47 protein-coding genes (1 of these 47 running past the window's edge) are annotated in these 57,671 nt (G+C 39.1%); 3 read left to right on the forward strand and 44 right to left on the reverse strand.

Annotated features, from left to right (window positions below; genetic code table 11):
- Positions 1-198: 198 nt before the first annotated feature.
- The 4 genes from guaA to ACERJO_RS12215 all read right to left on the reverse strand — a co-directional run bounded on the left by guaA (position 199) and on the right by ACERJO_RS12215 (position 6,184).
- A complete protein-coding gene (guaA, locus tag ACERJO_RS12200) occupies positions 199-1,740 on the reverse strand; it encodes a glutamine-hydrolyzing GMP synthase (RefSeq protein ID WP_373647654.1) in 1,542 nt (513 codons plus the stop codon).
- Between the two features lie 146 nt (positions 1,741-1,886).
- Positions 1,887-4,070, reverse strand: coding sequence for a transglutaminase TgpA family protein (locus ACERJO_RS12205; protein WP_373647656.1), 2,184 nt, complete (start codon positions 4,068-4,070; stop codon positions 1,887-1,889).
- Between the two features lie 16 nt (positions 4,071-4,086).
- Positions 4,087-5,226 (reverse strand): DUF58 domain-containing protein, encoded by a 1,140-nt coding sequence (locus ACERJO_RS12210; protein WP_373647657.1) that lies wholly within the window; start codon positions 5,224-5,226, stop codon positions 4,087-4,089.
- Between the two features lies 1 nt (position 5,227).
- Positions 5,228-6,184 (reverse strand): AAA family ATPase, encoded by a 957-nt coding sequence (locus ACERJO_RS12215; RefSeq protein ID WP_247107135.1) that lies wholly within the window; start codon positions 6,182-6,184, stop codon positions 5,228-5,230.
- 230 nt (positions 6,185-6,414) lie between these two features.
- Between ACERJO_RS12215 and ACERJO_RS12220 the strand changes: the two genes are divergently transcribed.
- Entirely contained in the window at positions 6,415-7,593 is a 1,179-nt protein-coding gene (locus ACERJO_RS12220; protein WP_373647658.1) for a DHH family phosphoesterase, read from the forward strand.
- A 52-nt stretch (positions 7,594-7,645) separates the two neighbouring features.
- On the opposite strand, the gene ACERJO_RS12225 is transcribed toward ACERJO_RS12220, so the two are convergent.
- Genes ACERJO_RS12225 through ACERJO_RS12235 form a run of 3 tightly spaced genes read right to left on the reverse strand, consistent with a single transcriptional unit; the run spans position 7,646 to position 10,898 of the window.
- Positions 7,646-8,479, reverse strand: coding sequence for a 1,4-dihydroxy-6-naphtoate synthase (locus ACERJO_RS12225; protein ID WP_247107133.1), 834 nt, complete (start codon positions 8,477-8,479; stop codon positions 7,646-7,648).
- Position 8,480: 1 nt separating this feature from the next.
- Positions 8,481-9,128, reverse strand: coding sequence for a futalosine hydrolase (locus tag ACERJO_RS12230; protein WP_373647660.1), 648 nt, complete (start codon positions 9,126-9,128; stop codon positions 8,481-8,483).
- Positions 9,129-9,170: 42 nt separating this feature from the next.
- Positions 9,171-10,898 carry an ABC transporter ATP-binding protein gene (locus ACERJO_RS12235; protein WP_247107131.1) on the reverse strand — a complete coding sequence of 576 codons (1,728 nt, stop codon included), beginning with the start codon at positions 10,896-10,898 and terminating at the stop codon, positions 9,171-9,173.
- Positions 10,899-11,129: 231 nt separating this feature from the next.
- On the opposite strand from ACERJO_RS12235, the gene ACERJO_RS12240 reads away from it, so the two are divergent.
- Positions 11,130-11,306: a hypothetical protein gene (locus tag ACERJO_RS12240; RefSeq protein ID WP_156315003.1), complete on the forward strand. Its 177-nt coding sequence runs from the start codon at positions 11,130-11,132 to the stop codon at positions 11,304-11,306.
- Positions 11,307-11,567: 261 nt separating this feature from the next.
- Here ACERJO_RS12240 and ACERJO_RS12245 read toward each other — a convergent pair whose 3' ends face one another.
- From ACERJO_RS12245 to ACERJO_RS12315, 15 genes are all read right to left on the reverse strand, one after another.
- The gene (locus ACERJO_RS12245; protein WP_247107130.1) at positions 11,568-12,080 is read right to left on the reverse strand and encodes a MogA/MoaB family molybdenum cofactor biosynthesis protein; all 513 of its coding nucleotides are present in this window, start codon (positions 12,078-12,080) and stop codon (positions 11,568-11,570) included.
- 32 nt (positions 12,081-12,112) lie between these two features.
- Positions 12,113-12,373, reverse strand: a complete 261-nt coding sequence (locus tag ACERJO_RS12250; protein WP_247107129.1) for a metal-sensitive transcriptional regulator — start codon at positions 12,371-12,373, stop codon at positions 12,113-12,115.
- 135 nt (positions 12,374-12,508) lie between these two features.
- Positions 12,509-12,709, reverse strand: a complete 201-nt coding sequence (locus tag ACERJO_RS12255) for a hypothetical protein (protein WP_247107128.1) — start codon at positions 12,707-12,709, stop codon at positions 12,509-12,511.
- 19 nt (positions 12,710-12,728) lie between these two features.
- A complete protein-coding gene (locus ACERJO_RS12260; protein WP_373647662.1) occupies positions 12,729-14,150 on the reverse strand; it encodes a lanthionine synthetase LanC family protein in 1,422 nt (473 codons plus the stop codon).
- Positions 14,151-14,358: 208 nt separating this feature from the next.
- Positions 14,359-14,628 carry a hypothetical protein gene (locus ACERJO_RS12265; protein ID WP_247107126.1) on the reverse strand — a complete coding sequence of 90 codons (270 nt, stop codon included), beginning with the start codon at positions 14,626-14,628 and terminating at the stop codon, positions 14,359-14,361.
- A gap of 124 nt (positions 14,629-14,752) precedes the next feature.
- Positions 14,753-15,496, reverse strand: a complete 744-nt coding sequence (locus ACERJO_RS12270; protein ID WP_247107125.1) for a response regulator transcription factor — start codon at positions 15,494-15,496, stop codon at positions 14,753-14,755.
- Between the two features lie 192 nt (positions 15,497-15,688).
- Positions 15,689-17,389 carry a methyl-accepting chemotaxis protein gene (locus ACERJO_RS12275; protein WP_373647663.1) on the reverse strand — a complete coding sequence of 567 codons (1,701 nt, stop codon included), beginning with the start codon at positions 17,387-17,389 and terminating at the stop codon, positions 15,689-15,691.
- 302 nt (positions 17,390-17,691) lie between these two features.
- A complete protein-coding gene (locus ACERJO_RS12280) occupies positions 17,692-18,975 on the reverse strand; it encodes a Gfo/Idh/MocA family oxidoreductase (protein WP_373647664.1) in 1,284 nt (427 codons plus the stop codon).
- 85 nt (positions 18,976-19,060) lie between these two features.
- Entirely contained in the window at positions 19,061-20,587 is a 1,527-nt protein-coding gene (locus ACERJO_RS12285; RefSeq protein ID WP_373647665.1) for a tagaturonate reductase, read from the reverse strand.
- A gap of 18 nt (positions 20,588-20,605) precedes the next feature.
- A complete protein-coding gene (locus ACERJO_RS12290; RefSeq protein ID WP_247107122.1) occupies positions 20,606-22,105 on the reverse strand; it encodes a UxaA family hydrolase in 1,500 nt (499 codons plus the stop codon).
- 21 nt (positions 22,106-22,126) lie between these two features.
- On the reverse strand, positions 22,127-23,539 hold the full coding sequence (gene uxaC / locus ACERJO_RS12295; RefSeq protein WP_247107121.1) for a glucuronate isomerase: 1,413 nt from the start codon (positions 23,537-23,539) through the stop codon (positions 22,127-22,129).
- Positions 23,540-23,840: 301 nt separating this feature from the next.
- Positions 23,841-24,266 (reverse strand): protein-tyrosine phosphatase family protein, encoded by a 426-nt coding sequence (locus ACERJO_RS12300; RefSeq protein ID WP_373647666.1) that lies wholly within the window; start codon positions 24,264-24,266, stop codon positions 23,841-23,843.
- 18 nt (positions 24,267-24,284) lie between these two features.
- Positions 24,285-26,081 (reverse strand): arsenical pump-driving ATPase, encoded by a 1,797-nt coding sequence (arsA, locus tag ACERJO_RS12305; RefSeq protein ID WP_373647667.1) that lies wholly within the window; start codon positions 26,079-26,081, stop codon positions 24,285-24,287.
- A 20-nt stretch (positions 26,082-26,101) separates the two neighbouring features.
- Positions 26,102-26,464, reverse strand: coding sequence for an arsenite efflux transporter metallochaperone ArsD (gene arsD / locus ACERJO_RS12310; RefSeq protein WP_373647668.1), 363 nt, complete (start codon positions 26,462-26,464; stop codon positions 26,102-26,104).
- A 137-nt stretch (positions 26,465-26,601) separates the two neighbouring features.
- Entirely contained in the window at positions 26,602-28,233 is a 1,632-nt protein-coding gene (locus ACERJO_RS12315) for a Na/Pi cotransporter family protein (RefSeq protein WP_373647669.1), read from the reverse strand.
- 378 nt (positions 28,234-28,611) lie between these two features.
- On the opposite strand from ACERJO_RS12315, the gene ACERJO_RS12320 reads away from it, so the two are divergent.
- Positions 28,612-30,612, forward strand: a complete 2,001-nt coding sequence (locus tag ACERJO_RS12320) for a methyl-accepting chemotaxis protein (RefSeq protein ID WP_373647670.1) — start codon at positions 28,612-28,614, stop codon at positions 30,610-30,612.
- 85 nt (positions 30,613-30,697) lie between these two features.
- On the opposite strand, the gene ACERJO_RS12325 is transcribed toward ACERJO_RS12320, so the two are convergent.
- From ACERJO_RS12325 to ACERJO_RS12430, 22 genes are all read right to left on the reverse strand, one after another.
- Positions 30,698-31,363, reverse strand: coding sequence for a hypothetical protein (locus ACERJO_RS12325; protein ID WP_373647671.1), 666 nt, complete (start codon positions 31,361-31,363; stop codon positions 30,698-30,700).
- Between the two features lie 23 nt (positions 31,364-31,386).
- The gene (locus ACERJO_RS12330; protein ID WP_235715737.1) at positions 31,387-31,830 is read right to left on the reverse strand and encodes a DUF5085 family protein; all 444 of its coding nucleotides are present in this window, start codon (positions 31,828-31,830) and stop codon (positions 31,387-31,389) included.
- Between the two features lie 2 nt (positions 31,831-31,832).
- Entirely contained in the window at positions 31,833-32,285 is a 453-nt protein-coding gene (locus ACERJO_RS12335; RefSeq protein ID WP_373647672.1) for a hypothetical protein, read from the reverse strand.
- A 20-nt stretch (positions 32,286-32,305) separates the two neighbouring features.
- The gene (locus ACERJO_RS12340) at positions 32,306-32,749 is read right to left on the reverse strand and encodes a hypothetical protein (RefSeq protein ID WP_373647673.1); all 444 of its coding nucleotides are present in this window, start codon (positions 32,747-32,749) and stop codon (positions 32,306-32,308) included.
- A gap of 354 nt (positions 32,750-33,103) precedes the next feature.
- Positions 33,104-34,561, reverse strand: a complete 1,458-nt coding sequence (locus ACERJO_RS12345; protein WP_373647674.1) for a T7SS effector LXG polymorphic toxin — start codon at positions 34,559-34,561, stop codon at positions 33,104-33,106.
- A 17-nt stretch (positions 34,562-34,578) separates the two neighbouring features.
- Positions 34,579-34,887, reverse strand: a complete 309-nt coding sequence (locus ACERJO_RS12350; protein ID WP_247107108.1) for a TIGR04197 family type VII secretion effector — start codon at positions 34,885-34,887, stop codon at positions 34,579-34,581.
- A gap of 5 nt (positions 34,888-34,892) precedes the next feature.
- Complete coding sequence (locus ACERJO_RS12355) at positions 34,893-35,318, reverse strand: YwqH-like family protein (RefSeq protein WP_373647675.1); 426 nt, start codon at positions 35,316-35,318, stop codon at positions 34,893-34,895.
- A gap of 15 nt (positions 35,319-35,333) precedes the next feature.
- Positions 35,334-39,791, reverse strand: a complete 4,458-nt coding sequence (gene essC, locus ACERJO_RS12360) for a type VII secretion protein EssC (RefSeq protein ID WP_373647676.1) — start codon at positions 39,789-39,791, stop codon at positions 35,334-35,336.
- 37 nt (positions 39,792-39,828) lie between these two features.
- Positions 39,829-41,103, reverse strand: coding sequence for a type VII secretion protein EssB (gene essB, locus ACERJO_RS12365; RefSeq protein ID WP_373647677.1), 1,275 nt, complete (start codon positions 41,101-41,103; stop codon positions 39,829-39,831).
- A gap of 43 nt (positions 41,104-41,146) precedes the next feature.
- Positions 41,147-41,398: an EsaB/YukD family protein gene (locus ACERJO_RS12370; RefSeq protein ID WP_247107104.1), complete on the reverse strand. Its 252-nt coding sequence runs from the start codon at positions 41,396-41,398 to the stop codon at positions 41,147-41,149.
- A gap of 11 nt (positions 41,399-41,409) precedes the next feature.
- Positions 41,410-41,910, reverse strand: coding sequence for a type VII secretion protein EssA (essA, locus tag ACERJO_RS12375; RefSeq protein WP_247107103.1), 501 nt, complete (start codon positions 41,908-41,910; stop codon positions 41,410-41,412).
- Complete coding sequence (esaA, locus tag ACERJO_RS12380) at positions 41,885-45,313, reverse strand: type VII secretion protein EsaA (RefSeq protein WP_373647678.1); 3,429 nt, start codon at positions 45,311-45,313, stop codon at positions 41,885-41,887. Before esaA ends, essA begins: the two co-directional genes overlap by 26 nt.
- Positions 45,314-45,557: 244 nt before the next feature.
- A complete protein-coding gene (locus ACERJO_RS12385; RefSeq protein WP_247107101.1) occupies positions 45,558-45,854 on the reverse strand; it encodes a WXG100 family type VII secretion target in 297 nt (98 codons plus the stop codon).
- A 949-nt stretch (positions 45,855-46,803) separates the two neighbouring features.
- A complete protein-coding gene (locus tag ACERJO_RS12390) occupies positions 46,804-47,562 on the reverse strand; it encodes a sterol desaturase family protein (protein WP_373647680.1) in 759 nt (252 codons plus the stop codon).
- Positions 47,563-47,820: 258 nt separating this feature from the next.
- Positions 47,821-48,723, reverse strand: coding sequence for a sulfurtransferase (locus ACERJO_RS12395; RefSeq protein WP_373647682.1), 903 nt, complete (start codon positions 48,721-48,723; stop codon positions 47,821-47,823).
- Positions 48,724-48,827: 104 nt separating this feature from the next.
- Positions 48,828-48,971: a lmo0937 family membrane protein gene (locus ACERJO_RS12400; protein ID WP_247107098.1), complete on the reverse strand. Its 144-nt coding sequence runs from the start codon at positions 48,969-48,971 to the stop codon at positions 48,828-48,830.
- A gap of 594 nt (positions 48,972-49,565) precedes the next feature.
- A complete protein-coding gene (locus ACERJO_RS12405; RefSeq protein WP_247107097.1) occupies positions 49,566-49,745 on the reverse strand; it encodes a hypothetical protein in 180 nt (59 codons plus the stop codon).
- A 116-nt stretch (positions 49,746-49,861) separates the two neighbouring features.
- Complete coding sequence (locus tag ACERJO_RS12410) at positions 49,862-51,265, reverse strand: sodium/glutamate symporter (RefSeq protein WP_373647683.1); 1,404 nt, start codon at positions 51,263-51,265, stop codon at positions 49,862-49,864.
- A gap of 823 nt (positions 51,266-52,088) precedes the next feature.
- Positions 52,089-53,237 carry an FAD-dependent monooxygenase gene (locus tag ACERJO_RS12415; RefSeq protein ID WP_373647685.1) on the reverse strand — a complete coding sequence of 383 codons (1,149 nt, stop codon included), beginning with the start codon at positions 53,235-53,237 and terminating at the stop codon, positions 52,089-52,091.
- Between the two features lie 32 nt (positions 53,238-53,269).
- Positions 53,270-53,686: a DUF3995 domain-containing protein gene (locus tag ACERJO_RS12420; protein WP_373647686.1), complete on the reverse strand. Its 417-nt coding sequence runs from the start codon at positions 53,684-53,686 to the stop codon at positions 53,270-53,272.
- A 33-nt stretch (positions 53,687-53,719) separates the two neighbouring features.
- The gene (locus ACERJO_RS12425) at positions 53,720-54,298 is read right to left on the reverse strand and encodes a TetR/AcrR family transcriptional regulator (protein ID WP_373647687.1); all 579 of its coding nucleotides are present in this window, start codon (positions 54,296-54,298) and stop codon (positions 53,720-53,722) included.
- A 534-nt stretch (positions 54,299-54,832) separates the two neighbouring features.
- A protein-coding gene (locus tag ACERJO_RS12430) for a glycosyl hydrolase 115 family protein (protein WP_373647688.1) crosses the window boundary here: on the reverse strand, positions 54,833-57,671 show its 3' portion. 830 nt of this gene lie beyond the right edge of the window; 2,839 of the gene's 3,669 nt are visible here — the last part of the coding sequence; its start codon lies off the right edge, out of view; its stop codon occupies positions 54,833-54,835.

A 57,671-nucleotide genomic window follows, 5' to 3' on the forward strand; every position in this document is an offset into this window, starting at 1 on the left:
GCCTTGCAATGAGTGGGGTTCTCATAGCAAGGCGCGCAACGAGCGGAGCCATTACTCTTCCTTGAGTTACTAGAAAGGACTTTTTCAGTGACCTCGATATGAGTGGGTTTCTCATAGCAAGGCGCGCAACGATTTTGAATTATTAGAAAGGACTTTCTCAGTGCTCTCGTGTTACCAAAGCTTTTAGGGCATCTATTATTACTCCCACTCAATCGTCGCAGGAGGCTTAGACGTAATATCATACACCACTCGATTCACATGCTTCACTTCATTAACAATTCGTGTTGAAATGATTTCAAGTACATCCCACGGAATACGAGCCCAATCCGAAGTCATGCCATCTATTGATGTGACGGCACGGATGCCAACAGTATAGTCGTACGTTCTCGCATCTCCCATGACACCGACACTTCTCATGTTCGGGAGGGCGGTAAAATATTGCCAAATTTCACGATCAAGCCCAGCCTTTTTAATTTCTTCACGTAAAATCGCATCAGATTCACGAACGATTTCTAATTTATCCTCTGTTATTTCGCCTAAGACACGAATTCCTAGCCCTGGACCAGGGAATGGCTGTCGCCAAACAATTTCATCCGGAATGCCTAGCTCAGACCCAAGCTTACGTACTTCATCTTTAAATAACGTATTGAGTGGCTCAATTAATGTAAACTTCATATCTTCCGGTAAACCACCTACGTTATGATGAGACTTAATCGTCTGTGCAGTATCTGTTCCACTTTCAATAATATCTGTGTACAGAGTTCCTTGTGCAAGAAAATCCATATCTGTTAATTGGCTCGTTTCCTCTTCAAACACATAAATAAATTCATTTCCAATGATTTTACGCTTTTCCTCAGGATCAGACACGCCATTTAAACGCCCTAGAAAACGGTCTTTAGCATCAATTTTGATGACATTCATATTAAAGCCTTCACGGAACGTTTCCATGACACTTTCCGCTTCCCCTTTTCGAAGCAAGCCGTGATCGATAAACATACACGTGAGCTGATCACCAATCGCTTTATGTATTAGCACAGCAACAACAGATGAGTCTACTCCACCACTTAATGCGCAAAGGACTTGTTTATCTCCAACAATTTCACGGATTTTTTCGATTTCGACTTCAATGAAATTCTCCATTGACCACTCGCCCGTACAGCCACATACTTCATAAGCGAAATTCTTCAGCATGTCATCACCAAACTCCGAATGACGTACTTCCGGATGGAACTGAACACCATAGAATTTTTGATCTTCATTACTCATCGCTGCCACCGGACATGATGGATTAGAGGCATCAACAACAAAGCCTGGAGGTGGTGCCAAAATAAGATCACCATGACTCATCCACGTAGTTTGTTCAATCGGTAATCCTTTAAACAAAGCAGATTGATTTTGAACATGAATCGCCGCTTTTCCATACTCTCGGTGGTCTGCTGCATCTACTTTTCCACCAAAATGCTGTGTCATTAATTGCATACCATAACAAATACCTAATATCGGAATTCCTAAATCAAATATCGCCGGGTCACAATGAGGAGCCCCTTGGGCGTATGCACTATTAGGTCCCCCTGAGAAAATAATTCCCTTTGGATTTAATTTCTTGATTTCTTCTGCCGTCATTTTATTCGATTTCAACTCACTGTACACACCTAAATCACGAATTCGACGTGTAATGAGTTGATTGTATTGGCCACCAAAATCCAACACGACGATCATTTCTTGATTCAATTCACTCATCCTTACCCACCCTTTTTCTGAAGCTATTAACATGCTCCGTAAACTTATTTATGCCTTGTACACTTAAACAACCTTTCTTAACAGTTAAAGAAGGTCTCTTTTCAACGTTAAACACTGATTCATTTTATCAACCTACTATATCTTGGTCAAGAATTCATTTTTTTCACAAAAGCTAACCAACGTGCTTTTTGCTCAAGCCAACTCGAATGCTCTGACTTTTCACTATAGAGAATACGCTCATATTCCTCTGTCATAGCTTCCATTTCATCGGTTACAAATTGATCGTCCATTCTTCGTGCATAGGCTCTTATCGTTTCACCAGATTGTCGATGATATCCATTATACCGTAGTAACCATAGAAGATGCTCGTAAGCCGGAACAAACGCTTCCTTTTTTGTCGCTTTCTCATACCTTTTAAGAAGAATATAGAAAACCACACTCTTCCTCTTCATAACCATAACAATGACCGCTAAAAGCAGGAGTCCAACAAGAATCCACGGACCCCCTGGAATCGTCCAATTCCGTGACGTTGCTCCGAGGTCTTGTGTTTGTTCTTCTTCCTCTTCTATTTCTGGCTCCTCTTCCTGTTCCTCTTCCTCAAGCTCTTCCTCTTCACTTGTCACATCTAGCGGATCCTCTCCGTTCGTTTCGCTCTCCTCTTCATCAACTTCAAGAAAGTCATACATGTTAGCAAAGCCTTGTGTCGGTTCAAACGGGACCCAACCAACCTCAGGAAAATACACTTCGACCCAGGAATGCGCATTAGAGTTTGTCACCTCATAGACCGAGCGATCTTGACTTAGTTGCTCGACCTCCGTCCCCTGTGTAAACCCCTTCACCCAACGTGCAGGAATATCAAGCGTACGAAGCATCACGACCATTGAAGTAGAGAAATTATCACAATAGCCTCTTCTCGTTTCAAACAAAAACTGATCAACGTAGTCCTGACCACTACTAGGAATGGGAACATCCTCTGTTTCATAAACAAAATCGGATAAACGAAAATACGCTTCAATCGCCTTTGCTTGATCATAACGATTGTCTTCATCTACAGCAATTTCCTCAGCTAATTCACGTACACGATCAGGTAAAGTATCAGGCAGCTGCGTATAATAATCCACAATATCATTTGGATCTTCTTCATTTGTTGCCTGCAGTACGTCCACATGGAAGCTTGGATACACATAATCATATCGATAGCGGGTCAAAGCAATAGCTTCTTCTTCTCTAAATGTATTCGCACGTTCAGAATATTGATCAACAACAACATCAATGGTGTCATGACTTGTCAATTCAACGAAATCACCAGGGTAAAAGATATGATCAAAACGTGACTCTTCGCCTTCAAATGCAATTTCTGTACTTAATTGCTCAACTGAAATAGCTCCTTCTCTCTCTGTGCGATAAAGCGGGTTTTTCATTCGTTCGGGGGTTGTCGTTTCCCAGCCTCTCCCCGTATAAAGATCCTTTGTTTCACCACGCCAGTAATGCTCCTCAGTTACAGCCGCATAGAATACGATCGTATGATCATCAACGAACCCCCCACCTAGCTGTTCATCAAAATCACCATAGCCAATCCGCTGAACAGGATCATTTCCTGACTCTAACCCTACTGCTGCTCGGACATACGGAACCGGATCAGCCCATTGAGGCTCAGGCTTAGGGAAAAGAAACCCAAATACCCCTCCTAACACAAGAATCGTAATCAGCACCCCACTTAGCCTAACAGGTAGCATAGTAGAAGCTGCATGTAATCGTTCTTGTTCAATGAATCGATACATCGTCACAAGCCCTAGTAAAAGAAAACCAATAAAAAACGTACGAACAATAGAAAAGGTCGCATCATACGCCGTAAATGTATCGATAATCGCTACATAAATGACAGTGAAAATAAGGAAAAAAAGCATTCGCCGTGCGTAAACAATCCAATAAAATAATAAATAGCTCATAATCGCTAGCAAGACAAAGAAAAGCAAACTACGAAATAAATCCGTTAACGCATGCCAGCTACCGCCTAACATATAGCTAATATTCAAGGCTACATCTTCAAGAATAGCACCTACCCATTCAAACGAAAAAAATTGACCTTGAAAGAACACTAAAAATAACCCATAAAAGACGACCGCAACTTTCATTAAAGCCGATAACCCAACAGGTAATTGTAAAAACGTAATAAAGAAAAACACAGCTGTACACAACACAAAAATATGAATATAACCTGTATCAGCTACATACGGAAGTGGCAAAAGCCATTCCATTAATAATAAAAAACTTAATCCGTAAAGAAGAAAGTCTCTGCTTAAATCAAGTTTTTTTCTATTTGAGCGCATAAACTCTCTCCCCCTGTTAGCTAATTTCAACCACTTTTACACCTATAGACTCTAATTCACTTACGACTCTCGGATCTGTTCCTTTAAGTGCTACAGTACATATCGTCATCGTTACTCGTTGAGCTTGGAGTGTTCTACATGCCGCTAGCAAAGCTTGATCAAGCACTGCACAAACATAGTAAATATGCGTCCCACTCCATTTCCGATATACTCCGTCAATGGCTTCAATAGGTTGGCGATTTGGCTCAACATAAGCAAGCGCTTGTAACGCAGGGATCATTGATTGATGAACCGTTATCGACTCCCATCTATCCTTCCGAATATAAAAGCGAGCATACGACTGTCTTCTCATAAGCGTCGCTAATAGAGAAGTCGCTAACTCAATCGATTGTTCAAACATGGGCTGATTTGACTTCTTCGAAAAGGAATCATAGACGAGTAAAGCACCTTCACCTTGAAACGATTCAAATTCTTTGGACATGAGGTCAGAGGAACGTGCTGTTTGCTTCCAATTAATACTGGCTAACCGATCCCCCGGAACATACTGCCTCACACCAGCAAGAGAACGATCTTCTTGAAGAGATGTACGATTACGTTGACCCTCTCTCTCTCTCTGCTGAGCAACCGGAGGTAAGCTGCGTAAATAATGAAAGGATGGATATACAAGAATCTCTGTTTCGTCACCTTGTAATGTTCGTTCTACTTCTAACAACCCGAACAAATCTCCAAACTTACACTTCACCTCTCCAAAACGGTACACACCACGCTTCAAGTTGCTAATCGTATACGTAAAGGACAATGTTCTTTGAAACGAAAAGAAAAACAAAGCTCCAGGTGTATCCTCTTGCTGTAATCTTCCTGGTAGTTCATCAAAGATCCTGACGAAGAAAAAGGGCTGGAATGGGTATTTTTCAACTTTGACAGTCACATCAACAGTCCCCCCCACCTCCACTGCTTCTTCAGAGATGATTCGTCGTATTTGCTTCACTTTAAAAGGAAAAAGAGTGACGACCATCATTAAAACAATAATGGTTATAACACTATAGAATAAATACCAACTTACAAAGCCACCTTGAAACATCGCATATGCAAATAATGCACCAATGATGATAACAAGAAAAACATACTTAAATGCCACTTTCATCCAACGTGTCATTTTATTGTGAAACCTTTCGTTTTATCACCGGAACAGGCACTTGATCAAGCACTTGGCGAATGACTTGCCTCTCTTGTCTGTTTGTCATTTTACTTTCATCCGTTAAAATTAACCTGTGAGCTAAAACAAATGGAGCTAAGTGCTGAATATCATCTGGAATAACAAATTCACGACCTTCAATAAAGGCAAATGCTTGAGCGGCCTTCATAAGTGCAATCGTCCCACGAGGACTCACTCCGAGTTCAACGAGTCGATTTTTCCTCGTTGCTTGAACAAGTTCGACAATATATCCCTTCACATCATCACTAACAAACACATTGTATACTTCCTGTTGAATAGATAATACTTCTTGCGTTGTCATAACCGATTGCAATTGCTCAAGAGGATGCTCATATTGGACTCTAGTCAGAACCTCAAATTCCTCTAATTCATCAGGATAACCTAGCTTCAATTTCAATAAAAAGCGATCCAGCTGTGCTTCTGGCAAAGGAAACGTTCCAGCATACTCAACAGGATTTTGAGTAGCCATAACAAAAAAAGGCTTGTCCAATTTAATTGTTTCCCCGTCAACTGTTACACTACTTTCTTCAAGTGACTCTAGCAAAGCTGCTTGAGTCTTTGGTGATGTACGATTTATTTCATCCGCCAGCACGATATGAGACATAACTGGGCCTCGGCGGAATTCAAATTGCTGTGTTTGTTGATTGTAAATTGAAACTCCAGTTACATCAGATGGTAAGAGATCCGGAGTAAACTGTATTCGTTTAAAGTCAGCACCTAAAGATTTCGCAATCGCTTTGACCATCATCGTTTTCCCTACCCCCGGCACATCTTCAAGCAGGACGTGCCCACCGGCAAACATGGCAACTAAGCTAAGTTTAATTTCATCTCTTTTTCCAACAACGACACGCTCAATATTTTCAATTACTTCATTAATTCGTTTTGTTGTTGTTTCCATTTACTTCCTCCATTCTACTTCAACCAGTCTATTTCCATCATACCATTTTATCAACTGCTATAACGTTACATTTGCTTTACCATTTTTGTGGCGAGAAATCCACACACCACAAGACGCGTAGCAAATGGAGTTATTGCTATACTTTTTATGCTTTTTGAACAAGATCTTTTAAATAATACCTTTATATTTATACCATTTGCTTCATACTAGACATAAGGAGGAATAAAACCATGCACTATTTATATTCGCATAATGACCTTGATGGTGTTAGCTGTGGGATATTAGCCCGACTGGCCTTTGGCTCAAACGTAGAAATTCAATATGTATCCATCCAGCGATTGGATCAAAAAATTGAACAACACCTTGAAACAGCAAAAACGGCTGATTCATTATGGATTACTGATTTATCTATAAACAGCGATAACGAACAACGAATCCATACATTTATAAAAGCAGGCGGAAGTGTCCAACTGATTGACCATCATAAAACAGCCTTACACCTAAACGATCATTCGTGGGCGCACATTGAGATAGCTCACGAAGAAAGCAAGCTTGCATCTGCCACATCCTTACTTTACGATTTCTTAATCAAATCGGATTACTTACAGCGTTCTCAAGCTCTGGATGAATTTGTCGAACTAGTACGTCAATGGGATACTTGGGAATGGGATCGCAACGAAAATTTCCGTTCAAAACGGTTAAATGATTTATTTTTTTTACTGTCTATCGATGATTTTGAAGACAGGATGGTACAACGACTACCTACGTCTAACAACTTTAAATTTGATGATTTTGAAGATAAAATTCTCGATATCGAAGAGGATAAGATCACTCGCTATATTAAGCGCAAACGCCGTGAGTTAGTACAAGTGATGCTTGAAGAGAAATGTGTCGGAATCGTCCACGCAGAAGCATATCATTCGGAGCTAGGAAATAAGCTAGGGAAGGAGTCCCCACACCTTGATTACATTGCTATCTTAAATGTCGGACAACGTAAAATGAGTTTTCGCACGATCCACGACCACATAGACGTATCAATGGTAGCTGAACAATACGAGGGGGGCGGTCATGCAAAAGCAGCGGGTGCAGCGTTAAATGACTCTGCTTTCGAGTTCTTTGTCAAAGGGGCATTTCCACTAAAACCTCTACACGTTGATCCTATTCATAATAAACATAATGTAAAAGAATCAGAAAATGGGACACTTTATCGTTCAGAGGACGGCGCTCTCTATTACCTTTACCCTTATCACGAGAATTGGATGTTAGAGCATAACCATGCACCTTACAAAACCTTTGAAACTTTTTTAGAAGGCGAGTCCTACATAAAACGCCGTTATCAAGCTTGGCTCGTACAGGATGAATCCTATATTACCTTTCTAGCGCAAACCGCATTACGTTCAAGACGATAAATGAAAAGAGGGTGTCAAAAGGTCTGTTTGCCCTTTTGGTACCCTCTTTCTTTCATGTCTTAAGTAAAGATAAATCAAATTCAGGTACTAGCTGCTCCTGCATTGCTCTTCCTAATAGCTCTACAACCGCATCGTAGCCAGACTCTCCTAAATCAAGTGTATAATCGTTCACATACAATTGGATATGGGCCTCAGTCACAGCCTCTGACATTTCCTGAGCATGAGTAGCAACATACTCTGCTGATTGGTTAGGGTGTTTAAAAGCTTCTTGAACGGAGGCTCTAATCCAATTCGTTATCTCCTCTTTATCGAGCGATCGTTTAGCAATAATAGCTCCTAATGGAATTGGATGTCCTGTATCCTTCTCCCACCAGTCACCAAGGTCGACTAGCATATGCAAATCGTAGTTTTGATATGTGAATCTTGCTTCATGAATGACTAACCCTGCATCAACCTTACCGTCACGAACAGCTGGCATAATCTCGTGGAAAGGCATGACGACTACTTGTCCGATTCCCCCATGAACTTGCTGAGCAGCAAATAAGCGGAACAGCAAATACGCCGTTGACCGTTCACTCGGAACCGCTACTGTTGCTCCTTGTAATTGCTTAGGGTTTGTGGAAGGCTTGGCCGTTAATAACAACGGTCCACATCCTCTTCCCAACGCGCCACCGCAAGGAAGTAGAGCATAATCCTCAAGAACCCACGGTAAGGCCGCATAGGAAATTTTCATCACTTCTGGACCTGTTCTCTCTGCAGCCCAAAAATTCGTTTTGTCTATATCAGCATACGTCACATCAAGCTTCGGAGCACCTGCAACTAACCCATGTACCCAAGCATGAAAGACAAATGTATCATTCGGACAAGGGGAAAATGCAATGTTCATGTTATAATACCTCCGTTATATATTGAGATGTCTCCTTTAATGCTTGCAATGCATCGGCAATTCGCCATGCATCGCGATCCCGTGGACCGATCACATTGGAAATAGCTCTGACTTCCATGAACGGTATCCCTACTTTACTCGCAGCTAAACCAACGCCAAACCCTTCCATCGCTTCAGCGGCCGCTTTAGGATATTGTTCCTTTAACTCAATCGTTCGCTTTGCCGTTCCTGTTACCGTCGATAATGTTAATATTTCGCCAACTTGCATGCTTATATTTGAATCGCTCCCAAAAAGAGTTAATTCATCAACATACGTTTCGTCTGGTACTAATGTTGATTGACCAAAACCTAATGCTTCTACCTTTTGGAAGCCTTCATCCGTTTGCACTCCTAAGTCTGCAAGAATTTGTCTCGAAGCAATGACAATAGACCCGACCGGAGTTCTTTCTTCAAAGCCACCGGCAATTCCCATATTCAGCACATATTGATAGGAACCTCTTGCCAGTTCTAATGCAGTTGCAACCGCTGCTTCAACTGGGCCAACTCCTGCCAGCTTCACATGAAATCGCCTATTTCTTCCTAAGCCTGCTTCAATTGCCTGTTTCTCTGCTTCTACTGATGTCATAATGAGTACGTTGCTTTCGCTCATCTTCTTAACTCCTTTAATCAACCACGAATTAATAGAATGAAGCTATACTTGAACATGCTCTTGTCCAAATTGCGCTTCATATAACCGACTATAGCTCCCACCTTGTTGTAATAGCTCCTCATGGCTTCCTTGTTCTACTATACCATCCTGAGTGACAACAGCAATGCGATTCGCATTTTTTATCGTTGCTAATCGATGGGCAATCACTAATGTCGTCCTCCCTACAGATAATCGTGTTAATGCCTTTTGGATTGCAATTTCCGTTTCCGTATCAAGGGCAGATGTCGCTTCATCTAAAATTAAAATAGGTGGGTTCTTTAAGAACATGCGAGCAATCGAAAGTCGTTGCTTCTGACCACCGGAAAGCTTCACTCCTCTTTCCCCAATGACTGTATCTAAGCCATCAGGCTGAGCGTCGATAAATGATTCTAGCTGAGCTTGTCTGGCCGCTTCCATGATTTCTTCTTCTGTTGCATCCAGTTTGCCGTACATAATATTTTCCCGAATGGTCCCAGAAAATAAGAACACATCCTGTTGCACAATACCAATTTGACTTCGTAATGAATCAAGCTTCATTTCACGAATAGGAACGTTATCGATCGTGATTTCTCCATCCACCACTTCATAAAACCTTGGAAGTAAGCTACACAACGTCGTTTTCCCAGCGCCAGAAGGCCCAACAAAAGCGACGGTTTCTCCTTTTTTTATCGATAAATCAATATTAGCTAATACGGGTGTTAACCCTTCATAGCCAAACGTCACATTGTTGAATGAAATATCTCCTTGTAACGTCACGTCCTTGGCATTTGGTGCATCTTCAATGTCAGGCTCCGTATCCAAAATTTCTGTATATCGTTTAAACCCAGCAATGCCTTTAGGATAGCTCTCAATGACCGCATTAATTTTCTGAATCGGGCCTAATAAAATGTTGGCTAACAATATAAAAGCGACAAATTCCCCATTCGTTAACTCCCCACTAATGACAAAGAACGAACCAAATAATAACGTAAATAGTGTAATAATACGCATAAACATATAATTTGCGGTTACATTTTGCGCCATAATCTTATAAGATTGAAGCTTCGTCTGACGATAACGATGATTATTGACAGCAAATTGCTTTTGTTCGTGCTTCTCATTCGCGAATGCTTGAACGACACGGATTCCACCAATGCTATCTTCTACTCGTGCATTAATCTCACCCACGTCATTAAACATCTTCCGAAACGTCCCAGTCATTTTCTTATTAAAATAAATCGCACAATACGTTAATAATGGGATAACTAAAAATGAAAGAATGGCTAGCTTCCAATTGATCGTGACCATTAATATAAACGACCCAACTAACGTCATAATAGCAACGAAAACATCCTCTGGACCATGGTGAGCTACCTCACCAATTTCCTCTAAATCCTTTGTTAGTCTCGAAATGGAATGACCCGTTTTATTTCGATCATAATAGCTAAAAGAAAGCTTTTGCATATGCTTAAATAATTTCCTCCGCATGTCTGTTTCAATGTTAATTCCGAGCATATGCCCCCAATACGTAACAATATAATGCATGCCTGTATTCAGAGCATAGATCAATAACAGACCAAAGCAAGCCCAAAAAATGAGTGACCAATTCCCCGTATCTAATAATCGATCAATCACTAGGTTTACCGCAAGAGGAAACGCAAGCTCTAGTAGTCCAACAAAGACCGCACACGAAAAATCTAATATAAACAAGCCTTTATAAGGCTGATAATAGGAGAAAAACCGTTTAATCATTTCTCCACTCCTCACATATTTTCTATCTCTATATCACCATAAATGATAATGAATATCAATTATAGCGAAGTATGGAGCAACGTTCAATATAAAAACGATACATTCTCTTTTTTATGTGAAGATTATTTCGCTTAAAGGTGGAGAAACTAACAAGAAAAGAGGGGAAAGGGAAGACACTGATAACATTTGTTTTTAACCTTTTCGATGTCCTCATGAAAGGGGGATTTTCATATGAATAAAATGCCTGTAGGTAGTGTTTTGTTTTTTATCGCTTCTCTGCTATGGTTATTTCTTGCTTTTACCGGAATCGGTAACTGGTCGACACGTGTGTATATATTTTTATTCATCATCTTCATGATCATCGGTCTAATCAATTGGCGAATGACAGATCGAGCTAATTCTGATTAAGAAAAACGCGACAGCGTCTTTTCTTAAAAGCGTTGCGCGGAGCCGTTACAAAGGTTTTAAATTTTTATGAAAGTGGAGCTCTTCCATAAAAACGTGTAATGTGCGAAGCCAACGCCACCTGCGAATTCACCTCCATCTCCCTCGATTCTTCCCTAACCTCCTTCTACAACATTTATAAATCCCTGTCCTAAAAAAAAGAATGCCCCAAAAAAGATCTACCTCTTCCTTTGGGACACCCTTAAACAGGATTGAATATTCATTTTACATGTCCTTACGTATTTCTCTCATAACATGACCTAGCTCAGATATAATTAACTTATCCATTGCTAACTTTACCGCACCACTGGAGCCAGGCATAGCAAAGATAGCTGTATGACGACTCACTCCCGCAATGGCTCGACTTAACATCGCAGCAGGACCGATATCCTCTGTGTAACTTAACATTCTAAATAATTCACCAAATCCAACGATTTCCTTTGTTATGAGTGCCTTAACCGTTTCAATGGTTACATCACGATCCGCAATACCTGTACCTCCATTTAACAAAATCGCATCAATATGAGCAGCTTGAACGCCCTTTATAATGGAGTCATGTATCTCCTTTTGCTCATCTTTGACGATTTCATACTCAGCAACTTTATGACCTTGGTTGAATAATGATTCCTTTATATATGTACCACTTTTATCTGTATCAAATGTTCTTGTATCACTAACCGTAATGACTTTACAATGAACGGTTTTAGGTGCTTCCTTCTTATGTTCAATCACACTCATTTATCACTCACTCCTACTTGAAATAATCGAAACTATCTACTTTTAACAAGTAAATTAACCGCTTCCTGAATCGATACTTCCGTGTCTTCCTCTTTTTCAATTTGCTTTCGTACACAAGATTCGAGATTTGTACTTACAACGACACCTATTGTCCGATCTAAAGCATTTCGAGCCGCTGTCATTTGAACAACGAGTTCTTTGCAATCCTTGCCTTCTTCCATCATTCTTAGTATTGCCTTAACTTGTCCCTCTACACGCTTCACTCTGTTTTTCATCTGATCTGTGTATTCCAAATCGTCACCCCTTTCACTTTTATCCCTACTATTCACAATATACATCACTCTTTATTTGGTCAACTAGTTGCCGTTAGATTCTGTAAAAAAGGATCATCCTCTCCCAATCTCGTCATAAGAAAAGCTTTCATTACACTATATTCCCTTTATGCGTTCACGCCGATAGCATACACCACAAATGTCTAGCCCTTGTACGGCGATTCGCGAATCACAACGGGAACACACCTGAATGGAATGTTGTGTATCCCCTCCAGAAATCAAATGTAATTGATCATGTTTTAAATAACCAAACGTATGATTTTCACTTATTTCATTATTGTAATCCTTTTTAGCCACCCTCGCACCCCTCTGCTGTCTATGTTAAAATACTTCGAATCTTTTTTGCGTTTATACAGCGTAACATGACATACCCAATCCCTGATAGACCTTGAAAAAGAGATGGATAAAAGCTCATTTCATCCTCCAAATTTAGTACATAATGACCTCGGACTTGCTTCTGTTCTATGACCCACTTTTGCTTCTGTCTAGCAGTATGAAATAAATGATCATTATTCATCACGATTGACGCCTCTAATAAAAAGTCCAATCGCCCCGCATTTCCAAAACAGAGATGGTCAACACCTTGAACAGAAGACCATTCCGTAAATGCTAGAGCTCTTTTCAAATCCTGTCGGAAGCTTATATCAGCTTTTTGAAACACCGTAAGTCGAGCTAAACCAATTCCAGGAACTCCACTACACCAACCTGCCATGAATGGTTGCTCCAGCGTATCAAAATGACTCCTGTCCTTAAAGTCAGTCCAACTGCTTTCTTTCATCAAACCTTCATATTGTAACACCTCTTCAGCAACTATTTCATAAGGAAGATGCCCTGTGACCCTATACCACTTATACAAGGCATGTGCCATCCCCGATATCCCATGACCAAACCCTGTTAATAGCTGATTTCCATCATCAGATAACCAAACTTTTACTCCTAGCTCACTTTCAACTCGACACTCCATTAAATGCTCTGCTAAAGCATTGCCTAATGTGATCATATTCTTATCCTTTGTTTGTTCATATAAATCAGACACAACGGATAATAACCCAGCTGTTCCCTCCAAAATATCTAAAAGCTGATCAGACTGAATGTTCAATACGGTTACTCGAGAAAGAATTGCCGACGCATTTTCAATATAACTCTTTTCATCTACATACTCACCTATGAGAAAAAGAGCCTGAACAATCCCAGCTATTCCATGTGCCTTGCCTAATGGAATCGTTTCTTTATCCGTTCCTAATCCACTTTGAATCTCGTCAAAAAATGGAGAGATCACTTTCTTAACCGCTTCCTTCACTAACTCATCCCTATTAATCGCATATAACGCAGCAAAGAACAGAGCAATACCGGTACGTCCTTCATATAAATCCCAACCAGTAGACGACCCTTTATCCTCCGAACCTTCCCGCTGCTTTACAGACCACATCACTTCATCGTCACCATTCTCTATCTTACTATGCCATATCTCCTTAAAAATCGATTCAGCTTCCACTAAAAAAAGCTGCTCTAAATCCTCACTATCCCATGGACTTTCACGTTCATTTAAGTGCAAATTAGGTGATTCCAACGGTTTATGAGAAGCGCTTTTTTCATCATGATCTTCGGCTTTCACGAACCACTTATTATATAAAGAAGTCGAACCTCCTACGGTCCTCCACTTAAAAAATACGTCATTCAACAACTCATAATAACTCGCTTTCAGCGCTAACTGATAGTTCTCAAATGAAGTAAGCACGTCACCCACTCCCCACTTTCTCTTTACCTTCATCTAAACCTTATCATTTTAGGTTTAAATACAATTAAATGAAAGTTAAAGTTCCATTAAAATGGTGTTTTAAATTAAGTTGATCCATTCTACAAAGAAATGAGGTGAATTTTTTCCAAATAAAAAAGCCTCATGAGCTTTAGAAACCACTCTTGTGAGACTTAATAACGTTCATTGCTTATTTACAATGATATACTGTTGATGTTGCGATACTCGTAATCTGATTTGGTTGTTGCCCATTTTCAAAAGTAACCTCTATCTCATCCTCAATGATACGCATAATCTCACCTTTATCTAACGAGTAACCATACTCGTTGTTTGCCAACGTCACAAGCCCTTCTACAAACACCTCCTTCCCTTGCTCTAGTAAAGCTTGAACGTTATGCTTCAACCTAATATCATGACGTACAATCTCTAGAAAATCAAATAGCTGTTCCATTGAATTCACGATCAATCACGTCCCTTTCTAGAAATTCCCCCTAAGCATAAGCACGACTGCTATGCTTATTTATAGTATAAAAATTTCACTTAAAATAAACCTAAAATTGAGTTTATAATACAATAAAGAATCTTTAAGTTTCATTTGGAATTCTACTTTCTCGTAATTCAAGCTTATATCCTAATCCTCTTATGTTCTGAATCATTCGATAAGACCCTTGTTTCTCGAGCTTCTTTCTAAGCGTACTTATATGAACGGCTACTGTACGAAAATCATCTAACCCATCACACCCCCATATAAGGCGATAAATTTCTTCGGGCTCAAAAACTCTTCCTGGGTTTTTAGCGAACAGAACAAGAATCTTAAATTCCTTCGAGGATAATTCAACAAATTGTCCTTCTAACACCACCTCACAACGCTGTTCATCAATGGTCATTGAATGAAAGGATATCACTTCATTTTTAGATCTATACGAATTTGGTAGTTTATCTTTCATCACATTTAGCATGGTTCTTCTAATATGTGCCTTAATGCGAGCAATGAGCTCACCTGTTCCGAACGGTTTTGATATGTAGTCATCAGCTCCTACAGTTAAGCCTACAATTTTATCCGTTTCTTCATTTTTTACACTTAAAAACAGAATAGGAATATCCAACGTTCTCCTGAGTTGCTGACAAATAAAGATTCCATCTATATCAGGCAAGGCAGCCTCCATTAAAATAAGATCCGGTTGATATTTGGTAACCTCGGATATCGCTTGTTTCCCAGAATAACAACTCCTAATTTGATAACCACTGTGCTCTAGAGATGCCTTTACTATTTGATGAACATGTACTTCATGGTCAATAATAAGGACAGTCGGTTGCTCATTTATCATAATGACGCTCCCCCCTTTCTTTCATTCATCATACTAAAAATAAACCGTGCTTTTATATGAATATGAAAGGTTGTGACTTTCCCCTCGAAAGTGATGACTTTTTTTATAAGAATATGACTTTTTTAAAACGGAACTATAACCTAAAAAGAACCCCTCACTCACCAAAATGTGATGAGAAAGGAGCTTTCTCTTTTACCCTTTAAATGCCTGTACTGCTAGTTCAAGCTCTAGCGCCATACTAGATAAAGCTTCTGCTGTTACAGTTACTTCTGTTATTGCTTGATGCTGTTGCTCTGTGGAGGCTGCTACTTGTTCAGCGAAGTGGGCATTTTCTTCTATTGTTTTCGTTGTATCACTCATACGCTGATGCAATTGAACGATTGACTCATCTATTATTGTCACCGCTGAAGTCGTTTCCCCAACATTTGTTGAGACATCATCAACCGCCTCTGTGATTGATGTAAAAATGGACGAAGCTTCATCCATTAATTCCATTCCATGATGGACAGATTGATGACTAGAGCTTGTGACCGTAACAAACTTTGTAATATCTGATTGTATATCACCAATATGACTAGCAATTTTCTTTGCCGCCTTTCCTGACTGTTCAGCTAGCTGGCGAACTTCCCTCGCCACTACGGCAAAGCCCTTACCATTCTCCCCTGCACGTGCAGCTTCAATGGATGCATTAATAGCGAGCAAATTCGTTCGTTCGGAAATAGATGTAATCATGCTCAAGATCGACGTGATCTCCTTGGATTTCTTGTCTAGTTCAGCAATCATCGTAACTGAGCTAGTTGTTCTATCATAAATATCGGCCATTTGTCGTTTAGCTGCTTGGATCTTATGAATACCATTTGTTGTTAACACCTTAGATTGTTCGGTTCTTTCATCAACTGTTAGCATGTAATTCTTCACTTCTCTTGCTGTGTAGGACAATTCTTGAATGTGAGTTTCATCTTTTTGCGAGGTTCGTAGCACCTCTTCTGTCCCTACTAGTATTTCTGTCATCGAATGAGAGATTATTCCGGCTGCTTGTAATGATTCAGAAGCATGATTACTTAATACACTTGATGAGCTCTTTACTTTATGTGACGATTCAGCAATGTGCTGAACAAGTCGTTTCAACTGGTCAAGCATATCATTAATCGAAAGACTCAACCTTCCTATTTCATCAGTCGAATGAGTAGAGAGCTTTTGAATAGCTAAGTTCCCATGACTTAACTCATCTGTGATGTTTACAACAGCACGTAAACGTTTATTCAGCCTTCTACTATACACATAGATGAACCCTATTCCAACAACAGTTGCGATAATAAATGTGACAACAAACAATTGAAGAGACTGTTGAATCGTCTCCATACTCCTTGCCCTATTGGTCTCCGTCGCTTCTAATACTTCATCAGAGAAATTCAGAATCGTTCGATCTATATCTTGAATGTGTAGAAAAAGTGTTGACATATGGCTCATCGTACTACCAGTACCATCAAAAATTTGATCAACAATCCCGTTAAATTCATGATTCTTTTCTGAAATTAAATGCTGAATATCAGATTGACTACTAACTTCTAATTCGAGAAACAACTCGCCTAGTTGTCCTTCCGCTTGTTCTAGTGACGGCTCGACGTAGCCACCACGTTCAACAAATTCATTTACTAATATATACTTCTCCTTCATAAGCGAATTAATAGAAGAGAGCAGAATCGCATCTTCCGTACTATTAGCCATCTCTTTAATTTGACTTTCCACGTCTAACACTTGAACAATTTGAATACTAAATGTCAAAGTGAATAGCAAAAGAATCGTGATAAAAATCGTTAACAGCTTTTGACGAATAGATACCGACGGAACTTGTCTATTCAATTTATGAAGTATTCGTTTCATTCGGTTCATTTGAACCCCCCTAACCTACTCTATAGTCTATTAGTCTCATCCTCTCTATAGATTAATAGACCTACACCTTCCGTATCCATTAATTTCATGATAAGAATTGTTAATTTTTTGTAAACGAAAGGATATTTATCATACTTTTTGAATAGAGACACTAATTATAAGATGTCTCCAGCCTCTACTATGCATGACAAAAAATGAACTGACATGGGTGGAACACATCCTCCAATGTCACCAGACGAAATAACATAAAAACGCCTTTGAGAGTCATCTCTCAAAGGCGTTTTGTCTTCTCACATCAAAATTTATAATTTAATCAACTCATCAACCTTCACAGCTTGGCCCGTTTGTAATGAAATATTGCCAGCAATTCCTGTTAGAATTGATTTCGCTCCATCTACATGGGAGGCAGCTCGTTGGAATTCATCCTCACCAGGTTCACCAAATATATCTTGTAGCAATACAGGGTCGCCCCCACCATGGCCACCTTCACCTTCAACCACTTCTATTTCATAAGGTTGACCAAACATAGGTAGAACAGTTATGGCCTTTTCTTCGATAGCTCCTTCATCCGCTTTCTCGCCACCTGAATTAATGTAGGATTGCTCTCTCACCTTCACTTCAATCCTGCCTTTGCTACCATTAAAGGATATAATGAACCCTTCCCACGGTAAATAAGCATTTAATGAATACGTTAAGATCGCCTTATTTTTGTAACGGACCATCACTCCAAGTGTATCTTCAATATTAATGCCATCACCGAATACGCTTTGATCACGCTGGTAGCCATCCTCACTCTCAGCATCTAAATACATCGCCTTTAAATGCTCATTGTCTTCAAGCTGTATTGCAAATGGGTCATCCTTGGCATATTCATTGCCGTGAGCACGTTGATAGAATTGCTTCACCCCACGAGCTTCTGCATTTTCCTTACCATAGAAACGCAAACCACCATTCGCATAAACGGTCTCTGGCTCTGTCCCTAACCAGAAATTCACAAGATCAAAATGATGAGTCGACTTATGGACAAGCAGACCACCACTGTTTCTCTTATCACGATGCCACCTACGGAAATAATCGGCCCCGTGCTGAGTGTCAAGTGCCCATTCGAAGTTAACAGAATACACATCGCCAATCACACCATCGCGAATGAGTTCACGAATTTTTGTATTGTGTGGCGCATAACGGTAATTAAAGGTTACGCGAACTTCCTTACCTGTACGATTAACCGCATCAATAATCTCCTGACACTTCTCCGCATCAACTGTCATCGGCTTTTCCGTAATGACATTACATCCTAGTTCTAACGCCTGAATGATATACGTATGATGTGTACGGTCTACCGTTGTCACGATGACAAAGTCAGGCTGCTCTTCCTTGATCATTTTTTCATACTCTGTATTCAAATAGGTTTTAACTTCTGGATGATCATATTTACTAACTAATAGCTTATTCGCATAGTTCATTCTCGTTTGATTTACATCACAAAAAGCGACTAATTCCCCAGTCTCTTTAAAATCCTTTGCTAATGATCCGTAGAAAAATTCTGCTCTTCCACCCGTTCCGATTAATACGTATTTTTTTCTCATTTTTCCCATCTCCTTATCGTCATTGTCTAACAACGTTGTTATGATCCCATTAAATATATTTTCCTAACTCGTGCTTCAATTCTTTTTAACCGGTTATTTCACAATCATTTAACAAACGTTCAAGACCACTACTCATTCCCTCTTCTAGCATCAGTTGAAGATAATTTGTAACAGCTTCATGCAACCCAGGTAATCGTGATACATCCTCTCCCCAGACATGATCGGCTTGTAAAAGTGAAGAAACCACCGTTGCAAGCTCACCGCCCTTATCATAAAACTTCCACGCTTGTGTGACTAATGATAGAACGTCTTCATTTTCTTTCATTTTATACTCGACACCATCACGTAATCCTACTAGACCATCATCTTCTCTTCGAATTGGTTTATAATAAAGAAACAATGAAGCCATCGAAAAAACAATTGATTGTGGTAATTCTCCCTTTTCCTCTACAAAGCGCTTCAATGTAGGTAGCAAGCGAGCTTTAAATTTATTAATAGCATTTAACCCGATATCTAATAAATGATGGTGATTATACGGATTGAGAAAACGCTCCTTCACACTAGCTATAAAGGCTTCCTTCTCTTGCTCATCACCGCTCACTACTTGTTTGATTTCATGAAAAGCCGCTTCAACAAATTGACGAGTTGATTCCGTTTCCATGACCTCTTGTACCGTCCTTAAGCCAAATAAATGCCCGACTGAGAACATCATCGTATGCGGACCGTTTAACAGTCTCACCTTGATTTCACGATATGGTGTAATATCTCCCCATTTCACATTCAGTTGAGCTGCTGATAAAGGAAGCGTACGCTGAACGTCTTCACCACCGTCAATAACAAACAAATGATATGGCTCTCCGACAGTTAATCCTTTATCCTCATATCCTAACCGCTCATGATATTCCTCTATCGAATCGTGTGGATAACCTGTCACAATTCGATCAACTAACGTATTACAAAATGTATTCTTATTCTCAATCCACTCAATAAAACTTACTGGTAATTGCCAGTCTCGCGCATATTTCATCGTATATTCCTTGAGCTTTGTTCCGTTTTGCTCAATTAACTCACAAGGTAAAATCGTAAGCCCAGGGGCCTTTCGTTCACCTAAGCGTTGATAACGTTCAAATAAGAACATCGTCAGCTTTGCCGGAAACGACTTCGGAATGTCCTCCTGGTTAGGTGGTGTTTCTGCTACATAAGTGATTCCAGCTTCCGTCGTATTCGAAATAATAAGCTCAAGCTCTTCTGAACTCGCAAGCTTCAAAGCGTGCGACCATTGATCATAGGATAATGAACGTGAAACAGATGAAATTACTTCACTCGTATCAACCTTCTTTCCATTCTCAATTCCACGAAGAACCACTGTATATAGAAAATCCTGATCCTCTAAGAACACCTTTGACTGTCCATGTGGGGAAGGCTGATAAATCACCACTTTCCCATTGAACAAATGCTGCTTATTCAGCTGATGAATTTGCCAATCCACAAAAGCCCGAAGAAAATTACCTTTTCCAAACTGAAGAACCTTTTCTGGTAAATGATCAAGCTCAACATATTCAGCACTTTGTGAGCCTTCCGTTTCCAACAACTGCTTCGTCAATGTCTTCATCTTTCACACTCCTTCCCCCTATAAAATAACACCATCTTTGAAAATAGAAATCTCTTTAAAGCCATATTTTTCATTGTTTGCTTGCACTTCACCTGATGCAAGCGCGGCTATATAGTCAAAAAACTCATCCGTTAATTCGTCTTTATCCTTTCCTTCCACTAATTGTCCTGCATTAAAGTCAATCCATCTTCTCTTCTTATTGTAAAGGGCCGAGTTCGTTGATATTTTCACTGTTGGAACAGGTCCACCAAACGGCGTTCCACGTCCTGTTGTAAAGAGTACAATGTGCGCACCAGATGCAGCTAATGCCGTTACAGAGACTAGATCATTTCCTGGTCCTTCAAGAAGGGTTAAGCCAGCTTCCTTCATCCTCCCTCCGTAATCAAGCACATCAACAACCGGCGCAAATCCACCTTTTTGAACATTGCCGAGTGATTTCTCTTCTAATGTTGTAATCCCACCTTTTTTATTCCCAGGCGATGGATTTTCATACACATTTTGATCATGCTTGATAAAGTACTCTTTAAAGCCATTGACCATGTCGACGACTTTATGAAAAACACCCTCATCCTGTGCACGTTCCATAAGAATTTGCTCTGCACCAAATAACTCAGGCGTTTCGGTTAAGATCGTTGAGCCACCATGGGCAATTAATTTATCAGAGAAAGCTCCTAATAACGGATTTCCTGTAATGCCTGAAAACCCATCAGATCCACCGCATTTCAAACCAACCTTCAGCTTCGATATTGGAACAGGCTGACGCTTGAAGGTTTTCGCATAGGAAACAAGCTCTTCCATTGCATCTAATCCTTCTTCAATTTCATCATCAACCTGCTGCACTTCAATAAAACGAACCCGCTTTTCATCATAATCACCTAGCACTTGCTTAAAAAACTCAATGTAATTGTTCTCACAGCCTAGTCCCATTACCAAAATAGCCGCCGCATTCGGATGATGAACTAAATTACTTAAGATTTTTTGCGTATTATGCAAATCATCTCCAAGCTGTGAACAGCCAAATAAATGAGGGTAGTGATAGACACCATCAATGTTCTCGCCTTTATACATGTCATTTGCCGTCTTAGCTACGGTTTCACACGTTTTATTAATACAGCCAACGGTATTAATCACCCAAATTTCGTTCCGAATGCCGACATCACCATTCGCTCTGACATAGCCTTGGAAGGTTCGATCTGTTTGCAATGACTGAAAAGAGAGATTTTTCGGCTTATATTCATAGGTTAACGTACCCGACAGGTTCGTCGCGACATTATGTGTATGAACCCAATCACCGATTGAAATCTTATTCGTAGCTTGACCAATTGGGTAACCATATTTAATGATGTTCTCGCCTTTTTCAATCGGTCGAATCGCAATTTTATGCCCTGTTTCAACGGCTTCTCGTAATGTAACATCTTGATTCTGAAAGGAGATCCGTTCACCAGTTTCATAGTTTTTCAGAGCAACAATTACATTATCTTTTGTGTGAACTTGCAAGTAATCTGCAACAGTCGTCATCTTCGTCCCTCCTTATTCTCGTTATCGCTCAAGCTCTACACCGAAGAATTGATTGGCATTATGGAAGCAAATGTCCTCAACCATTTTCCCAAGTAACGTATAATCCTCAGGAGCTTCACCAAGCTCTACCCACTCACCTATTACATTACATAGAATTCGTCTGAAATATTCATGACGTGTATAAGACAGAAAACTTCTTGAATCCGTTAACATCCCAACAAATGTACTAAGTAACCCATGATTCGCTAGATCCGTCATTTGTCTGACCATACCTACCTTTTGATCGTTAAACCACCAGCCTGATCCAAATTGGAGCTTCCCTCGCGCATCAGATGACTGGAAGTTACCTATCGTTGTCGCGATCACCTCATTGTGAATCGGATTTAAATTATAGACGATCGTCTTCGGCAATTGATCAGTCGAATCTAACTTATTAAAAAAGCCATTTAATGACGCAGCCATATTAAAATCGTACATCGAATCAAAGCCCTTATCTGGACCTAGCTTATGAAACATTCGTTTATTATTATTTCGAATTGCTCCTAAGTGAAGCTGCATGACCCAGCCACGTTGATGATATTGCTTTCCTAAGAAGATCATTGTATACGTACGATATTTCTCAATTTCTCGCTCTGTAATATGCTCACCACTCATTCGTTTTTCAAAAATACGATCAGCTTCCTCTTTCGTAACCGATTCGAATGGTAATGTTTGAATTCCATGATCAGAAACGACACACCCTACTTCAGCAAAGACATTCATTCGACTTTCTAACGCTTTCAGTACATCATCATAACGCTGAATCGAGATATCCGCTGACTCTCCTAGTTTTTGAATATAGCTTTGGAAGCCTTCCTGCTGAATTTCGATCGCCTTGTCAGGTCGGAACGTAGGCAATACAACTGTCTTAATGTCTTGATTAAGCGCAATTCGTTTATGGTATTCCAAGTTATCTGTCGGATCATCTGTTGTACAAATCCCACGAACGTTTGACTTTTCAATAATGCTTTGGGTCGTTAATTCAGGCTGTTGTAGCTGCTCATTCGTTGCTTCCCAAATCCGCTTACTCGTATGCTCATTTAATAGCTCGTCAATTCCGAAATATCGTTTCAATTCAAGGTGTGTCCAATGATACAATGGATTACCAATCGTATTCGGAACCGTATTTGACCATTGCTGAAATTTCTCTTCATCCGATGCGGAACCTGTCACATACTGCTCATCAATCCCTAACGTTCTCATCGCTCTCCATTTATAATGATCACCATGTAACCAAATCTCCGAGATCGTCGAAAATTGATGGTTATCACTAATCTCTTGTGGGCTTAAGTGACAATGAAAATCGAAAATCGGCATATGTGCGGCATGTTCATGGTATAGCTTCTTCGCTACCTTATTTTGCAGCATAAAATCATCGTGAATAAACGGTTTCATTTCATATCCTCCTCAAAATAATAACGTTGTTATTTCTCTAACTAAAATTTTTCTACGCATTCTTTATGTATTCATCATAATATGAATACAAGAAAATGACAACGGTTTCTTTTTTGATCATTAATTAAATGAAGTAAAATCTAAACTTTACGTAAATTTTGTAAAAAAAGAGTAAATCCCATTGTCCGAGCTCCGATGTGCCGATATACTAGCATCGAATACTCATCCCAAAAAAGTATTCATTCGACAATGCTGAAAAGCGCTTGGAACCCCATCCAAGCGCTTTTCGATTGATCATTTATTAAGCTTTAGGAAAGAGTCGCTTTAGCGTTTCCTTCATTTCTGGCTTAATGTTAATTTTCGGACGTGCTTGCTTCGCTAGCTCTTCTGCCTCTTCTATCGTACTCGCTTCACCTAAGGTCAGCAATGTACCAACAGCAACTGTACCTGTTCGATTACTGCCTCCTTGACAATGAACATACACATTTTCTCCTTCTTCATACGCTTGGACGATTTGTTCAATCGATTCCTTTACCGATTCATCCTGTTTATCAGCATCATCAACGATTGGACAATGAACACGATTGTATGCTACATCCTCCTCCCGAGACTCTGCACGTAGATCAAATACGACATCTACCTTCTCATTTTGTTGAACGGTCCCTACATCATCAGCTCCACCAATATAGATCCGATTCTTCACTAGCTCATGATATTCTTTCTCCATGACCTATTCCACCTTCCTTTATCTATCTATACATACTCCATTAATCGTTGCGTATTCTTTCAGCTTATCGTACCCTAGCTTTTCTTCATGAATCCATGGAATAACTGCACATTTCTCAGCTTGTTCGTTATCAACCTTCTTAATCCATTCTCTCTCACTATCAGCCTTAGCGTTCAAAAGTGGATCTGTTGAATGAATTTTCGCTAAACTTTGATTAATAACCCACCATCTAGGCGTAATACTTGCACGCTGTAAATCGTCTTGCAATCGCTTTGCTTCCAAGACAGGTGTCGCTTCCGCATGCGTAACGATAATGACCTCAGTCTCAGCTGCATTACGAATTTGAGGAAGAAGTTTTTTAGCACTTTCTGACACTTCTCCACCTGTCGATCGTGCCATCTCCTTACTGTATGATTCTGACGCATTTAATAATAAAAGTGTATGACCTGTGGGGGCTGTATCAATGACAACCACTTCACTTTCTGTTCTCGCCACCTCATCAGCAAAAGCCTGAAAAACAGCGATTTCCTCTGTACAGGGAGAGTCTAAATCCTCTTGTAAATAAGCTAGACTATCTTCATCTAGCTTCTCACTCGCATGTAGTACTACTTCTTCTTTATAATGCTCAACTTCCTGCTTAGGATCAATTCGACTGACCGTTAAATGAGGATGATTTAATTCGTTTTCAAATTGATACTCTAAGTGAGCGGCAGGATCTGTTGTTGTTAAGTGAACGTTATGACCTTTTTCCGCCAATCCTACTGCAATTGCAGATGCAACGGTCGTCTTCCCTACTCCTCCTTTTCCCATTGTAAATATTAACTTCTTATTTGAAGCAGAAAGATCCTCAATCACATCCTTTAAGCTTAGAACATCAGCAATCGATGTACGCTGCCTATCCCTTTCAACAATCTCCTTCTTTTGTAATTTAAATAATTTCCGAAGCTGATTGACACCTGTTAATGAATAAGGTACATACGGTAAGGAGCAAGCTTGTAACGACTCTAATTTAGGTGGCATACTCTCCAGCGCCTGTTGCTGTCGAAAATAAAAGGACTCTGATACTTCATCGCCTTTTGTATAATGGAGAAATAAGCCATTAACAATAAGCAATTGATTCGCAATTCCAATCATTTGAAGCTCCCTCGCAGCTCGATCAGCCTCTAGTAAAGAGGAGCGATCAGGACGTGCAACGAGTATTAACGTTGTTTTCGTTTGGTTAGCAAGTGCCCCAACAGCTTTCGAATATGACTCCTGCTTTCCTTCTAATCCAGACAAGGGACCTAAACAAGAGGCACCGTGTGTACTTTCTCGTAAAAAATCATCCCATGCAGTCGGTAAATACAACAGACGTAGCGTATGTCCTGTCGGCGCTGTATCAAAAATAATATGATCATACGCTTCAACGACTTCCTCATTTGTAAGAAAATTCGTAAACTCATCGAATGCAGCAATTTCAACCGTACACGCACCTGATAGCTGCTCCTCCATTGTTTCGACAACAGCTTCAGGTAATTGACCTCGGTAAGGACCGATTACCCTCTCACGATAGGTATGGGCAGATTGTTCTGGGTTAATATTACTTACAGATAAATTCGGTAATTCAGGAATGCTTTTCGGTTTACTTTCTAATGACAAATGGAACACATCTTGAAGATTAGAAGCGGGATCTGTACTAATTAAGAGTACCTTCTTTCCTTGATCAGCTAACCCAACAGCAGTTGCACAAGCCGTTGATGTTTTTCCTACACCGCCCTTACCTGTCAAAAATAAAAATTTCGTTTTTACATCATTCGGACTAAACATTTGAAACATACGAAACCCTTCTCCCAATGTTAGTTTAATGGAGTAACGTCAATGGGTAGACGTACTTTAGGTTTTTCCTTCAAATCATCTTCTCGTAAATGAAACCATTTGGCTAACTCTTCATTTGACGGATATTCTCCTATCTTCTCTACTTGTCCATCTACCAAAACAATCGGTAGCGAATCTGGACCTCTCTCATTCAATAGACGATTCACTTTTTGATTGCTAACAAACTGATCAGCATCATTGGTTAATTGATACCGTTTCACTTGATAGCCCTTCTTCTCTAAAGAATAAACGGCCGATGCTACTCTCGTAAGATCAGTATCTAAAGAAGGACCACAAACCCCTGTTGAACAACACATCGCCGGATCAAAAATTTCTAATTTCATGCAAAATAAGCCTCCTATCATTAATATATAAGCAAACACTTATATGTTAGTTGATTTCATACAGAAAAGCAACTATAGAAAAGGACATTGAAAAAGTTTGCTTTCTACTTTTTTCAATGCCCTACTATAACGTTCGTTTATCCTTCACCAATGACCTCTTCGGCAATATTCACAGCATGATCACCGACACGCTCTAAATTACTAACAATATCGACATAAATAATCCCTGCAGAGCCTGTACATTGATTTTCATTGACACGTTTAATATGTCGCTTCCGAAGTTCACGCTCCATTTTATCAATCTTCTCTTCCTTTTCTAAAACCGCTCTCGCTTCAGTAAGATCATCTGTTTCAAGTGCTTTAATGGATTGCCTTAACGTTGAGATCGTTAATTCAAACATTTCCTCTAATCCAGAAACAGCCGAATCCGAAAATCTCACTTTATTTGTAATTTGATATTCAATGAGTTCCATGATATTTTCCATATGATCACCAATTCGTTCAAGATCACGAACCGCATTCATAAGCGTGTGATGAATTTTCGAATCAACTCCAGACAACGAATGCGAAGATACTTGCACAAGGTAATCGGTAATCTTCTTATCTAAATTATTGATCGCATCCTCGTATTGTGGAATCAGTTCACCATGCTTCTTACCTTGAGTCTTAAAATATTGACTAACTTCCTCTAACCCTTTTTCAGACAGCTCACCCATGCGAAGCACTTCTTTCTTCCCTTGTCCTAATGCAATCGCTGGTGATTGTCTAATAAATTGTTCATCTAAATGAACCGTTTTATATGGAATCGCTGAATCCTCACCCGGAATAAGCTTCATGACGATCCATGCTAACACTGCGACAAAAGGGAGTTGAATCAACGCATTAGACACATTGAATATCCCATGCGCAAACGCAATCGTCATTTCAGGATTTAACCCTAATTGACCTTGTATAAACTCAATCAGCCTTGTAAAAGGTACTAATAAAATTAAAACAATCGTCGCACCAACCAAGTTAAAGATAACATGTGTTAACGCCGCTCGCTTAGCTGCGATTGATGCTCCAATTGACGCTAGGACAGCTGTAATCGTCGTTCCAATATTATCACCAAATAAGACTGGTAATGCCGCATCTAGCTCCATTAATCCTTGACCAAAAAGAGTTTGCAATAAACCAATCGCAGCAGTTGAACTCTGAACCGCAATCGTAAAAATCGTTCCAATTAACACACCAAGTAGTGGATTGTTACTCATACTAACCGTTAAATCAGCAAATGCTTGTACATCTCTTAACGGGCTTAATCCATCACTCATTAAGTTCAAACCTAGAAACAAAGCACCAAACCCGAAGATAACTTGCCCATAATTATTTAGCTTACGATTTTTAAAGAAGAAAATGAAAAAGGTTCCGACAGCAACAATCGGCAAAGCATAGGTCGATATTTTGATTCCGATAATAAATGCAGTTACGGTCGTACCAATATTCGCGCCAATAATAACCCCAATCGCTTGTTTCAACGTCATAAATCCTGCATTGACAAGACCAATTGTTAGAACCGTCGTCCCTGTACTTGTTTGCAGTAAAACCGTAACAAAAATCCCAGCAAACACACCCATAATCGGGTTCGACGTAAAGCGTTCTAGTAAGTCTCTAAGTCCATCTCCAGCAACCTTTTGTAGACCATCTCCTAAATATTTTATCCCAAATAAGAAGATCCCCAGTCCCCCAAAGAACATAAATAATAAGGATTGCACATCCAATACAATCATCCCTTCTTCTATTCATTCGACATGTTTTAACATCTTTATTCCCCTCAACCATCCTAAAGAAAATAACAACCTATGTACATGAATGATATGTAAAGTTTTTGTAAAGGTTTTGTAAATTTAAATGTACTCTTGCTTAAAGTAGTAAGATACATCTAATAAATCTAGCTTTTATGCTCCTTAGCTGTACTCAAATCACCCATTGATTTTCATGCACCTCGTACTATTCATATTTACTATTCATTTACATATGGCACCTATTATTTTTTTAAATAGATTTTTTTACAAAAAACGGTCACTAAGGTTAATTTTTACCGGGTATTTGTTACTACGTAAAGGTGATACAATTATCCTATTAAAGCTTTTACTCAGGAGGATCGAATGAATTTATTATCTAAAATCAAAAAGTCAATCAATGTTAAATTTGTCTTAGCTTTTGTATCAATTGGTATTATTCCACTCATCATTACATCTTCACTTATCTATCAATCTAGTCGTGAGGAATTAATTATGAAAGAAGAAATGTTGTTAGGAGTGCAAGCCGAAAGTACGGTTCAAGGGATGGAAGAATGGCTTGTAAAACGACTTGATGAAATTTCGATTATCGCACAATCCAATGCGATTCGAAGTGATCATTTAGATGATACACTCCAATTAATGAATACAGTTAAAGCACAAGACCAGACCTATGAGACGGTCGTCTTCACTGGAGCTGAAGGTATCGTTGAAGCACATACAACAGAAGAACACATTGGCGTTCTTGACCTTTCTGACCGTGACTACTTTCAAGAAGGGATGGCTGGCGATCAGAATATGTCTAGCGTTCTAACATCTAACGCTACTGGTAATCGCATCGTTGTTGTCGCTACGCCTGTTCATGATTCTTCTGGCAATAGACTAGGAGTCATGTCTGCTTCTGTTAACTTTGAAGCGTTGATCGAACAGTTTCTGTTAGATTCAGCAAATGCAAATAGCCATACAGTCTTTATCGATGATCAAGATATCATTCAATCACACCCCAACGAGGATTTAGTTGGCTTACACATCACTGAAGCTAACCTTGAAAGTGATTTAATGACTTTATTTGAATCGGGTAGCGAAGATAGTGGAACATCAATTGTTCAAGCGAACGGAGAGGAAAGCTTAGTCGCACACGCGTCGATACCAACTGCCGGTTACAGCATCTACTTTTTCACTCCGATGAACGTCGTCCTAGCAGGAGCAGAAACCGTTAAATGGACATCCATTATCATCATGATTATCGCATCCGTTATCATTAGTGGCTTAGCTTTAGTAATCGCCAGAAATATTAGCCGTCCGATCCGCCAAATTACAAGTCACGTTCAAAACGTCGCCAAAGGTGATTTGACGAGTGAACCACTATTCATCAAAAAAGAAGATGAAATTGGTGCTTTAGCTCACCATACGAACCAAATGACTGAACATTTGAAAGCGTTAGTCGAGCAAGTGAACACGAGCACGGATACCGTTGCTGCCTCGGCAGAAGAGCTATCGACAACCTCTGAGCAAACGTCTCAAACGACTGAGCAAATCGCTGGATCGATTCAAGAAGTGGCAAAAGGATCGACTCAGCAAGCAACAGGAGTTAAGGAGAGCTTGGTATCACTTGATGAAGTAGCAAGAGGCGTGCAAGACATGGCCGAGTCCGCTTCATTTGTCTCAGAAACAGCTTCAACAACAATTGAAAAGGCCCAGGAAGGTGGACGTTCTGTAGAGCAAAACATTCAACAAATGAACGTCATCCAACAGTCCGTATTAGAAACGGACGACATTACGAAAAAGCTAGCCGTTAAATCGAAGGATATTAGTAACATTTTAAATGTCATTACAGGTATTGCTGAGCAAACAAATCTGTTAGCATTAAATGCGGCAATTGAAGCAGCAAGAGCGGGAAGTCATGGAAAAGGGTTTGCGGTCGTAGCAGACGAAGTTCGAAAGCTTGCCGAGGATTCGCAACAATCATCGATGCAAATTTCAAACATTATTAACGAAATTCAGCTCGATATTGAACATTCGAATGAGTCGATGAACGCCGTTACAAGTGAAGTAAGCGAAGGATTAACCATTGCCGAAAAGACCAAACAACAGTTTAGCGAAATTATTGAGTTAACCAATCAAGTTGCTGACCAAATTTCAAACATGGCTGCTACATCTGAGGAAATGTCCGCAGGCGCTGAAGAAGTCACAGCAGCCTTTAACGAAATTGCCCAAATCACAGAAGTAAATTCTAACCGAACACAGGAGATCGCCCACTCATCAGAAACGCAGCTCGCTTCAATGGAAGAGGTATCCTCATCCGCACAAGGTTTGAGCCATTTAGCAGCTGAATTGAAGGAAGTTCTAGCAAAGTTTAAAGTGTAATATGTTTATTTAACTAAAAAACAGCAAACCTGATTATTCAAAAATAAGGATGAACAATCAATTGATTGTTCATCCATACCATCAGTTATTCCTCGACATCCATTGAAAAGTTCTCAATATCCATGAACACATTATCCATTGTTAATGATTCATATAATTCCTCGCCTTCTGGAGTCAGGTCGAGAAAAAAAGGAAGGGTATGATTAGGTTCAATAACACCAAACTCCTCTTCACTCAAATAAATGTCTACCTGATCAAACACGAGCTCACCATCCGTATTCCCTAATGTAAAATCGAATGAAGCATTTGTAATCGGTATGTCTAGCCGATTCACCGCTAAGAAGAACAAACTGCTTCCTTCCTCTGTTATGTAAATATCAAGTGGAACGACACTAAAATCATTCGGGATACCCATCTCTGGATCAGCTGTGACAAGCTCATTAATATCCGCATACAGTGGATGATTTTCAATCGTTACCCCGGCTTCTTGGTCGATTTTATTTACTTGAAGCTGTAAGCCTTCAGTTGCTATAGCAGCAGAGTCTTCATCATCGGTTACATCTAATTCTTCTTCCTCAATTGCAGATGCCTCTTCGTCATCTATGAAGTTATCCTCTTCTTCAACTCCGTCTTGATTTTCTTCTTCCAAAATTACATCGACCCCTTCCTCATCTGTATTCGTATCCTCAGAGCTACAGCCAACTAAGGTCATACCTATTAGGAAAATAATGGTCATCAATAACCTTTTCATATTTTTGCCTCCCTCTAGTATTGTCATCGATATCCTACACTCATCTCAATATACGATTGATCTGAATGTGTTCGTTTATATTCCACAAAGACAGGAGTGGCTTGCTCAACTCCCAATTGATTCAATCGTTCAATTAACTCCCAATATTTCACTTGTGCTTGTTCCTGAATATCCCCTTCTACACGCGTCATGAACATCGGCTTCACCGAAAAGTAGCTACGAAATCGTAAATAATCTTCTGATTCAAGCGCAAATTGCTCTTCCTCTATTCCAAAGAAAATTTCCGCAGTCATAATTTCTTCCGTAGGATCACTCATAATAGAGAAAAAAACCGTACCCGTTGGATGGTATTGATGCTTCTCTAACAACGCTTCAAAATCTTGAAAAGCAAGTTCAATTTCCTCCGGCACAAATTGATAATACTTTGATACAACATTTCGATAGGCAATAGTATGATTATCGATCATAATTACTCGCCTCTCCCTTGAATCGGTACATATAAATCAATGATCATATCACCATACACTTCTAATAACACACAATAAAAAGTATCCTCTAACAGGATTCCTTGTTCAGTGGCATACTCTCGTACTCGATCATTAGCTGCGTGGAAATCAACCTCTTCATTAGCTTGTCGCAATACTAGAGCATCCTCTATACGAAATGTCCCCTCAAAACGAAAATCAGGTTCATCCTCCAAACGAACGGCTTCATTAATCGGTAGATAATACGTAAAATGACCAAAAGACTTTTCTCCCTCTGCAGGTGCAACAGAGAAAAAGACAGGCCCTGTTTTATAGATCCCTTCAGAAAGCAATAAATCCTCCATCATAAAAAAGCCTTCCTGCCAATCGGTGCGTAGCTGTGTTTTTTCGTAGACTAGTAGATTATCAAATTGAAGTGCACGTTTCTCGATGGTCATTTCGTTCATCCTTTCTATAATCAGTTATTATGCGTTTTTTCGTCTTCCTCTGTTTCTTGGATTCGATTTAAATACCTGCCATTCGATTCAAAGTTGAAGCTTTTGAATCGATATTTACAATAGAGAATGACGAGTTGTTCAGGTAAAACAAATAACATTACATAAAATATAAGTATCAAAATGGTAATGATGAATAATAGTTCAACTTGAACAATGTCAATTTGTAGAAAAACAAATTGCATAATATAAACAAAGGCTAAACTGAATATGATAACAGTTGGCAAATAAGACTTAGTCTCAAATTTACTTCTTAATCTATCATTAGAAGAATCTATACGATAATGTCCTCTATTTAGTAAAATATAAAATCGAAAACACGTAATTAAGAATACTAGTACCCCCACAACTAGCATAACAAATGCAAGTGACTGCAATTGATTAGCATCTTGGTTATTTGAGACCATTGTTCCAAGACATGCTAATACTAAAATAAATGTAGATACTGTGAAAATGTTATGGGAAACAAGAATACTCAGTAAATATTGGCTTTTCTGATATTTATTAAAGACTTTTGGAACAGAAAAAACAACTGAAACAACTACCAACACAACAGAGAAAATTAGATGCCACCAAACTATCTTTTCTATATTTGGAAACATGGAATAACTTGCCACAAAGAACTCTAAAAAGAGTAGTAACGCTTGACAGAACACACACAGAATAAAGATTCTGCTTAAAGATGCCGGGCTCTGCCTATTTGACTCAAAGGGTTTTCTTAATACTAAATAATCTTTTTCATTAAATTTATTTAAAGTCACTTATTTAAACCAACCTTTCACACGATCCATTACCGACTTCTCTGATTTCCCAAATTTTACATTTAATAAACTATTTGCAACAATACCTAAACCTGCACCAACAGCAGTTCCTACACCAGGTATTGGTATTAATACTGTACCAGCAGCCGTAAATGCTCCTTGCACAGCTCCCCCCACTGCTAAGTCAATCGTTGTTTCAACACCAGTTCTTGCTAATGCTTTCCCAACAGATAGACCGTCATCTCGAGCGTTTTGATAGTTACTTAAGCCACTCAACGCAGCTCCGAAAACTCCGGCTCCTTTTGCAACCTTTGAAGCAGTATTTGTACTCTTCTTAAAAAAGTCTGTAAATGCCCCTACTGCACCACTTCCTGCTCCATGCGAGATAGATTTTGCTGAGTCTATAGCGGATCCCACAGTAGTAATCGCATTAGATCCACTACCAAAATATCGTAACTCAGGATGCATATTTAATGCCTGCTGACCCGTGTTTGTCCAACCTGTTCGTCCTGGTCTTTGGTCAGCTGCTCGTAATGTTGTTTGGTTAGTTCTTGCTCGTTCTTGCTGCGCCACAGTTAACGTTTGACCATTCTTCGGCAATCGTTTATTCAAATCTCGTCTTGCTTGGCCATCCGGCTTCACTCCAAGCTGTTCTAATGCGTCACTTGTCGCATTTATCCGATATCCTGTTCCATTTGAAGTTCGGTGTTGAGATGTTTCAAGTCCTCCATATTGCCCAGCGCGATACATTGACGAACTTGAAGAAAACGTCCTTGTTGCAGCTCCAGCCCTTGCTCCATCTTGTAAAATCCCCTCATTCCCATAAACCCAATCCAATCCCTCTTTAAACCAATTACTATTACTTTGAGCCGATCCTCTCTGAGCCTCTATCTGACTGATTAGCGACTCAATCTCTGAAATAACCGTATTAATGTTATTTATATCATTCTTGCCACTACTCGTAAATTCAGATAGATTCTTATCCAATTTCGTTGGGACTTCAATAACATCCTCTTGATGGCTTGAGACATTATTTAGGCTAGGCTGTGTTGCCGTTGAGATATCAGATACACTTTGGATAATTCGGTTAATGTTATTTGAGACTTGAGCTAGCTCATCATAATGGTCATCGATTTTGGTAACTTGCTCCTCTAAATAGTTGCTCTCAATAATAGCTGAATCATTGGCATCAACATTCGCTTGAAAGGCATCTATATGATTGTCTGTTGTCGTTGATAGAGCTGTGAACAAATCTTCAAACGCTTGCAGAATCGTTATGTGTATTTCATTAAAATATGCTTTTGAGCAGTCGGCCGCTTCACCTTGGAATGTATCCATTTGAATGATTTGATCTATATTAGATCGAACTTCTCCAATTCCATCTAATAGATTCATCGTTTCATTGTACTGTTCATCTGAAAATTGCGTAACTTCTTCTAGCTTTACTTTATGACTCATTCGCTTCGCCTCCTCCCTTAGTATGGTAAAGGTTGTGATCCCGTCGTTGAATGGACATATTGACAAGCTAATTGCTCATCATTTTCCTTCATAGCTTCTCCTGTTTCTTTTAAAATGCCTACATCTACTTCGATCAATTGCTTATATCTCTTTATAAGCTGCAATGCTTCGGCAAACTTTTCAACATCATCTGTGAAAGGAGAAATATTCGTTTGTCCAAGCGCTTTATTCACATTCATTTTTGATTCTAGCTGCGATAATGAGCCTCTAAGCTTCTCAGCATTTGCACGAAACACTTCAATATTAATCTTAACTTCTGCTCCCATATTCTTCACCCTTTCTGTTGAGCAACGCGTTCCCATCTTATTTGATTATCCAGAGAATTTAGTGACCATTGTAGATTAGTAATATCTGATGCAAGCGAGTTTTTTCGTTCTTCCGCCCTACGAAGATCATCAGCCACTCGCTCCTTCGCATCATCGGCTTTGTTTGAATAGCTGTTAACAGTCGATTGATAGGAAGAGTATCGGTTTGAAAAAGTCGATTCATTCTTCCCCTTCCATCTACTCGTTTGAATTGAGAGCTTATCAATCTTTGACTTTGACGATCTTAAGTCAGAGACCTCTGCTTGTAAATTAGACAAAGCTGTCGTTAACCTGGACACTTCATCAGACGCAACGGAATGCTGTTGCTGTTTCGTATACATTTGGTTCGAAACTCGATTTCTTTTCGATTGTAATGTATGTAAATAACTCATTCTCCTCCAGCCTCCTTATTCAGGGATTTTTAATTTTATATGCTGATGATCCATTGCGTAATAGCATTCATATGCGTTAGGGTATTTTTCCTTGGCCATATATGCTTGCTTGAAAATGTCTTGATCAGACAATCTCATGCTAATAAGTCCCACAATGGCTTGCGTTCGAACATATTTAGCAATTGGATCAAAGCTTATTCCAATAAAGCTATAATCTCCTGCCAAAATAAAGTAGAGTCCTAGCTTAGCTCCCTGCTCAAAGAATGTAGTCATTTCCTCTATTGTGAGCTCACTACTTTGACAGAAATCTTCTAAATCCGTTATAAAGATGAGCCAACTCGGCATTCCTTCTGTCCCTTGAGTCATTCGAATCTTGATCTCACTTAATAAATCATTTTTAACCGTCTTGTGACCTTCTGTTTCACAAATATAAGCATTCACCTCTGTTGCTACTTCGGATAACTCTTTATCACTCGTATCAAGGAGCATGAGCTGATAATCATCTTTCAGAAGCATCATATTTTTTAAGATAGACTGATTCATCCTTCTTAACCCGTCTTTACGGTCACTTACGACGATGAACTGTCCAAATTTGTTCGGAGCAAATGCCAACGGCTGAACCTCCTCAAACTCCAGACCTAGAGGAAGCTGCTGCTGATTTACAAGCTCTTTTACTTTCTTACTCTGCCTAAACTTCTCAAACTCAATGACCCCTTCTGGCATCATCGGAATCTCCTCAGGACGCTCTCCTTGCCAATATTCATCCATGCTCTTAGCAGTCGTTTGGATTGAATCGATTATTTCTAATGGCTCTGTTCCTTCAGCAGGTAGCATCGCCTGAAATAGTGCTGGCTCTTCTAGCTTCACTAGACCGCGTCCTGGGATTTCTTCAATCTCTAGTTCGGTTCTACCAATAATCGAGCGCGCTTCTGTTTGTTCAATCAGGTAAAGTGGGATTTGAGTCTTAATATTTGATAATAACGGAATGCGCATAGCCCCTTGTCGTCCTGCACTAATCGTTAAATGAACCCCAACACTTGCACCTTCACGAGCGATTTGCGTCACAAGCTTCTCGAACTCCTCAGAGAAATCCGTATCTCGAACAGTGTCAAAGTTATCAATGACGATTAATAGATTCGGTTCAACTTCCCCACTCGCCTTTTCATACATCGATAAATTAGCGACACCATACCGACTTAAAAGCTGCTTTCGTTCTTTCATGACTGTCGATAACAAACGTATCAGCTTTCCAACCTTCTCACTATCATCAACTAAAAATGTATCAGCCACATGTGGCAAACCCTTTAACGGTAACAAACCATTTGTCCCGAAATCGAGCAAGTATACATGAAAATGCTCAGGGTGATGTTGTCTGGCTAAATCCATTACAACCGTTTGTAAGAACGTCGATTTCCCGTACCCTGGACTTGAAAAGACAGCAATATGACCATCCTTTGTTAAATCTAGAGTTAACGGCTTCTGTGACTGAAGCTCAGGCTGATCGAGTAAACCAATCGTCACTTGCAACGGCCTCTTCTCTTCTTCCCAAGCCTCTTCAAAGCTAATAGGGTGAAGCTCTTCTGTCGTTAAATGCTCAGGAAGCGGTGGAAGCCACGGACGTGGCAATGGCGCAATGTCCTGTTTCGTCGTATAATCGTGAATATGATCAATCACAGCATCGAGCTCCGTAGGCACCTTCTCAACTTGTTCTTTCTGACCTAAACCACTTAAATCTTCTGTTAAGATATCATACTGCCCTAGATCATTAATCGCATAGATCGTCGTATCCACTAATTCATAATCGTCCTGATCAGGAATATAATCAGCACCACTCCATGCACTTTGGAATAGCTCATATATTTCATTATTTCCTACTTGTAAATAGGAACGACCAGGCAATGTAATTTCAGCAGCGTCTGGTGTTTTCAATATTTCATTTGAATCACTAGCATTTTGTACTTTTAACGCTAACTTAAATTTTGAATTCGACCAAATCTGATCGTCGACAACCCCACTTGGCTTTTGTGTAGCAAGAATCAAATGAATGCCCAATGATCGACCGATACGCGCCGTTGAAACAAGCTCCTTCATAAAATCAGGCTGCTCCGACTTCAACTCAGCGAACTCATCCGAAATTAAAAATAAGTGTGGCATCGGCTCTTGGACTTTCCCTTGCTTATATAGCTTTTGATATTGATTAATATGGTTTACATCGTTTTCTCCAAAAAGACGCTGGCGCTTTTGAAGCTCCGCCTTAATAGAAGCTAACGCACGCAATGATTGACTACGATCTAAATTCGTAATCGTTCCAACTAAATGCGGGAGCTTCTTAAATAAATTCGCCATTCCTCCACCTTTGTAGTCAATTAATAGAAAAGCTACTTCGTATGGATGAAAGTTAACAGCTAAAGACAAAATGTACGATTGAATAATTTCAGACTTACCTGACCCAGTTGTCCCAGCAACAAGCCCGTGTGGCCCGTGAGCCTTTTCATGAAGATTAAGCTGGACGATGTCCTCTTTTCCACGTAATCCAAGCGGAACCGCCAAGCTCTTATACGTTTCATTTGCACGCCACCTCGTTGAAACACCTAGCTCCTCCACTCGCTCAATCCCATACATTTCAAGGAACGTTACACTTTCTGGGATGGAATTCTTTAAACTTTGCAAATGATTAATCGGTGCAAGAGCACGAGACACTTCCTCCTTATCGAAATTCAACGGAAAGTGATCAGGAACAAACGCACGATTAACAAGCTCGCCTTCTTCTAAGATGATATTTCCTGTCTTAGAATCACGAATATCAATAACCGTTTTCACATGCTCTGGTAATGATTGCATGACATCTTGAACGTATAGAAGAGAAACGCCGAGCTCGCTTGGATCTTCATTAAAGAATTCCATAATCGAATGATCGAGAATGAGCTTTTCGTCCGTAATCAAGACGACATAGTGTGGGAAGAAATACGTTTTTTCATTCGTGTTCCCTTTCTCGTCGATCAATTGCTTTCGCTCCTTCAAGATCTGATACACCGAATAAAGAACTTGATCTCGTGAGCGTTCATGGTACACAAAGCCTCTTACATTCACATCACGCAGGCTTGAATGAGGAAGCCACCGCATCCAATTCCATTCTTCTTTTTCCTCTTCAGGAAATACGGTAATGAACTGAACATCATGATAGCTTTGAAACAGACCTAGCTGCATAACTAGCAGCTGTAGCTGCTCCAAGACGAGATGACGCTGTCCAATATATCCAACCGGACCTTTCATTAAGGAGGCCACGACAGGAACATCGTGTAAATCTTCATGCTGATTCAAAAGCTCTCTCGCTTCGTCTGCGAGTACATCCTTTTCTTGAGTAAACTCTTCTTCATTAAAGTCAATCTCAAAGCTTCTTTCTGCTGTTCCTAATCCTGTACGATATTGCAGAAAATCATGATGAAACATCGTTTTCTCATAGATTCTTGCATCAACTCGTACAGCCATATCTCGTATTTGTTCGATATGAGGAAAATGATAGTTCAAGGAATGCCTCTGCTCCTCGGTTATGTGATATAACTCCTTCGTCTTTCGGTGTAAGTACTCTCGATAGCTCTCTAACCGTTCCTTTGTGTCTACTTTATATTGCTTCAGGTTTTTCACATAATAAATAACTGAAATCAGAATCGTTGTCACCGTCATCGCGAGCATAACGACAATATAAATTCCTCGCGGCTGGAAAATTGTCAATAGAACAAACGCCGCAATCATCACAAGAGGAGGGACAATGGTCCGCGCTAATTGTTCACTCGGCTTTGACGGTTGCGGTGGCGGCTTAGCAATGGTCTGCTTTTTGGTTGGCTCTCGATAAATGACGCGAGGCGAGCGATGGTAATCTGGATACTCCTCACTGTAGTACGTATCCCGCTCCACCAGCTGCGTCAGCTCCGATGCTAGCTTCTCCTTGGCACCACTGACCTCCATATCCTCTGCATTGATGATGATCGAGATTCCATCTACATAGAGCTGATCTCCCGGTTCAAGCGATTGAACATGCTCCTTACATAGACCATTGTGATACACTTCACCACTATTTACCGTTAACTGAAAGAATCGATCTTCTGATGGTCGTATAAGTGAAAAATCAGCATCCGTCGATTCCAGCCGGATATCATGATGTTCACTATTTCCAAATGTCACCGCCTGAGCACCTGCTAAATCATAAACGGTTACTTCTTCTTCCTCTATAAGAAGAAACTCTATTTCCGTCGAGCCTACTTGTAATCGCGTTCGTCCATTATCAGGAAGGGCGTCCCCTTCAAGAACACACTCTTCTCCATCCCAAGTAACGACAAAAGATTCCGTTAAGCTCGTAAATGTGACCGTATCAGACCAATCATTACTTACCGTTATTTCTTTCGATATCCCTTTAGGTAAAAGACATTTGTGTAACTGCTTATCAAAAAGAATTAATAGTCTCGTCTGTTCCATGATTTTCTTCCTCTCTCAATCAGCCAAGCTTGCATCGCTACTCTTCTTCCTCTTCTTGATCAATCATTTCTTCGTCTTCATCAGGCTCTGGAGCAAGCTCTTGTTCAGCATTGGCTCCTTCTACTGGAACTTCCTCTGTTACTTCCTCTTCATTCTCTTCCAAGTAGTCGTCTTCATATCGATTCAGTTCGTCTTGAAGCCTTCTTATTTCCTCATCACGTTCTGAACCACTTAATTGCGGATCATTTCGAACTTGCTCCATTTGCTTAATAAGCCCATACATAATTAATTGTGGGTCATCTATAAACATCGCCTTTTCAATCGATTCTTCAAAATAGCCACGACCATTTAAAATCCAATAGAGCAAATAATTCTCATCACTTCGTAAGCTGACATTTCTCATAATCGCTTCTTTATCTCGATTTGGTAAACTCTCAACTTGAATGTAAGAGTACGCCAAAATATATTTAGTCCGATAAGGTAACCGCTCAGGGTCTTCTCTCCGAAGAGTTGAAATGACTGCGCTATAATCTGACGACAAAAATTCACCGTGTGCAGTTAATAACTTTTCCTGATATGGGTCTTTCACAAACATGTAATAAAATAACGGTACGGCCAGCACGATAGACAACGTAATCATAATGATCGATAATTGCTTGAATAACCGAAACCGTTTCATCGGGACTGTCGTCATCGTTTTTTCCGTCTTTTGTTGCTCTTTGCGATAGCACGTCTTTATGTACGTAATTAATTCTTCTAGACTTTTTGTCTCATGAACATGTCGTTCAAACTCTGTTTCCTTCACCTTCTTTAATGAACCGTTGTATAAATCATCAAAGGTATACTGTTTAGAAAATAAGGCGAGAATGAAACATTTATATTGTTGGAAGAAGTGATCTTCTTTCACTTCATAAGGTGGTAGCAATTGACGAATCCCACGATACATAATAGACGGCATTAAATTGTCATCAAATACGACGTTATCAGGATGGAGAAAGAAAGTCGTCCGAGTTGATAAATAAGGTTTCAGCTTAGCTAAATTCCAAAGCAACCGTAGCTTTTCATTCCGTTGAAGATCCTTAATATCCTTCCATTTCTTTTTCTCATCTTCCACCACAAATGAAAACCTAAAAAGATCCTCTTCCTCTTCGATCGAGACTGGCAAAAAATAGTCCGAGGGTGTCGTAATCAGTCCCATTTGTTGAATCGTTTTCACCTTCGTTTGTGATTTGGCTAATTCTGTGCGCCACTCTTCACCTTCAATTTGAAAATGAAGCGTGAGCGAATCCAACTGAATCTTTTTTTCCTTCATAGCGTTGACTCCTTCACCTTTTCACAGACCTTCACATTCTAGTCTATAAAACTTGTAAAATATCCCCATCTGTAATCGGATAATGACTTAACATATCATCATCCGTAATAAATAATTTTTTCGTTAAAACCTTAATCGCACATAGAGAGGAATCCGTCCGCTCGATATGTAGCGTATCAGCAACGCTTAGCAGTAATTGCTTTACCGTTAATTGAACTGGAATGCGTAAGTCATATACGCCTCCACCCCAATTATGAAAATCAATCGTTACATTAATATGTGTAGACTTTGCCATCATCGACTCTCCTAATCCATAACTTGTCGCATCATCATAAATACCGCTCCGCCAATCATCGTGACAAATCCCATAATGGAGAAAAGGAGGACGTTATTAGCGCCCCCATTAGATCCATCTTCACTTGCTCGGTTTTCAGTTGTCGGAGCCGTATAGCTTTCTGTAAAAAGAGACTCTTGAACACGAGCTACCGTCGCATCTGTTTGACTTTCCATTTCAAAAATAGATTGTTGAAGACCTTCAAGCCATTCTTCTTGCTCAAGCTGCTTCGTATCAATGATCTCTTTCGTCTCATCTCTAAACAACTCTGGAAACACTTTCTCAAGCTCGGTTACCGTGTTCGTCTGATCGCCTTCACGATTACTTCCACTAATTCGCTCGAGATCCACATTTAACTTCCCTCTTTCCGCAGTGCTTGACTGATCCTCAGCAAGCACTGCGAACGCCGGTAGGAATAGGCTAGCGATGAGCATATAGACCATGATATTAACTAGCTTTTGAAACCTCTTCATCGTCCATCTCCTCACTTCTTGTAGAAAGGTTGAACACCAACAGATTAAGCAGAACACCTATTAGGCAAAGTACAATCAATACAAAGAATGTCGCTTGATAGTTAATCGATTCACCGAAGGCTCGAACTAGAACATTTTCAACATATTGCAATGGTGAATACGTGCGTAACCCTCCACTTGATACTGAGCCTAGTGCTCTTGTGAAGAATAAATACATACCAAATACGGCAAGTAACAAGAACATCCCAAACATCTTCAATTGTCGTAACAAATAAGTAGAAATAAGTAATATCGTTAATACAAGAGTCGTTATTAATAGGGTCCATAACATTAATTGAGACCCTTCGATTCCTAAGCTGAAGCCAGAAATGAGGCCAATCGTTGCACCTTCAATTATTCCAATACCTGCTGAAATAATCGTAATAGGTGTATTTTGTGAGAAAATGGTTCGTTCCCCTTCAAATTCATCCTTTTCTAAACGGCGCTGGTGGATCGTTGAGATCACATACGCAGTAAAGAGAGCTACTATAAAGATAGTTAACACGATAAAATAAGGAGTAAATGTATCACCTGAGACGATGACTCCATCATTTTTTGTTTGAACAGGACTTGATAAGAAATCTAAAAGGTCCTCATTCTGTCTCTCACCAATTCGACTGTTGGCCAGTACTTCCGTAAAGTTCTCAGCAAACTCTTCATCCTCTACTAATTTATTCGTCATACTAGCAGAGAGCTCCTCAGCCTGACTAATTAGTTCATTTCCACTTTCTTGAATCAACGTAGCTTGATTATCAATTTCTTCAAAGGTTTGATAAACGGTCTCTGCCGTATAGAAATTACTTTGAGCTTGTTCAGAAAGAGACTCACTCGTTGCTAGCAGCGGCATGAAATCGTTACTTAATGCTAGAATCGCCTGTTGCTCTTCATTATCCGCAGCCTGCACATCAGACTGTTCATCAATTAACGCCAAGCTTCGTTCACGCCATGCAATGACTTCCTCTAACACTTCAGAAAGACTTTGATTCATGATCTGCGCCTGCTCTGTCGTTGAAACAATTTTCTCAACAAGCTGATCCATGCGGTCTTCAGCACGATTTGAACGATCATGATAGATCCTTACTTGCTCATATAGCTGTTCAATCGGCTCTCTAATTTCCGCTGTAACACCAGCTGTTACTCGTTCAACAACATAATTTGTCATTAATTCATCTAACTCTTGAACATTAAAGAGATAATAGAGAGAAGACTCTGTTGCTAAGTCAGATAAACGATTCCCTGAAAATGAATCTCTTAATTCTGGTGAGCTCATATCAAGACCAAAGTAAATCTCTAATAGAGCTGATAATTTCTGATAATCACTAATTGTATGCTCAACAGCATGAATGAGCGCTTGTGTACCATCATCTAATATCGGTGACATGACGCGATGGTGAATATAGTTATTGATCACTGTAACCTTTTCGATAATCGGTTCAGGCTCTTCCTCATTACCTTCGTCATTACCTTCATCGCTATCTCCATCTTGATGATCAGACTCATCGGAGTCTTCAGATTCTTCCTGATCCTCGGAGTCTCTGTCCTCTTCTATGTCTTCATCAGGCTGTTCTTCTTCTCGTCCTTCTTGATCCGAATCCTCTTCTTCCTCACGGTTGCCATTCTCTTCATCGACTTCTGGTTCCTCTTCATCTGTTCCCTCTGTTACTGTATTTGCAAGTAATGGAGCAACAGATACCTCATACCCAGCCTCTTCATCTACAAGATCAACATCAGTAATGTTTTCTTGAAGCATATCCCAACTCCAAGTTGCTGGTTGAAACACATCAATCTCACTATTAGCATCCTTCAATTGAAGCTTGATTCTTACAGTGAAGACACCTTCATCATTAGCGGGTAATTTCACTTCACCATTTTCTTGATACACTTCTGTGTAATTGACTTCATCTGATCCTGGTAATGTTAACCATAATCGCTTTAACTCATACTCATTCGGAATGGACAACGTGAAAATTTGTCCTGTCTTTTCGTTAGCTGGTAATTCAACAGAGTTGGTCATGATCACTCCGGTTTCAGCTAACCGATTTTTGATTTCTTGAATTTGCGTCGATAAAATATGGCTGTTATCTAAATCATCTGGCGAAAAATCAAAATCTGGACGTTCGCGATTGTACTTTCTTGCTGTTGCAATGACATTCGTTAATTCCAATGTCATCTGTTCAGATAGACCAGAGTCATCTATATCTCGTATACTTAATGATGGTAATTGTTTAATGTGCTCTTCAATTGTACGGTTCATATTTCGATCAGGCCGTCTAAATAATGAGTTCAAGCTCGTCAACTCATTTTCGAACGCGTTCGAGAAGATACCTGTTAAACGATCCGAAACCGTTCTTTTCATATTCGACTCAAGGGTTTCTTTTAAACTTTTTTCTAAGCTACTTACTTGCTGATTGGCTCGTTCAAAATAATCTCGCAAAAGAGCGGCATCAGAAATAATGGTTGTACTCTCTTCTTGGAGTTGAAATTGATTAAAAATCCTCTCGTTCGCACGAACAAGCTGATCTAACTGCCTTTGTGCATCTGCATCATTAATCGTGGCATTAAATTGGTTCAGAGAATCATAGAATCCTTGCGACAACGCTTGATTCGACTCTGTTAAACCCGTTACATCATTCACATTCGATACAAAGCTTTGACTTAATTCCATCTCTTCTGCCAAACGATCAGTGAATGATTCCAACGTATCCTCTAAACTACTAAAGCTACCTCGTGATACGTCTGTAAAATCCTTCACCGTATTAAACTGATTCGTATAATTAGACAATGGACTTTGAATAGCCGTATTATATGTAGCTGTATATTTCGCTTGCTCGTTCACAATATAGCCAACTTGATCCTGTGCCTCGTGCAAGTTAGTAATTACACTAGCAAAGTACACATCAATAACACGTCGATTAAAGTCATTTAATATGTCGCTTGCTGCTCTTTCAGCCTCTGCTCTAATTTCATCATTTTCTGATGCATTAATTTTATAATTTAATGTAACGGGCTCTGGAGAAATAGAATCCATAGAGAGTGCTTTTTCAGAGAAATCATTCGGAATCACAATCATCATGTCATACGTTTGTCGTTCCAAGCCGCTCTCCGCTACTCCCCGGCTGACGACAAACCAGTCATGGTTTGAGTCATGATCGACACTACGAACAAAAGCATCTCCAAAAGCCAATTGCTCATTATTAAATATCGCACCTTCATCTTCATTGACTAACGCAATCGTCATCCTGTGTCCAGCATCTACGTTATTAGTCTGTGTTACTTGATTTAAAGCCAAGTAAGACAAACCAGCAGCTAGTACAAGTACTAATAGTAAGAATGCTATTAACCGTAGCTCTATTCTTTTCATCATATATTCCTCTCCTGCAGCTTCTTCGTATTTATTCAGACATTTCCATATGGAAAATAATTCTATAATTAAATAATGGCAAAAAAATACAATGTTCTACACTGTTTTTCTAAAAAATACTCTTCATCAATCCATCCTGATTTTCAGTTACTATCGCACTTAATAAGTATGAGCTACACAACATTTAGTCATGTAGCTCATACAAAGGTAAGTACAATCTTTAAAGCTACTTATCTCGTTAGCCGTCTTATCTAAGACCGAAATTTTGAGAAAGAGCTTCATCCTGCTGCGAAACAGCTTCAGCCGTTTTAGTAAGTTGCTCTTGAATTTCTAGCATTAAATGAGAGAAATCTTGCACACGTGGACTTAACTCTCTAAACTGATCGTCGAAGCGCTCAAATGCACGTCCTTCCCACTCACCTCTTAACTCTTCTTGTAAGTTCGATAAATCTCTTAAAATTTGATCGATTTGCTGAGAGCTCTGACCGTAACGCTTAGCCTTTGCTTGCAGCTGATCAGGAGTCATACGAATTTGGCCTGCCATGAATACTCATCTCCTTTTTTCAAAATTGGGAATCCGCTAAGTTTAAGTCATGTTTTTCCTTTTCCTTAGCCTATATTATGGTATTACTGGCAATATACAAAGTCAACGAAACTGGTAGACTTTTCTAAAAATCGATAATTAGGACTGATTCTCAAGTCTACTTATACTAAAATCAACATTTTTTTGTTCCTTTTTACCTATGAAATATATGAAAAATGTCTCTAAAATATCACCTTCTATTGCCGACACGTGCGAAAAATTTGAAAGAAAACGCTTAATTTTTTTGTGGTAATCTGTCTAATAGTCCTTTTATTTATTGAAAGTTGATGATTAGCCTCTGAATGAACGCTTCTCACAAAGGAATAAAGTCCTAATTTATTTTTTCAGTATAATATAATCCAACATTGAAGTTATCTCTGTAAAAGAAGTGGATGTGTAAAACAGTCAACAAGCTTATATATACTGCAGACCGTAAACGAAACGCCTTTGAGGAAAAATTCTCAAACCAAATCATAGATAAAGTCAAAATTCATAGATTGATCTCATTTCCGAACTAGATGGAACGAACTTTTCAATCCAAACCATCTCCATTTTGCATCCGCTTATTCCAACCTTTTTGACATTTGCCTGTTCACTCCTGTCGTTTTTCAGTTATATTATAGAAAGAAACAGTCTGATGTCTCCTGATTACAGATGGTTAAAGATAAGGGGGCATTCCCTTTTTTTCCTATATTCAAAATGTGCGTAGCCGTTGCCCGATTTTGAAAGCTTTGTAATGAGTGGAGCCATTACTCTTCTTTGTGTTACTAGAAAGTCTTTTTCAACTCCCTCCTGCGGAAAGCATGCCCCCCATCCCAGCGAGGTCGAAGCGCCGCATCGTGGCAACTACAAAAAAAAGCCTGTCGTACATCTAATCATTTAATGTGAAGCTTTTAATTGAACAACACTATCAATCTCTTCCTTGTGGGAGCTTTCTTGCAAAATGAGACGGATAGCGCGGAGATATTGTACCAAATAGTCGATCCCATATGATCGTGTAAAAACCAAAATTATAGTGCTCTTGCTGATGATGCTGTGTATGATACGTGCTTGTCGATATCCATTTCATAACTGGATGTTTAACCCATGAGTTCGGAAACGGTTCTACTCCTAAATGTGCAATCAACCCATAGACGATATTAAAGAATAAATAGCCTGTAATCCCAACCCATGAAGCTGGATATATACATAGCACGATAATCCACAGTAGACCAAAGCCTAAGTTTTCTAATGGATTTAAGGCAAATAAAGTAATCGGCCGAGGATCTTCAAAACGATGATGCGTCCGATGAATATAAGGATACAACCATTTAACATGAGCGACTCGATGAAAGACATACATCGCAAAATCCATAATCAGCAATAAAATAAGAATATCAAGCCAAGAATGCCAGCCAAAGCTTGTGCTTAAAACAATGATATCTTTTTTCCATAAGTAATAACCTATCATTGTCACAGCTGAATTCAACAAAACCGATATACTTGCTAACACAAACTCATACGGGCGTTTCGTAACAATTTCTGCAACAGGACGTTTCATGAACCAACGAACCATCCTATTACCAATTAGCACACACATTACGAGTATGATGATATTTAATACTAAAATAATAGTTGAAGCTTCCCACCATGTTGCACCTTTTAACCATTCGATTGAGCTTTTAAACATATAATGACCTCCTTTACTAGAAAAGGGTTACTGTCATATTTTAGCATATATTTGTGAATGGCTCAGAATATTCTAGTAATCGTTGTGAATAATGATAAATTGAGACAAAAAAAGAAGGTACCACAAGTATGATCAACTTATGAAAACCTCCCGTTAATGACACCAGCACAACTACAGTAAACATTTCATTTTATATAATCAATTATTTTGTCAAAAACAAAAGCAACTCTAAAGTTTAATTAGAGCTGCTGTGATGCTTTATTCTTCATTAGGATTTGTAATTGGTGTATGCAGATCATTTCCCCATTCTTGCCAAGATCCCTCATACATTCTTATATGATCAAATCCCATAAGCCTTAATGTAAAGTACATATGAGATGCCCGATTGGCTTTTTGACAATAAATAATAACTTGCTTATCTTTTGTGACACCTGCTTGTTGAAGCATCCGTTCAATATCATCAGCCACTTTGAAAAAGGGCACCCCGTCTGTTAAAACTTCTTTCCACTCTATATTTACAGCTGTTGGGATATGTCCACCCCTTTTAGCACGAACATCCTCCCCTTTGTACTCTTCTCTAGAGCGAACATCCAAAATAATCTTATTTGGGTTATCTATGGCTGATTTGACATACTCTTTATCTACTTCTATTTGCGGAGAAGTCTTTGCTTTAAAATGACTTGTTTTCACTTCGGGACCCGTTGTAGATTGCTCCCCTTCGAATGCTTCCCATGCTGCATATCCACCATTTAACACTCTTACATTATTATGACCGTAAAGCTCCAATGCATAAAAAAGTCTAGTGGCAGCTGTATCTACTCCAGCATCATAAATCACTAATTCAACTTCATTTCTAACGCCTAATGTCTTCATTAGTTCTTCAAAAGGTTTTTCTCTAATTAAATAACCCTCGACCGGATGTGTTGAATCCACTAACTTTTTCGTGTCAAATGAAAACGCACCGGGGATATGCCCTTTTCCATAACCTTCATTCCGTGTATCGATAATCATAAGGTTTGGATCGCTCAACCTCTCTGCTAATTCCTCCACACCTATTAGTAATTGTTGATTAGGATACGTCACTTCACTAGCAGCCCCTTCCATCGTTAAATATGTAGATAAGATAAAGCACGCAATTAAAATAAATAGAAACTTCCTCATTATACTCACTCCTTGAACCCTTTCTATTGCTCTTATTATGGCCCAAGAAATTAAATTAAATCATTGAAAAAAGCAAGCGTCCTAAATTAGAACGCTTGCTACATTTAGGCTCTTCTGCCTGTTAAGAGTTGAATGATAAAGACGACTAATGCGACCACTAAAAGTAAGTGGATTAGTCCTCCTCCAACTTCAAAGGAGAATCCAAGTATCCATAATACAAATATCACAATTAATACTGTCCATAACATAACTCCTTCACACCTTTCATTAACATTTTAATGCTATTTGTCTTGTACTTATTTAATGCCCGCGAAGGAGCGCAACGAAACTTTTTTTTAGAAAATAGGCTAAATAGCACCGACTAACGATCGTTTACTCTCTCTAAATAGAACCTTCTAACTAGTTACATAATCAAGAAAAGTGGGTAAGTGATATGCTACCTTCTTACTCATTTTAAAAGAATACACTTCATCTACCTCTAAACAAAAAGAAAAACGCATAAACAAGTAAAGTTGTCAGCGCTTTTCTGCAATACCATTTCATTGTGTTAAATTAGTAATTAGTTAACCGTGGATTTCTGCGCTCTTCAAATGAGGCTGAACATAACAAAAGTGATTAGCTGATAATCCGAACATCTAGAGAACATAACGTCTGAAATATGCGTAGACTCCTGCAGGATGATACGCGAGGCCACTGAAAAGTAAAGGTGAAAACCCGCTGTGCGTAACACGAGGAGGCTCATTAGCTTCCCGCGGAAAGCGAAGAATATTTCAGGAGCTGTTTATGTGCACCGCTGTTTATTTATTCGGTTTCTCATTGATTAAAACACTTTTGTCCCAGATTCAGCGTTCTTCAATGACAAATCGCGTCACATTATCCATATTTACATACTCACTTTTCGCATCGAACCATTTAGCATTCTGAATTTTATCCACTTGTTGATGTAGTTCATACCCAGTTTCAACTTCGAAAACGAAATTTTCTCCACCATTAAAATAAAATGTAAGTTTATATGTGTTCATTCTTAATCCCTCCTAGTTTGACATATTCCCGAACAGTTTCAACTTTAATCGTCGAATTTCTAGAAAAATGTAATAGGAACCATGATTAGATTGTTATATCTTTTTCTTACAACAAGCTAATTTGTAGATTTCTTTCCAAAATACAATAGACCTAAAATAAGCCATCCAGTCATAATGACAAAAGCAAAAATAAGGGTAAGGACTGGACCAAATGCTACAATAAGTGGCACCGAAGCAGCTGTTACAATTCCTCCGCCTACTATGAAATCTAGCATCAATTGTTTATAACTAAACCCTTCTTTTGCTGGGCTCTCCGCTTTAGGATCTGCCAAATTAATTAACAATAGACCAGCAGCGCTCATTCCCATGGCCTGACCTAAATCTCCAATGCCCCGTTCAAACCAATAATTAGGCATAATTCGAGGTGCTATAAAAATAAAAGCAATTACGTTCCACCCTATTGCAGCAATTGCCATAATGAAGAAAGGAACCAGATGCTCACCGATGACTGCCAATGATAAGGTTGCGATAGCTGATACAATAAGTAAATCGAGAGCAAATCCTTGGATACGTGTAACAAGATCTCGATCCAATATCGATTTTTTAATAAATTTATTTAATATAATCTGTACAATGACTGCACCAACCATTGCTAACGGAAATAAAGGCAGATGTACAAAAAGTTCGATACTCTCAGCCCATAAAGCTTCCTCAATCAATATAAACCCTTCTAAAAGCATATACCCAATGGCAATAGCTAAACCAATATAAGCAAAGTGCACAGTCATTGTTTCAATCACTTCAGATCGGGTTGTCTGGTTTCCAGCAGACATTTCTTGTTGGTCTTCTTTCTTGATCAGTCCTTTCTTTTGTTCATCTGAAATGTCATCTGGACTATTTAAAATTTCTGTTTTCCCTTTTCGAGCAGCCCAATTAATCAAAATAATCCCTAGTAAAACACCCGTCAGTACTCCAACAGTCGCTAAGCCAATTGCTAAGTCTCTTCCTTCCTCGAAACCAACCCCGCTAAATGTACCCGATAATCCCGCAGCTGTTCCATGTCCACCAACAAAGCTAATTTCAAGCAAAGCTCCGGCAGCTGGATTCATCCCAAATATCGGAGTTAAAACCACTAAAGCTAAAGTAATCCCAACCACATACTGACCCCATGAAAGAAAATGAGCAAACGTTATTTGAGGACCAGCAGTGCCCCAAATTTTCTTTATATTTGGGATGGTCTTCCCTAGAAATAAGGAAGCAAAGATCACACTAATTAGCAGCTCAGGTAAAACACTCCACACCTCAATCATCGATTCAGGAAAAACTCCCTCTCCCTCAAATAACCCTAAATCAAACTGACCAAGGACTTCAGGACCAAGCAATAGACCAATGAGTCCTGCAAGAATCGAGCTTGGGAGGAAGATAGATTGAAGAAACGGTACAGCTAGGCGAATCCATTTGGCGATAATAAGTAAAATGCCTAGAATAATAAAACTAAATCCTACAACCTCTGCTGACATATAAACGAAGGACTCCTCTCTTTTATCTCGTTAAGGAGATATTTCCTAAAAATAAAAATTTTAAACGTTCTCATAACAAGAGCCTTCATTATGTAAACCAGTTTGTATTTTTTTGGTTTCGTTGCTGCTCATTTTTATCAGTAACTTTTAGAGGCACACATAGCCATACAAACGGAAAGGCTATTAATGCTAACAAAGCAAAGAAGCTTGTCACGAACGACACAAAAAGCTAATTGATTTAAGGATTCGTTGTAGCCTACACATATATCCATACGAAGAACTATATGAACGGCCCCTTCATGAACAATCTGATTTACTTCTCGGCGAACAACTGGCAGATGAAAGCATGATCTACACATATCTCTCTTCCTCAAGAGGGAGCCAGAGTCTTGCTTCTCATCACTTGGCAGATCAAGTCCAGAGTAATACCTATAAGAAGAATTCACCCTATTGTATTGTTCTTATTCACTCTTACTAGAAGCCATTTTTTTACTCCATAAAGCCTTTTTTATAGTCAATCTAGTCAACAAAAACAGGCCTTGCTCATGTCCTATGACACTGCAAGACCTATTGGGGAGTGGCTTATTACATCATGCTACCTCTATGGTGTATCTTTAACTACGTGCAAAAAGAGTCCGGTATATCAACCATTTGTTAAATTAATGCTGTAGCATCTAGATGAAAATCTAGTTCCCACTTTTCACATAACCATACTCTTGTAGCATTTCGGGCCATGGCAGTAGCCATTTTGCTCCGAGAGCCTTCTTACTTTCAATCTCTGGTGTTCTGGTTGAACGTAGAAATCATCTAAAATTCTCTCCAATTAGACTTTATGACCGATAATTCTATACATCATATTACTATTTTTTTGAATCGAATATCCGTTTTTAACAAGCATGTTTCTCGCATGACTCATTAATGTATTTTCTATTTGTGTAACCTTACCGTACACCCACGAACTGTTTACAATAAACTTAGCCCTTTTTATCCGCTTCTTTTCAAAGTTCTTTATGGCTTCAGAAATGGAGGTGCTTTGCTCTAGCATATTGGCTAGGATGACAGAATCCTCCAATGCCAAACATGCTCCCTGTCCTAAATTAGGTGTCGTAGCGTGTGCTGCATCTCCTATGAGTACTATTCTGCCTTTCGACCAATTCTGTAAAGGTTTTAGGTCATAAATAACCTTTCTAGTGATGTCCTTTTCCGGAGTTGCTTTAATTACGGTTGATACGGGTTCGGCAAATTGTCTATACATATGAGCTAACTCTTCTCTAGATACATCCACTTTCAAAAGGTTTTCTGATGTATTTCTTGTCGCAAACCAATAGACAATCGAACTTGATACAGGAACAAACCCAAACCTCAGCCCTTTCCCCCAAGCTTCAAACGTAAAACCAGATTTCGTATATGAGTTCGTATGTGGGGCCGTACCTCTCCAAGCTTCATATCCACTAAAGCGTAAGACACTATTAGGAAATAAGTGATTTCTGACTGATGAATGAATCCCATCTGCTCCTACTAAAAATGCCCCTGTTTCTTCATGACCATTTTCAAAGCGGGCCGTAACTTCTTCGTTATTTTCTTGTAGTTCTACTAGCTTATAGCCTAATTTCATTTCTGTATTCTCCAATTTACTAGCTAGTAAATGGTGAAGTTTCGTTCGTAAAATACCAACAGTATGAGTCCCATACGTAGTTGCAAGCTCTTCTAAGGGGATTGTCGCTAATGTTTTTCCTGAGGATGTTAAAAGGGCTGATTCCTTCATGATTTTGCTGTTTTGATACGTTTCTTCTAGTAAATCCATAAAATGAAGGGCATCCGTTCCATTAGACCATAAGGTTAGACCGCCACCTTCATTACGAAGACGATCTGACTTTTCAAAGATAACTGGTGCATATCCAATTTTTTCGAGCATAAGGGCACTTGCTAAACCGCTAATCCCAGCTCCAATAATAAGTACTTTATTATTCATGATTTACCCCATTTCACTAACGTGATAAAACCCTACAACCACACCAATAAAAGCGTAATCGCTAGATACAAACAAAGAGGGCTATAGTATCTTGTATCATACTTTGCGAAAACAGAATCATTCATTTTTTTTGTAAATCCCAAGTATTTAAAATCACCAATTGCTCTTAAAAAGAACACAAAGGTAAATATTATACAGAATACTTTCGATAGGATATTAGGTTGAAGGAAAGGAATTGCCCCAAATTGAACGAGTAACATGAATCCAACGAGCAATAATCCAAAGGCTACAATGAATGTTTCTATTAACCTAGGAGTAAACAATGCCCCGCCTTCTTTTTTTTCGGGTAATACCGCAGTTAGACCTCGCCTCCCACCAAATAACCAATAAAAATGGATAAAACTAATGAACGTTAACGCTGCTACAGAAGAATAGACTAAAAATGACATGTACCCTCGTCCCCCTCTTTTTAACCTGTTTGTTTATTGTGGTGCAATTCCTTTCCATACGATTTCAAATTGTGTATGAAAGATCTCTTTTAAATCTTCATTTGTTCCCGCGATCGACCATGTCATAAGTGAATTGAAGTATATTCCTACTAAAACAGAAGCAATATGTTGGGTATTAGTGTGACTCTGAAACAATCCGTTTTGTATTGATTCATCAATGACATCTGTCAGAACCTCACGAAAATTCAATATATTAGTTGATTCCTCCTTTAAAGCCGCTCGAATGGTTTCAGACAAGGTTAATTGTAATAACTCCCCATGTTCTTCATAAACTGTGAACATTTCATCAAAAATGAGCTTTAATCTTTCCTTTAGATTTTTCTCTTGTTGCTTTTGGATTACTTCCACAATTAAGTCGTTTTGTGTTTGGCCTAAATGTACTAACACATGTTCTTTTTTCGGGAAATACCTAAAGAACGTACCCTTCGCAATTCCACAAGCAGACACAATTTTATCAATGGTGACATTGTCGTATCCATACTCCTTAAACAGTTTAATGGACGTTAAAAATATCTTCTCTTTTAGTTCTTTTTTTCGTTCATGTCGTAACATTTTACACACTCCAATATAAAATGACCATAGTCATTTTATGACTATGGTCATTTTATCATTATTTTTATACTATTTAAAGTGCTTTTTGCTCATATGAATAGAAAGATTCTCTATTCTTTCATTTTATTTAACTCCTACCCTTTTATAGGAAACGCTTTCAATAAAATAATAGCAAATATTTCGAATATAAAGAATGTAAAAACAAGTAGATACTGTTTAAAAATTATTGTTATAAATTTGGGTTAGGTTACTCCTGCTTTTTCTTTTGGTTGAACAATAATAACTTATTATTTCCCCTGCCATTCACTTAAGATTTCTTCTATGCTGCTGATACTGGACCTGAATTCCAGGGTGCACCACATGCTCTGTAATAATAAATGGAAAGAACATAAAATGTACGATTCACATACAGATATTAAATATCCTAGTAAGCCAAAAAGCTGACTTACTAGGATATCTGGTGAAAGTATAATAATCGTTCAGCTCTTTCTACGTTAAAGCTAAGCAAATAAACCTTTGCTAACATGTATAATCCTATTTACTAACTCTCTCTGAGTCCTTCCAAGATGCATCATTCGGTGCATTTTCATCACCTTTTGTCAGATATATTCTATCAATTCTTAGACCAGACTTACCAGCATATATGGCAAAATCATGAATACCTTCATCAATATCTAGCTCAGACAAAAGTGTCCAAAACCAAATTTGTTTTGTACTATAGGTGTATAACCTTCCCTTGGAGAACTGCTCGTCATAAGGCTGAACGGTCCCATCTAAACCAATGTAACAAGAATCTGAAAAATTATCATCAAATTTAATCAACATCCATACACGATATGTTCCTAGATCCGTCACTTTGATCTTGTAATGAAGGGAAGGGGCATCCAACGCATTCAACCAGCTTAACCCACTCTTTCTGATATACATAGCCATTCCGCTAGATCCGTTTGTTTCAGCTTGTGTATGTGTCCATTCAATCTCTTCCTGGCCAGTGCCTTTTTGTGTATAAGCATAATGTGATTGTTCAAGAGCATATTCTGCTTCAATTGCGATCACACCATTATTTTCAATAAAATATTCAGATCCGAATTCAGAAATCACATCTTTATATCCAATTGGGTCAGGCATATATCTAGAAGCACCCTTTTGATATTGCGGATATTCTTCGTTCAACATATATAACCTATCATAATTCCAAAAATCTATTCCGGCATATACGAGGTTTGGTAATGGTGCAGTACCCGCTTTCATACTATATATATTCGTACATAATTTTTCCATATCTGATACGTTGCACTCTGGAATCGTTTTGAAATGGCTATTTCGTTCTACTTGGCTATTGCCTACAAAATAGCTTTCAGCCGGTCCGAGGTTACTTACCTGCGACTGTAAAATTGAGCTATTCTGATCCAAATTCTCTGGAGATAAACGCGTCATATCCTTATCTGTATAAATAACAAATTTACTGATCGTTACATACCGATCGATCATATGAATAGTTAATTTATGAACGCCACTATTCAAAAATGGTAATGAAACATATAGCTTTTCACCATTGTTCAATACAGCATTTCTCCAGTTCCCACGCCACTCATCATTCGTTTCAGTTTCAATGATTATAGGCTCCAAATCATCAATTGATACAGCAAAACTAATTTTACCAGTTGAATCCAAAGTTAAAAAGCGGTGAATTTCCAGTAAGAATGGCCCTTTACTTTTTAGTAGAAATGGATACGTTACGGAAGCATGGTTCTTTACATCAATCTCGTCAGGATACCCACACCCTGCTGCTTCTATCACACTTCCATCCATTCTTCCTATATCCTTAATGATTTGCCATTGATTATCATTTGAATGACTTTCAGAAGTAAATTGGTCAGCCTTCATAGAAACAAAACCGTCAGCTTCAACATATCCTTGGAAGTGCTCCGGAATATCCTCCCTTTTTTGTGCAAATACATCAATCTGATACTTATCATCAAGTGATGTTTTTATCACAATTTTGCCCTTTTTCTCTTCGTTACCACACTTTTCTTTTAATTTAACTAGAATTCTTTTTTCATCGATGACCGTACCTACATCCTCTGAGACTTCGACCCAGTCATGGCATGAACTTAGATCCACAGTAAAATCAAAACGTTCTGCTCCAGTGTTAAAAATCTCAAACCATTTTACACTCGTACCATAGGAATCAAATGTAATCTTTTGATTCCTTTCAGGTGTGCGCTCACCCCATACAATAATATTTGATCCAGGTTGTTCAATTTTTAACGCAGGGGTACCTGCTGGATACATCGCAGTTGGCGGTGGTGAAAAGCTTTCTGGTGTAAGGATTTTATCCCACTTCCCACCGGACATGATTTTATTATAAAAATGAAGCATACATCTTCTATACTCCATCATCTTTCTAGACTTTTCGATATACGTGTCTGCTGACTGCATTTTCCCTTGTTCATAACTGAGATGGCTTCGATCTGCATAATAAAACTCTGCATTTGCATAGTAAGATGCATGAATCTTCATTAGAAAAAGTTGAAAGAAAGAGTCCCGCTCATTTTGAGGCAGGTCGAAATATATTTCATTCGCTTCATCGTATATTTCTTTTAACTGATTCACTCTTAAAGCCGCTTCATCCCCATAAATGGTTTGTGAAAATTTATCTCCAGTCAGGTGTTCAATCTTACATACATTTGTTATCTGGGTAAAACGATGATATAAACTCGCTGCTTTCTTTCCGTAATTACCTGTGAAATTAAAATCAATCCATTTCTCAGTAAATAATTGTGTATCCTTTGTTACAGCGTTTTCATTTCCTGCTTCCCAACCATAAGTCAAAAAGTACTCAATATCCTGTTCAAGTGGCTTAAGGGCACCGACATTAAGAACCCATAATTTCCTAATTCCATTTTCGTAGCACTTCTTCATTTCGTTTCCAGTATGCGCCAGTGGTATCGAGTTGATGTACAAATAACTCATACCAGGATGCGCCCAATAAGAACTATGGAAATATACCCCATGGCCGCCTGAACGTTGCTGCTCTTTTGCATCAGGGTATCTTCTCATATAACCAAAATTATCATCGACCCAGATAAGCGTAACATCATCCGGCAGCTCTAAACCTGCGTCATATAAAGGAAGAACTTCCTTATAAGGGATAAATGTCTGTAACGACGTTTCGGCATTCTCTTTTCCTAATACTTCCCCTAAAATCTTTCTTTGATCCTTTATGACCGTACCTAGAAGCTTTACCTTTTCCTGCTCTTTTTCTTCGTTACTGAGATTTGGGTTTTGATCGATCGCATCCGTCTTAAACCCGTAATCATGTACGCCTCTCATTCCGACCGTATAACATACTTCATAATCTTTGTTCTGT

The sequence above is a fragment of the Halalkalibacter sp. AB-rgal2 genome (genome assembly GCF_041821005.1).
Taxonomy (GTDB): domain Bacteria; phylum Bacillota; class Bacilli; order Bacillales; family Bacillaceae_D; genus Halalkalibacter.

What these genes read in the sequence shown, in the direction of transcription:
- ACERJO_RS12355 (WP_373647675.1), bottom strand. Translation starts at nt 35,318, where the DNA reads ATGAGTTATTTACATACATTACAATCGAAAAGAAATCGAGTTTCGAAC.
- ACERJO_RS12410 (WP_373647683.1), bottom strand. Translation starts at nt 51,265, where the DNA reads ATGTCAGCAGAGGTTGTAGGATTTAGTTTTATTATTCTAGGCATTTTA.
- ACERJO_RS12420 (WP_373647686.1), bottom strand. Translation starts at nt 53,686, where the DNA reads ATGTCATTTTTAGTCTATTCTTCTGTAGCAGCGTTAACGTTCATTAGT.
- ACERJO_RS12335 (WP_373647672.1), bottom strand. Translation starts at nt 32,285, where the DNA reads ATGACCATCGAGAAACGTGCACTTCAATTTGATAATCTACTAGTCTAC.
- ACERJO_RS12280 (WP_373647664.1), bottom strand. Translation starts at nt 18,975, where the DNA reads ATGAGAAAAAAATACGTATTAATCGGAACGGGTGGAAGAGCAGAATTT.
- ACERJO_RS12320 (WP_373647670.1), top strand. Translation starts at nt 28,612, where the DNA reads ATGAATTTATTATCTAAAATCAAAAAGTCAATCAATGTTAAATTTGTC.
- ACERJO_RS12240 (WP_156315003.1), top strand. Translation starts at nt 11,130, where the DNA reads ATGAATAAAATGCCTGTAGGTAGTGTTTTGTTTTTTATCGCTTCTCTG.
- ACERJO_RS12300 (WP_373647666.1), bottom strand. Translation starts at nt 24,266, where the DNA reads ATGGAGAAAGAATATCATGAGCTAGTGAAGAATCGGATCTATATTGGT.
- uxaC (WP_247107121.1), bottom strand. Translation starts at nt 23,539, where the DNA reads ATGAAACCGTTTATTCACGATGATTTTATGCTGCAAAATAAGGTAGCG.
- esaA (WP_373647678.1), bottom strand. Translation starts at nt 45,313, where the DNA reads ATGATGAAAAGAATAGAGCTACGGTTAATAGCATTCTTACTATTAGTA.
- ACERJO_RS12290 (WP_247107122.1), bottom strand. Translation starts at nt 22,105, where the DNA reads ATGACGACTGTTGCAGATTACTTGCAAGTTCACACAAAAGATAATGTA.
- ACERJO_RS12415 (WP_373647685.1), bottom strand. Translation starts at nt 53,237, where the DNA reads ATGAATAATAAAGTACTTATTATTGGAGCTGGGATTAGCGGTTTAGCA.
- ACERJO_RS12345 (WP_373647674.1), bottom strand. Translation starts at nt 34,561, where the DNA reads ATGAGTCATAAAGTAAAGCTAGAAGAAGTTACGCAATTTTCAGATGAA.
- ACERJO_RS12245 (WP_247107130.1), bottom strand. Translation starts at nt 12,080, where the DNA reads ATGAGTGTGATTGAACATAAGAAGGAAGCACCTAAAACCGTTCATTGT.
- ACERJO_RS12210 (WP_373647657.1), bottom strand. Translation starts at nt 5,226, where the DNA reads ATGACACGTTGGATGAAAGTGGCATTTAAGTATGTTTTTCTTGTTATC.
- ACERJO_RS12330 (WP_235715737.1), bottom strand. Translation starts at nt 31,830, where the DNA reads ATGATCGATAATCATACTATTGCCTATCGAAATGTTGTATCAAAGTAT.
- ACERJO_RS12205 (WP_373647656.1), bottom strand. Translation starts at nt 4,070, where the DNA reads ATGCGCTCAAATAGAAAAAAACTTGATTTAAGCAGAGACTTTCTTCTT.
- ACERJO_RS12285 (WP_373647665.1), bottom strand. Translation starts at nt 20,587, where the DNA reads ATGAAGACATTGACGAAGCAGTTGTTGGAAACGGAAGGCTCACAAAGT.
- ACERJO_RS12230 (WP_373647660.1), bottom strand. Translation starts at nt 9,128, where the DNA reads ATGAGCGAAAGCAACGTACTCATTATGACATCAGTAGAAGCAGAGAAA.
- ACERJO_RS12315 (WP_373647669.1), bottom strand. Translation starts at nt 28,233, where the DNA reads ATGATTGTATTGGATGTGCAATCCTTATTATTTATGTTCTTTGGGGGA.
- essB (WP_373647677.1), bottom strand. Translation starts at nt 41,103, where the DNA reads ATGAAGGAAAAAAAGATTCAGTTGGATTCGCTCACGCTTCATTTTCAA.
- ACERJO_RS12220 (WP_373647658.1), top strand. Translation starts at nt 6,415, where the DNA reads ATGCACTATTTATATTCGCATAATGACCTTGATGGTGTTAGCTGTGGG.
- essA (WP_247107103.1), bottom strand. Translation starts at nt 41,910, where the DNA reads ATGAAGAGGTTTCAAAAGCTAGTTAATATCATGGTCTATATGCTCATC.
- arsD (WP_373647668.1), bottom strand. Translation starts at nt 26,464, where the DNA reads ATGAAATTAGAAATTTTTGATCCGGCGATGTGTTGTTCAACAGGGGTT.
- ACERJO_RS12370 (WP_247107104.1), bottom strand. Translation starts at nt 41,398, where the DNA reads ATGGCAAAGTCTACACATATTAATGTAACGATTGATTTTCATAATTGG.
- arsA (WP_373647667.1), bottom strand. Translation starts at nt 26,081, where the DNA reads ATGTTTCAAATGTTTAGTCCGAATGATGTAAAAACGAAATTTTTATTT.
- ACERJO_RS12325 (WP_373647671.1), bottom strand. Translation starts at nt 31,363, where the DNA reads ATGAAAAGGTTATTGATGACCATTATTTTCCTAATAGGTATGACCTTA.
- ACERJO_RS12270 (WP_247107125.1), bottom strand. Translation starts at nt 15,496, where the DNA reads ATGATAAATGAGCAACCGACTGTCCTTATTATTGACCATGAAGTACAT.
- ACERJO_RS12395 (WP_373647682.1), bottom strand. Translation starts at nt 48,723, where the DNA reads ATGAGGAAGTTTCTATTTATTTTAATTGCGTGCTTTATCTTATCTACA.
- ACERJO_RS12225 (WP_247107133.1), bottom strand. Translation starts at nt 8,479, where the DNA reads ATGAACATTGCATTTTCCCCTTGTCCGAATGATACATTTGTCTTTCAT.
- ACERJO_RS12405 (WP_247107097.1), bottom strand. Translation starts at nt 49,745, where the DNA reads ATGAACACATATAAACTTACATTTTATTTTAATGGTGGAGAAAATTTC.
- ACERJO_RS12390 (WP_373647680.1), bottom strand. Translation starts at nt 47,562, where the DNA reads ATGTTTAAAAGCTCAATCGAATGGTTAAAAGGTGCAACATGGTGGGAA.
- essC (WP_373647676.1), bottom strand. Translation starts at nt 39,791, where the DNA reads ATGGAACAGACGAGACTATTAATTCTTTTTGATAAGCAGTTACACAAA.
- ACERJO_RS12275 (WP_373647663.1), bottom strand. Translation starts at nt 17,389, where the DNA reads ATGAACCGAATGAAACGAATACTTCATAAATTGAATAGACAAGTTCCG.
- guaA (WP_373647654.1), bottom strand. Translation starts at nt 1,740, where the DNA reads ATGAGTGAATTGAATCAAGAAATGATCGTCGTGTTGGATTTTGGTGGC.
- ACERJO_RS12235 (WP_247107131.1), bottom strand. Translation starts at nt 10,898, where the DNA reads ATGATTAAACGGTTTTTCTCCTATTATCAGCCTTATAAAGGCTTGTTT.
- ACERJO_RS12400 (WP_247107098.1), bottom strand. Translation starts at nt 48,971, where the DNA reads ATGTTATGGACAGTATTAATTGTGATATTTGTATTATGGATACTTGGA.
- ACERJO_RS12215 (WP_247107135.1), bottom strand. Translation starts at nt 6,184, where the DNA reads ATGGAAACAACAACAAAACGAATTAATGAAGTAATTGAAAATATTGAG.
- ACERJO_RS12385 (WP_247107101.1), bottom strand. Translation starts at nt 45,854, where the DNA reads ATGGCAGGCCAAATTCGTATGACTCCTGATCAGCTGCAAGCAAAGGCT.
- ACERJO_RS12350 (WP_247107108.1), bottom strand. Translation starts at nt 34,887, where the DNA reads ATGGGAGCAGAAGTTAAGATTAATATTGAAGTGTTTCGTGCAAATGCT.
- ACERJO_RS12425 (WP_373647687.1), bottom strand. Translation starts at nt 54,298, where the DNA reads ATGTTACGACATGAACGAAAAAAAGAACTAAAAGAGAAGATATTTTTA.
- ACERJO_RS12340 (WP_373647673.1), bottom strand. Translation starts at nt 32,749, where the DNA reads ATGGTCTCAAATAACCAAGATGCTAATCAATTGCAGTCACTTGCATTT.